Origin of the sequence: Corynebacterium limaceinasi (genome assembly GCF_046717465.1) — a bacterium.
GTDB lineage: Bacteria > Actinomycetota > Actinomycetes > Mycobacteriales > Mycobacteriaceae > Corynebacterium.
In genome coordinates this window covers 2,342,431-2,398,180 of the sequence record NZ_CP177100.1, presented here as the reverse complement: position 1 = coordinate 2,398,180, position 55,750 = coordinate 2,342,431, and the positions used below count along the sequence as shown (strand labels likewise).

Annotated in this window: 51 protein-coding genes and 3 rRNA genes (2 of these 54 running past the window's edge); 33 read left to right on the top strand and 21 right to left on the bottom strand. The window is 58.2% G+C overall.

Annotated elements, in window-relative coordinates; translation table 11 throughout:
• On the bottom strand, positions 1–528 hold the 5' portion of the coding sequence (locus ACLI1Q_RS11535; RefSeq protein ID WP_239269620.1) for an NYN domain-containing protein. It extends 648 nt beyond the left edge of the window; 528 of the gene's 1,176 nt are visible here — the first part of the coding sequence; its start codon is at positions 526–528; its stop codon lies beyond the left edge, outside the window.
• 208 nt (positions 529–736) lie between these two features.
• Here ACLI1Q_RS11535 and ACLI1Q_RS11530 point away from each other — a divergent pair, with 208 nt between their 5' ends.
• The 6 genes from ACLI1Q_RS11530 (at position 737) to rrf (ending at position 8,853) form a co-directional block, all read left to right on the top strand.
• Positions 737–1,111: a GntR family transcriptional regulator gene (locus tag ACLI1Q_RS11530; protein ID WP_239269621.1), complete on the top strand. Its 375-nt coding sequence runs from the start codon at positions 737–739 to the stop codon at positions 1,109–1,111.
• Positions 1,108–1,911 carry an ATP-binding cassette domain-containing protein gene (locus tag ACLI1Q_RS11525; protein WP_239269622.1) on the top strand — a complete coding sequence of 268 codons (804 nt, stop codon included), beginning with the start codon at positions 1,108–1,110 and terminating at the stop codon, positions 1,909–1,911. Before ACLI1Q_RS11530 ends, ACLI1Q_RS11525 begins: the two co-directional genes overlap by 4 nt.
• Positions 1,908–2,888 carry a hypothetical protein gene (locus tag ACLI1Q_RS11520; RefSeq protein ID WP_239269623.1) on the top strand — a complete coding sequence of 327 codons (981 nt, stop codon included), beginning with the start codon at positions 1,908–1,910 and terminating at the stop codon, positions 2,886–2,888. The genes ACLI1Q_RS11525 and ACLI1Q_RS11520 overlap by 4 nt, the downstream gene beginning before the upstream one ends.
• Positions 2,889–3,476: 588 nt before the next feature.
• A 16S ribosomal RNA gene (locus tag ACLI1Q_RS11515) occupies positions 3,477–4,994 on the top strand.
• Positions 4,995–5,511: 517 nt separating this feature from the next.
• Positions 5,512–8,588 (top strand): 23S ribosomal RNA (locus ACLI1Q_RS11510).
• Between the two features lie 147 nt (positions 8,589–8,735).
• Positions 8,736–8,853 (top strand): 5S ribosomal RNA (rrf, locus tag ACLI1Q_RS11505).
• The 16S, 23S and 5S rRNA genes sit together here, the layout of an rRNA operon.
• A gap of 914 nt (positions 8,854–9,767) precedes the next feature.
• Here rrf and ACLI1Q_RS11500 read toward each other — a convergent pair.
• On the bottom strand, positions 9,768–10,565 hold the full coding sequence (locus ACLI1Q_RS11500) for an ATP-binding protein (RefSeq protein ID WP_349837246.1): 798 nt from the start codon (positions 10,563–10,565) through the stop codon (positions 9,768–9,770).
• A gap of 2 nt (positions 10,566–10,567) precedes the next feature.
• Positions 10,568–12,202, bottom strand: a complete 1,635-nt coding sequence (gene istA, locus ACLI1Q_RS11495; protein ID WP_239275901.1) for an IS21 family transposase — start codon at positions 12,200–12,202, stop codon at positions 10,568–10,570.
• Positions 12,203–12,395: 193 nt separating this feature from the next.
• Between istA and ACLI1Q_RS11490 the strand changes: the two genes are divergently transcribed.
• Positions 12,396–12,614, top strand: a complete 219-nt coding sequence (locus ACLI1Q_RS11490) for an IS3 family transposase (protein ID WP_349838040.1) — start codon at positions 12,396–12,398, stop codon at positions 12,612–12,614.
• Between the two features lie 19 nt (positions 12,615–12,633).
• Here ACLI1Q_RS11490 and ACLI1Q_RS11485 read toward each other — a convergent pair whose 3' ends face one another.
• Positions 12,634–13,686 carry a pseudouridine synthase gene (locus ACLI1Q_RS11485; RefSeq protein WP_411697151.1) on the bottom strand — a complete coding sequence of 351 codons (1,053 nt, stop codon included), beginning with the start codon at positions 13,684–13,686 and terminating at the stop codon, positions 12,634–12,636.
• A gap of 120 nt (positions 13,687–13,806) precedes the next feature.
• Between ACLI1Q_RS11485 and ACLI1Q_RS11480 the strand changes: the two genes are divergently transcribed.
• From ACLI1Q_RS11480 to ACLI1Q_RS11470, 3 genes are all read left to right on the top strand, one after another.
• Complete coding sequence (locus tag ACLI1Q_RS11480; protein WP_239269338.1) at positions 13,807–14,706, top strand: universal stress protein; 900 nt, start codon at positions 13,807–13,809, stop codon at positions 14,704–14,706.
• Positions 14,707–14,885: 179 nt separating this feature from the next.
• Complete coding sequence (locus ACLI1Q_RS11475; RefSeq protein ID WP_005285357.1) at positions 14,886–15,137, top strand: GlsB/YeaQ/YmgE family stress response membrane protein; 252 nt, start codon at positions 14,886–14,888, stop codon at positions 15,135–15,137.
• Between the two features lie 78 nt (positions 15,138–15,215).
• Complete coding sequence (locus tag ACLI1Q_RS11470; protein ID WP_005279669.1) at positions 15,216–15,824, top strand: TetR/AcrR family transcriptional regulator; 609 nt, start codon at positions 15,216–15,218, stop codon at positions 15,822–15,824.
• On the opposite strand, the gene yidC is transcribed toward ACLI1Q_RS11470, so the two are convergent.
• Positions 15,781–16,725, bottom strand: a complete 945-nt coding sequence (gene yidC / locus ACLI1Q_RS11465) for a membrane protein insertase YidC (RefSeq protein WP_239269335.1) — start codon at positions 16,723–16,725, stop codon at positions 15,781–15,783. The two genes, ACLI1Q_RS11470 and yidC, sit on opposite strands and share 44 nt — an antisense overlap.
• A 35-nt stretch (positions 16,726–16,760) precedes the next feature.
• Here yidC and ACLI1Q_RS11460 point away from each other — a divergent pair, with 35 nt between their 5' ends.
• On the top strand, positions 16,761–17,423 hold the full coding sequence (locus tag ACLI1Q_RS11460) for a class E sortase (RefSeq protein WP_284849696.1): 663 nt from the start codon (positions 16,761–16,763) through the stop codon (positions 17,421–17,423).
• Positions 17,423–17,575: a hypothetical protein gene (locus tag ACLI1Q_RS11455; RefSeq protein WP_239269333.1), complete on the top strand. Its 153-nt coding sequence runs from the start codon at positions 17,423–17,425 to the stop codon at positions 17,573–17,575. Before ACLI1Q_RS11460 ends, ACLI1Q_RS11455 begins: the two co-directional genes overlap by 1 nt.
• Here the strand turns inward: ACLI1Q_RS11455 and ACLI1Q_RS11450 are convergent.
• On the bottom strand, positions 17,572–18,102 hold the full coding sequence (locus ACLI1Q_RS11450) for a DUF2020 domain-containing protein (RefSeq protein ID WP_284772303.1): 531 nt from the start codon (positions 18,100–18,102) through the stop codon (positions 17,572–17,574). The two genes, ACLI1Q_RS11455 and ACLI1Q_RS11450, sit on opposite strands and share 4 nt — an antisense overlap.
• Here ACLI1Q_RS11450 and ACLI1Q_RS11445 point away from each other — a divergent pair.
• Both ACLI1Q_RS11445 and ACLI1Q_RS11440 read left to right on the top strand, forming a co-directional pair.
• Positions 18,101–19,264: a sensor histidine kinase gene (locus ACLI1Q_RS11445; protein ID WP_284849695.1), complete on the top strand. Its 1,164-nt coding sequence runs from the start codon at positions 18,101–18,103 to the stop codon at positions 19,262–19,264. The genes ACLI1Q_RS11450 and ACLI1Q_RS11445 overlap by 2 nt on opposite strands.
• A gap of 37 nt (positions 19,265–19,301) precedes the next feature.
• Positions 19,302–19,940, top strand: a complete 639-nt coding sequence (locus ACLI1Q_RS11440; protein ID WP_023029700.1) for a response regulator — start codon at positions 19,302–19,304, stop codon at positions 19,938–19,940.
• A 1-nt stretch (position 19,941) separates the two neighbouring features.
• Here ACLI1Q_RS11440 and ACLI1Q_RS11435 read toward each other — a convergent pair whose 3' ends face one another.
• Both ACLI1Q_RS11435 and ACLI1Q_RS11430 read right to left on the bottom strand, forming a co-directional pair.
• Positions 19,942–20,253 carry a histone-like nucleoid-structuring protein Lsr2 gene (locus tag ACLI1Q_RS11435; RefSeq protein WP_284772305.1) on the bottom strand — a complete coding sequence of 104 codons (312 nt, stop codon included), beginning with the start codon at positions 20,251–20,253 and terminating at the stop codon, positions 19,942–19,944.
• Positions 20,254–20,442: 189 nt separating this feature from the next.
• On the bottom strand, positions 20,443–21,075 hold the full coding sequence (locus ACLI1Q_RS11430; protein ID WP_023018162.1) for a DUF6474 family protein: 633 nt from the start codon (positions 21,073–21,075) through the stop codon (positions 20,443–20,445).
• Positions 21,076–21,143: 68 nt separating this feature from the next.
• Between ACLI1Q_RS11430 and ACLI1Q_RS11425 the strand changes: the two genes are divergently transcribed.
• Positions 21,144–22,577: a TM0106 family RecB-like putative nuclease gene (locus ACLI1Q_RS11425; RefSeq protein ID WP_284772094.1), complete on the top strand. Its 1,434-nt coding sequence runs from the start codon at positions 21,144–21,146 to the stop codon at positions 22,575–22,577.
• On the opposite strand, the gene ACLI1Q_RS11420 is transcribed toward ACLI1Q_RS11425, so the two are convergent.
• From ACLI1Q_RS11420 to ACLI1Q_RS11410, 3 genes are all read right to left on the bottom strand, one after another.
• Complete coding sequence (locus tag ACLI1Q_RS11420; RefSeq protein ID WP_284849694.1) at positions 22,574–23,872, bottom strand: copper oxidase; 1,299 nt, start codon at positions 23,870–23,872, stop codon at positions 22,574–22,576. The two genes, ACLI1Q_RS11425 and ACLI1Q_RS11420, sit on opposite strands and share 4 nt — an antisense overlap.
• A 10-nt stretch (positions 23,873–23,882) precedes the next feature.
• Positions 23,883–25,034 (bottom strand): MFS transporter, encoded by a 1,152-nt coding sequence (locus ACLI1Q_RS11415; protein WP_239269325.1) that lies wholly within the window; start codon positions 25,032–25,034, stop codon positions 23,883–23,885.
• Positions 25,035–25,159: 125 nt separating this feature from the next.
• Positions 25,160–25,762 carry a superoxide dismutase gene (locus tag ACLI1Q_RS11410; protein ID WP_005279684.1) on the bottom strand — a complete coding sequence of 201 codons (603 nt, stop codon included), beginning with the start codon at positions 25,760–25,762 and terminating at the stop codon, positions 25,160–25,162.
• A gap of 164 nt (positions 25,763–25,926) precedes the next feature.
• Between ACLI1Q_RS11410 and msrA the strand changes: the two genes are divergently transcribed.
• Complete coding sequence (gene msrA / locus ACLI1Q_RS11405; protein WP_239269324.1) at positions 25,927–26,574, top strand: peptide-methionine (S)-S-oxide reductase MsrA; 648 nt, start codon at positions 25,927–25,929, stop codon at positions 26,572–26,574.
• Here msrA and ACLI1Q_RS11400 read toward each other — a convergent pair.
• The gene (locus tag ACLI1Q_RS11400) at positions 26,571–28,313 is read right to left on the bottom strand and encodes an alpha/beta-hydrolase family protein (RefSeq protein ID WP_239269323.1); all 1,743 of its coding nucleotides are present in this window, start codon (positions 28,311–28,313) and stop codon (positions 26,571–26,573) included. The genes msrA and ACLI1Q_RS11400 overlap by 4 nt on opposite strands.
• Positions 28,314–28,400: 87 nt before the next feature.
• Between ACLI1Q_RS11400 and ACLI1Q_RS11395 the strand changes: the two genes are divergently transcribed.
• From ACLI1Q_RS11395 to ACLI1Q_RS11380, 4 genes are all read left to right on the top strand, one after another.
• Positions 28,401–29,348 (top strand): L-lactate dehydrogenase, encoded by a 948-nt coding sequence (locus ACLI1Q_RS11395; protein WP_239269322.1) that lies wholly within the window; start codon positions 28,401–28,403, stop codon positions 29,346–29,348.
• On the top strand, positions 29,348–30,052 hold the full coding sequence (locus tag ACLI1Q_RS11390) for a glycerophosphodiester phosphodiesterase family protein (protein WP_239269321.1): 705 nt from the start codon (positions 29,348–29,350) through the stop codon (positions 30,050–30,052). The genes ACLI1Q_RS11395 and ACLI1Q_RS11390 overlap by 1 nt, the downstream gene beginning before the upstream one ends.
• 17 nt (positions 30,053–30,069) lie before the next feature.
• Complete coding sequence (locus ACLI1Q_RS11385) at positions 30,070–30,990, top strand: DUF5926 family protein (protein ID WP_005279695.1); 921 nt, start codon at positions 30,070–30,072, stop codon at positions 30,988–30,990.
• Positions 30,991–31,076: 86 nt separating this feature from the next.
• Complete coding sequence (locus tag ACLI1Q_RS11380; RefSeq protein WP_284772102.1) at positions 31,077–31,265, top strand: hypothetical protein; 189 nt, start codon at positions 31,077–31,079, stop codon at positions 31,263–31,265.
• Positions 31,266–31,273: 8 nt separating this feature from the next.
• Here ACLI1Q_RS11380 and ACLI1Q_RS11375 read toward each other — a convergent pair whose 3' ends face one another.
• Genes ACLI1Q_RS11375 through ACLI1Q_RS11365 form a run of 3 tightly spaced genes read right to left on the bottom strand, consistent with a single transcriptional unit; the run spans position 31,274 to position 34,460 of the window.
• Positions 31,274–32,557 carry an LCP family protein gene (locus tag ACLI1Q_RS11375; protein ID WP_284849693.1) on the bottom strand — a complete coding sequence of 428 codons (1,284 nt, stop codon included), beginning with the start codon at positions 32,555–32,557 and terminating at the stop codon, positions 31,274–31,276.
• A 59-nt stretch (positions 32,558–32,616) separates the two neighbouring features.
• Positions 32,617–33,327, bottom strand: a complete 711-nt coding sequence (locus ACLI1Q_RS11370) for a CPBP family intramembrane glutamic endopeptidase (RefSeq protein ID WP_284772104.1) — start codon at positions 33,325–33,327, stop codon at positions 32,617–32,619.
• On the bottom strand, positions 33,324–34,460 hold the full coding sequence (locus tag ACLI1Q_RS11365; RefSeq protein WP_284772105.1) for an amidase: 1,137 nt from the start codon (positions 34,458–34,460) through the stop codon (positions 33,324–33,326). Before ACLI1Q_RS11365 ends, ACLI1Q_RS11370 begins: the two co-directional genes overlap by 4 nt.
• A gap of 33 nt (positions 34,461–34,493) precedes the next feature.
• Here ACLI1Q_RS11365 and pheA point away from each other — a divergent pair, with 33 nt between their 5' ends.
• Together pheA and ACLI1Q_RS11355 are read left to right on the top strand one after the other, a co-directional pair.
• A complete protein-coding gene (pheA, locus tag ACLI1Q_RS11360) occupies positions 34,494–35,402 on the top strand; it encodes a prephenate dehydratase (RefSeq protein ID WP_284772106.1) in 909 nt (302 codons plus the stop codon).
• 9 nt (positions 35,403–35,411) lie between these two features.
• Entirely contained in the window at positions 35,412–36,065 is a 654-nt protein-coding gene (locus ACLI1Q_RS11355) for a histidine phosphatase family protein (RefSeq protein ID WP_239269315.1), read from the top strand.
• Here the strand turns inward: ACLI1Q_RS11355 and ACLI1Q_RS11350 are convergent.
• Genes ACLI1Q_RS11350 through ACLI1Q_RS11340 form a run of 3 tightly spaced genes read right to left on the bottom strand, consistent with a single transcriptional unit; the run spans position 36,062 to position 38,236 of the window.
• On the bottom strand, positions 36,062–36,409 hold the full coding sequence (locus ACLI1Q_RS11350; RefSeq protein WP_239269314.1) for a metallopeptidase family protein: 348 nt from the start codon (positions 36,407–36,409) through the stop codon (positions 36,062–36,064). The genes ACLI1Q_RS11355 and ACLI1Q_RS11350 overlap by 4 nt on opposite strands.
• Positions 36,410–37,459, bottom strand: coding sequence for a septum formation family protein (locus ACLI1Q_RS11345; protein WP_239269313.1), 1,050 nt, complete (start codon positions 37,457–37,459; stop codon positions 36,410–36,412). It abuts the gene before it with no gap.
• Positions 37,460–37,486: 27 nt separating this feature from the next.
• Complete coding sequence (locus ACLI1Q_RS11340) at positions 37,487–38,236, bottom strand: GntR family transcriptional regulator (protein ID WP_239269312.1); 750 nt, start codon at positions 38,234–38,236, stop codon at positions 37,487–37,489.
• Positions 38,237–38,301: 65 nt separating this feature from the next.
• On the opposite strand from ACLI1Q_RS11340, the gene serS reads away from it, so the two are divergent.
• The 6 genes from serS to ACLI1Q_RS11310 all read left to right on the top strand — a co-directional run bounded on the left by serS (position 38,302) and on the right by ACLI1Q_RS11310 (position 46,422).
• Positions 38,302–39,558 (top strand): serine--tRNA ligase, encoded by a 1,257-nt coding sequence (gene serS, locus ACLI1Q_RS11335; RefSeq protein ID WP_239269311.1) that lies wholly within the window; start codon positions 38,302–38,304, stop codon positions 39,556–39,558.
• Positions 39,559–39,585: 27 nt separating this feature from the next.
• Positions 39,586–41,217, top strand: a complete 1,632-nt coding sequence (locus tag ACLI1Q_RS11330) for a lysophospholipid acyltransferase family protein (RefSeq protein WP_239269310.1) — start codon at positions 39,586–39,588, stop codon at positions 41,215–41,217.
• 300 nt (positions 41,218–41,517) lie between these two features.
• On the top strand, positions 41,518–43,242 hold the full coding sequence (locus ACLI1Q_RS11325; RefSeq protein WP_239269309.1) for a glycerol-3-phosphate dehydrogenase/oxidase: 1,725 nt from the start codon (positions 41,518–41,520) through the stop codon (positions 43,240–43,242).
• Between the two features lie 12 nt (positions 43,243–43,254).
• Positions 43,255–43,992: an MIP/aquaporin family protein gene (locus ACLI1Q_RS11320; RefSeq protein ID WP_239269308.1), complete on the top strand. Its 738-nt coding sequence runs from the start codon at positions 43,255–43,257 to the stop codon at positions 43,990–43,992.
• A 29-nt stretch (positions 43,993–44,021) separates the two neighbouring features.
• Positions 44,022–45,569 carry a glycerol kinase GlpK gene (glpK, locus tag ACLI1Q_RS11315; RefSeq protein ID WP_411697003.1) on the top strand — a complete coding sequence of 516 codons (1,548 nt, stop codon included), beginning with the start codon at positions 44,022–44,024 and terminating at the stop codon, positions 45,567–45,569.
• Between the two features lie 22 nt (positions 45,570–45,591).
• Positions 45,592–46,422 (top strand): HAD family hydrolase, encoded by an 831-nt coding sequence (locus tag ACLI1Q_RS11310; protein ID WP_239269306.1) that lies wholly within the window; start codon positions 45,592–45,594, stop codon positions 46,420–46,422.
• A 19-nt stretch (positions 46,423–46,441) separates the two neighbouring features.
• Here the strand turns inward: ACLI1Q_RS11310 and ACLI1Q_RS11305 are convergent, their stop codons facing one another.
• Positions 46,442–48,343, bottom strand: coding sequence for an N-acetylmuramoyl-L-alanine amidase (locus tag ACLI1Q_RS11305; protein WP_239269305.1), 1,902 nt, complete (start codon positions 48,341–48,343; stop codon positions 46,442–46,444).
• A 158-nt stretch (positions 48,344–48,501) separates the two neighbouring features.
• Here ACLI1Q_RS11305 and glf point away from each other — a divergent pair, with 158 nt between their 5' ends.
• The 4 genes from glf (at position 48,502) to ACLI1Q_RS11285 (ending at position 52,548) form a co-directional block, all read left to right on the top strand.
• Positions 48,502–49,698, top strand: a complete 1,197-nt coding sequence (glf, locus tag ACLI1Q_RS11300; RefSeq protein ID WP_411697002.1) for a UDP-galactopyranose mutase — start codon at positions 48,502–48,504, stop codon at positions 49,696–49,698.
• Between the two features lie 62 nt (positions 49,699–49,760).
• Positions 49,761–49,976, top strand: coding sequence for a hypothetical protein (locus ACLI1Q_RS11295; RefSeq protein ID WP_239269303.1), 216 nt, complete (start codon positions 49,761–49,763; stop codon positions 49,974–49,976).
• A 23-nt stretch (positions 49,977–49,999) separates the two neighbouring features.
• Positions 50,000–50,926, top strand: a complete 927-nt coding sequence (locus ACLI1Q_RS11290) for an alpha/beta hydrolase (RefSeq protein ID WP_239269302.1) — start codon at positions 50,000–50,002, stop codon at positions 50,924–50,926.
• Between the two features lie 146 nt (positions 50,927–51,072).
• Positions 51,073–52,548 carry an ATP-binding protein gene (locus ACLI1Q_RS11285; protein WP_239269301.1) on the top strand — a complete coding sequence of 492 codons (1,476 nt, stop codon included), beginning with the start codon at positions 51,073–51,075 and terminating at the stop codon, positions 52,546–52,548.
• Between the two features lie 75 nt (positions 52,549–52,623).
• Here the strand turns inward: ACLI1Q_RS11285 and ACLI1Q_RS11280 are convergent, their stop codons facing one another.
• Together ACLI1Q_RS11280 and ACLI1Q_RS11275 are read right to left on the bottom strand one after the other, a co-directional pair.
• Entirely contained in the window at positions 52,624–53,376 is a 753-nt protein-coding gene (locus ACLI1Q_RS11280) for an aminotransferase class IV (RefSeq protein ID WP_239269300.1), read from the bottom strand.
• Positions 53,373–55,220: a chorismate-binding protein gene (locus tag ACLI1Q_RS11275; protein WP_239269299.1), complete on the bottom strand. Its 1,848-nt coding sequence runs from the start codon at positions 55,218–55,220 to the stop codon at positions 53,373–53,375. The genes ACLI1Q_RS11280 and ACLI1Q_RS11275 overlap by 4 nt, the downstream gene beginning before the upstream one ends.
• 166 nt (positions 55,221–55,386) lie before the next feature.
• Between ACLI1Q_RS11275 and ACLI1Q_RS11270 the strand changes: the two genes are divergently transcribed.
• Positions 55,387–55,750 carry the 5' portion of a three-helix bundle dimerization domain-containing protein gene (locus ACLI1Q_RS11270; protein ID WP_411697001.1) on the top strand. 224 nt of this gene lie beyond the right edge of the window, so only the first 364 of its 588 coding nucleotides appear in the window; the start codon lies at positions 55,387–55,389; its stop codon lies beyond the right edge, outside the window.

The following is a 55,750-nucleotide window of genomic DNA, read 5'->3' as shown; positions in this document are numbered from 1 at the left end:
CATGGAATCCGCGAAGTCCTCGCGCGGATCCAAGATGGTGGTGGAATCACACGTATGGCGCAGCGCTGCGGACATGGAATCCCAGCCAAAGCCGTACAGGTGCACGCGGATGCCATTGTCCACGGCGGTCTGCGCGCCGGGGATCATGTCAGCATCGCCGCTGACCAGAACGAAATCGGTGAACTGGTTCTTCATAGCGGCCATGACCATATCGGCCACGAGCCGAGTGTCGACGCCTTTTTGGGTGCGTCGCTCACCCCATTCAATGAGTTGCCCTGTGCGCAATTGCACGCCCTCGCAGGTGCGAAGGGCGCGTTGGTAGCGGTGTGGACCGGTATCCGGGATTCCGTCGTACCAGTATTGGCGCTGAATCGGGTTGCCTAATTGCTCCTCGATCATCCCGCCCATGGTGCTGACCACCTCGGGCAGATCGATTTCTAGCTGCGCGCGAGCCCCCGTTTCCCAGGAGTTATAAAAGCTCGCGAGCAGGTATGAGGTATCGACAAAGACAAGTGTGCGTTCAAGCATGGCTCCTAAGTTCCGTTCTAATTGTTCTAAATAAAATTCTTTGTTACCTCCAGTGTGCCTTATTCACCCCGAAACGTCGATCACAATTCGCTAATTCCCAGCATATTGGCCGCAAATGAAAAGATTTCGGTGACCATTGCGGCGTCGGCAAGCGTGTTATATGGTTAGTTACACAACTAACTAAGTAACTAACGAGCCGAAGGTGATGATGGATAACTCCACGCAGCCGCTCTTTCGGCAGATTGCGTCCTTGGTGGAAGACACCATTGTGGACGGCACTCTGGCGGAGGGCGATAAGGCGCCTTCCACCAATGAGTTGGCGGATTTCCACAACATCAACCCCGCAACCGCGCGAAAGGGGATCACCCTCTTGGTGGACTTAGGGGTGCTGGAAAAGCGCCGGGGCATCGGCATGTTTGTGGCCGAGGGTGCTTCGCGTGCCATCCGCGAGCGCAGGCGAGGCGACTTTGCCGCGGAGTATATGGCCCCGCTTGTCGATGAAGCAGTGTGCCTGGGCTACAACCGCGCCCAGCTCCATGACCTTTTCGATCGGGTTGCAGAAAGCAGAGGAATGTACTCATGATTACTACCCGCGATTTCACCTTTTCCGCAGGCCTTACCCATGGCTTGGTCGGCCGCAACGGAATTGGCAAGACCACCTTATTGCGAAAAATCGCCGGCCAAATTCAATCCGGCCGCATCACGGTCTTTGACCGCCAGCCCTTTGATAACCAATCCGTGCTCAACCGGGTAATCCTCATGGGCATCGACAATCCGCTGCCGGATTCGTGGGGTAGCAAGAAACTCGGTGCCGTCGGCCAGGCCCGATGGCCCAACTGGAATGCGGAGCGATACGACGACCTCATCGCGCGCTTTGACATCCCAAATAAGGCGTATTCCGCGCTCTCCCGCGGGCAGAAATCGGCGTTGGGATTTGTTTTCGCCGTTGCCTCTGGCTGCGAAATAATGCTTTTGGACGAGCCTTATCTGGGCCTCGACCTGCCGCGGCGCGAACTCTTTTACCAGGTCCTCCGGGAAGAACACGGTCGCACCATCGTGGTATCCACCCATCACCTCAACGAGATAGAGGGCTTACTGGACACCATTTCCCTCATGGGGGAGCACCCCATTAGCGGCCCCGTAGACGAATTTGTCGATTCTTTCCTGGAAATCAGCGGGCCCGAAGAAGCGATCTCCGCGGCCATTTCCGCACTGGACCTGCCGGTATTGGAGCGCGCTTCAACCAGCCTGGGAGACCAGGTGCTTGTCGATGCCCGCACTACCTCGCCCGATCCCGTCTTCCGCTATGCCAACGAACATCACCTCCGGGTAACAGAGGTATCACTTGAAAAGGCTGTCCGATCATTGGAGGAGCAGTCATGAAACTTCTATGGCACACAACGGAATGGGTTTGGGTTACAGTCCTATTCTTCATCGCGCTTTACCCCGTACTTTTTGGCGAAAAGTGGGGAACTGTCACCTTGCTCTTGCCCCTTGTGCCCATCCTGACGTATCAACCCAGTTTTGATAAGTACCAAGTACTTGGCTTGAGCTCACAGATATGGAATGAACACCGCCGGATTATCGTCACGGTTTTTGCTGTTGTAGCCATGGCAGGAACGGCTGCACGGCAGGGCTGGTGGGCGTTGGCCGTTTATGCGGCGGCATTGGCATGGGCACTGTGGCGCAAACCAACCCCAACCAGGACGGGGTACTCGACGACCCCTTTGGGAATTGCATCCAAGCTTGGGCGTTTCCCGCCGACGCTCGACGCACAGGCTGTATACCGCCGCCAGGTCCGAATGTGGCTGATGGTCGTCGTATTTTTATCCATCAACGTTGTGCTTTCGCTAATGAGCACGCTGTGGGAACCGATGGAATTCATCGCTTTCATTGCTTGGGTGCTCTTCTCCTTTTTCCTCAGCCAAACCATGGGCATATTGCGGGATACGCTCAGGGACTATGTCACGCTCGGCGGCACGCGCCGCCGCTGGGCGACCATGACTGCAGCGACTGGGCTCATCTTCGTCCTTGGTTGTGCCGCCGTGGGCTTAGCCCTTTCCTTCTGGGGGAACACAATCGAGGTCGCCGCCGGCATCACCGCAATCGCGGCCGTCACCGTACCTGGTCTTACGTACCTCGAGTTCCTAGAGAAGAGGACTCTTGGAGTTTTTGTGGCGTACCTCCTCGGTATCGCACCGCTGGTTTGGCTTTTCGTCCAAGGCTATGTCTCGGCCGCGGTGGGGATGTTTATAAGCCTCGGCATCTACGCCGTATGGGCCGCAACCCTGCCGATATACGCAAGCCGCATAAGCAGCCTGTGGGAGAAAGGCCTTGCGGGCTGGTTTGGCATGAAATAGAAGTGTCTGAAATCCGTGCTGACCAGCAAGTTTGTGAAACTTTAAAGCGGTGTGTAACTTAATACGAGTCAGCGCGACCGACAGCGCCCCACAGAGACAAGACATTGTCTCTGGCTGAAGCGGCGATAGGAAAACAGGCCCTGACAAAAACAATTTTTTACTCGCAACGAGTTCCATGCTTTTGAGTATGTAGCTGTTGTGTGGTGACGATGTCTGAGAACTCAATAGTGTGCCAATGTACTTATTTTTTATTTTTGTGTGCATGGTTGTGTGTTGATTGGTCTGTTGGCCAGCAAGCTTAAAGTAGGTTTGTTGGTTGGTGTGTGCCGGTAAGGTGTTGGAATACGCATCTTTTTGAATACTGTTTAGTGTTTCGGCTGCATTGATGGATTGGTTGGCATGTGATTGTGTTCAACTTTTTGTCTCCCTTTTTTGTGCCCCGTCGGGTTGGGGAGGCAGTTTATTTTTTCTTGTAGTAATTTTTGGACGCCAGCATGAGCCTTTATTGGTTTGTGGTGGTTTGTTCTTTTGGTTAGGTTTGGGCTTTTCACGGCCTTTTCAGGATTTTGTTGTTCTGAAATTTTTCTTTTTGTGGAGAGTTTGATCCTGGCTCAGGACGAACGCTGGCGGCGTGCTTAACACATGCAAGTCGAACGGAAAGGCCCTGCTTGCAGGGTACTCGAGTGGCGAACGGGTGAGTAACACGTGGGTGATCTGCCCTGCACTTCGGGATAAGCTTGGGAAACTGGGTCTAATACCGGATAGGACCGCACTTTAGTGTGTGTGGTGGAAAGTTTTTTCGGTGTAGGATGAGCTCGCGGCCTATCAGCTTGTTGGTGGGGTAATGGCCTACCAAGGCGGCGACGGGTAGCCGGCCTGAGAGGGTGTACGGCCACATTGGGACTGAGATACGGCCCAGACTCCTACGGGAGGCAGCAGTGGGGAATATTGCACAATGGGCGCAAGCCTGATGCAGCGACGCCGCGTGGGGGATGAAGGCCTTCGGGTTGTAAACTCCTTTCGCTAGGGACGAAGCTTTGTGTGACGGTACCTAGATAAGAAGCACCGGCTAACTACGTGCCAGCAGCCGCGGTAATACGTAGGGTGCGAGCGTTGTCCGGAATTACTGGGCGTAAAGGGCTCGTAGGTGGTTTGTCGCGTCGTCTGTGAAATTCTGGGGCTTAACTCCGGGCGTGCAGGCGATACGGGCATAACTTGAGTACTGTAGGGGTAACTGGAATTCCTGGTGTAGCGGTGAAATGCGCAGATATCAGGAGGAACACCGATGGCGAAGGCAGGTTACTGGGCAGTTACTGACGCTGAGGAGCGAAAGCATGGGTAGCGAACAGGATTAGATACCCTGGTAGTCCATGCCGTAAACGGTGGGCGCTAGGTGTGAGGGTCTTTCTACGACTTTCGTGCCGTAGCTAACGCATTAAGCGCCCCGCCTGGGGAGTACGGCCGCAAGGCTAAAACTCAAAGGAATTGACGGGGGCCCGCACAAGCGGCGGAGCATGTGGATTAATTCGATGCAACGCGAAGAACCTTACCTGGGCTTGACATACATCAGATCGCTGCAGAGATGTAGTTTCCCTTTGTGGTTGGTGTACAGGTGGTGCATGGTTGTCGTCAGCTCGTGTCGTGAGATGTTGGGTTAAGTCCCGCAACGAGCGCAACCCTTGTCTTATGTTGCCAGCATTTGGTTGGGGACTCATGAGAGACTGCCGGGGTTAACTCGGAGGAAGGTGGGGATGACGTCAAATCATCATGCCCCTTATGTCCAGGGCTTCACACATGCTACAATGGTCGGTACAATGCGCTGCGACACTGTGAGGTGGAGCGAATCGCTGAAAGCCGGTCTTAGTTCGGATTGGGGTCTGCAACTCGACCCCATGAAGTCGGAGTCGCTAGTAATCGCAGATCAGCAATGCTGCGGTGAATACGTTCCCGGGCCTTGTACACACCGCCCGTCACGTCATGAAAGTTGGTAACACCCGAAGCCGGTGGCCTAAACGTGTTAGGGAGCCGTCGAAGGTGGGATCGGCGATTGGGACGAAGTCGTAACAAGGTACCCGTACCGGAAGGTGCGGGTGGATCACCTCCTTTCTAAGGAGCTTTTAATAGGCTGCAGTTGCAGCCAATGGCCCATAGTTGTGGGTTGCCTACACAGTTTGTGTGGGTTGGTGGTTGAGTAGGCGAGTGTTCTGCTGCCACCGATTGTTTGGAAATTCCGGGTAGGAGACACACCTTAATCGACAGTATCAAGTGTTTGAATGGTGCTTTGTGGCATGCGTAAAAGTGTCCATGCATACAAAATATAATGTTGTGGATAAGTTGTTGGTGCATTGTTGGGTGTCTGGGGCATTATCCCCTTAGTGTGTGCCTGACTGGTTGATGGATGCCATCTGTTGTGGTGGTGTGTGTTGCTGGTTTGGGGTGTTGTGTGAGAACTGTATAGTGGACGCGAGCATCTGCATGATGCCATCGGCTGTTTGTGGTTGGTGGTGTTTTGTGTGTGTGATGTGATTTTTCTTTTTTGTTTATTTTGTCAAGTTCACTTGTTGCTACCGCATGTGGCTGCATGGCTTTTTGTTGGTTGTGTGGTTTGTGTGTGGTGGTTGGTGTGTTCGTTATTGAGGGCGCATGGTGGATGCCTTGGCATGCTGAGCCGATGAAGGACGTGTAAGGCTGCGTTAAGCCTCGGGGAGTTGTCAATAAAGCGTTGATCCGAGGATGTCCGAATGGGGAAACCTGGCCCTGGTTATGTGGGGTTACCCTTCAGTGAATTCATAGCTGTTGTGGGGGTTACGCGGGGAAGTGAAACATCTCAGTACCCGTAGGAGGAGAAAATAATAATGATTCTGCTAGTAGTGGCGAACGAACGTGGATGAGGCTAAACCGTGTGCATGTGATACCTGGTAGGGGTTGTGTGTGCGGTGTTGTGGGGCCTAGCTTTGTGTCATCTACCAGTGGCACGCCCTTTTTCGCATTGTTGTTAGGTGAAGTGGTTTGGAATGATCTACCGGAGTAGGTGAGAGTCCTGTAGCTGAAGATGATGATGTGGGGGTTGTTGGGTTCCCGAGTAGCAACGGGCTCGTGGAATCTGTTGTGAATCTGCCGGGACCACCCGGTAAGCCTAAATACTCAGTGTGACCGATAGTGGATAGTACCGTGAGGGAATGGTGAAAAGTACCCCGGGAGGGGAGTGAAATAGTTCCTGAAACCATGTGCTTACAATCCGTCAGAGCACCTTGTGTGTGTGATGGCGTGCCTTTTGAAGAATGAGCCTGCGAGTCAGCGGCATGTCGCGAGGTTAACCCGTGTGGGGTAGTCGTAGGGAAACCGAATCCTAATGGGGTGGTTAGTGGCATGTCCTGGACCCGAAGCGGGGTGATCTACCCATGGCCAGTGTGAAGCAGCTGTAAGAGGTTGTGGAGGCGCGAACCCACGTAGGTTGAAAACTGCGGGGATGAGCTGTGGGTAGGGGTGAAAGGCCAATCAAACTCCGTGATAGCTGGTTCTCCCCGAAATGCATTTAGGTGCAGCGTCGTATTAGCTTGGTGGAGGTAGAGCGACTGGTTGGTTGAGCGGGACTACAATCTTAGCAATGTCAGCCAAACTCCGAATGCCATCAATTGTGTTGTGCGGCAGTGAGACTGTGGGGGATAAGCTTCATAGTCGAGAGGGAAACAGCCCAGAGCGCCGGTTAAGGCCCCTAAGGGTGTACTAAGTGGAAAAGGATGTGGGATCGCGAAGACAGCCAGGAGGTTGGCTTAGAAGCAGCCATCCTTGAAAGAGTGCGTAATAGCTCACTGGTCGAGTGGTTCTGCGCCGACAATGTAGTGGGGCTCAAGTACACCGCCGAAGCCGCGGCAAGCAACAGTTTTTGTTGTTTGGGTAGGGGAGCGTCGTGCATGGGTGGAAGCGTTACCGTGAGGAGGCGTGGACTGTGTGCGAGTGAGAATGCAGGCATGAGTAACGAATTGTAAGGTGAGAATCCTTACCGCCGGATGACTAAGGGTTCCTGGGTCAAGTTCGTCTTCCCAGGGTGAGTCGGGACCTAAGGCGAGGCCGACAGGCGTAGTCGATGGATAACCAGTTGATATTCTGGTACCCGTACATGTGCGCCCATGATGAAGCACTGATACTAACCACTGCGGATACGCTACCTAGCATTCTTTGAGTGTTGGTGGTGTTGATGTCGTGGGGCCTGATGTGTGGTTCAAGTGATGGGGTGACGCAGTGAGGTAGCCGCGCCACTTAGTGGATTGGTGGTGTAAGCGTGTAGGCCGTGTGGTAGGTAAATCCGCCGCACATGTGGTTGAGGCGTGATGCGTAGACCCTAAAGGGGTTGATGGTGGTGATCCTGTACTGTCGAGAAAAGCCTCTAGCGAGTGTGTGTATGGCCCGTACCCTAAACCGACACAGGTGGTCAGGTTGAAGATACTAAGGCGTTCGGGTGAACTGTGGTTAAGGAATTCGGCAAAATGCCCCCGTAACTTCGGGAGAAGGGGGGCCCTGTGACGTGAAGGCACTAGCTGCTGGAGTGTTGTGGGGTCGCAGAGAATAGAGGGAAGCGACTGTTTATCAAAAACACAGGTCCATGCGAAGACGTTAAGTTGATGTATATGGACTGACGCCTGCCCGGTGCTGGAAGGTTAAGAGGACCGGTTAGTAACCTTTGTGGTTGCGAAGCTGAGAATTTAAGCCCCAGTAAACGGCGGTGGTAACTATAACCATCCTAAGGTAGCGAAATTCCTTGTCGGGTAAGTTCCGACCTGCACGAATGGCGTAACGACTTCTCTGCTGTCTCGACCACAGGCCCGGTGAAATTGCATTACGAGTAAAGATGCTCGTTACGCGCGGCAGGACGAAAAGACCCCGGGACCTTCACTATAGCTTGGTATTGGTGTTTGGTTCGGTTTGTGTAGGATAGGTGGGAGACTGTGAAATCATCACGCTAGTGGTGGTGGAGTCGTTGTTGAAATACCACTCTGATCGGATTGAGCATCTAACCTTGGCCCATGATCTGGGTTGGGGACAGTGCCTGGTGGGTAGTTTAACTGGGGCGGTTGCCTCCCAAAATGTAACGGAGGCGCCCAAAGGTTCCCTCAGCCTGGTTGGCAATCAGGTGGTGAGTGTAAGTGCACAAGGGAGCTTGACTGTGAGACAGACATGTCGAGCAGGGACGAAAGTCGGGACTAGTGATCCGGCACCTACTTGTGGATGTGGTGTCGCTCAACGGATAAAAGGTACCCCGGGGATAACAGGCTGATCTTCCCCAAGAGTCCATATCGACGGGATGGTTTGGCACCTCGATGTCGGCTCGTCGCATCCTGGGGCTGGAGTAGGTCCCAAGGGTTGGGCTGTTCGCCCATTAAAGCGGCACGCGAGCTGGGTTCAGAACGTCGTGAGACAGTTCGGTCTCTATCCGCCGCGCGCGTTGAAACTTGAAGAAGGCTGTCCCTAGTACGAGAGGACCGGGACGGACGTACCTCTAGTGTGCCAGTTATCCCGCCAGGGGTATCGCTGGTTGGCTACGTACGGAAGGGATAACCGCTGAAAGCATCTAAGCGGGAAGCCTGTTTTAAGATGAGGTTTCTTTTGAGGTCCCCTAAAGACTATGGGGTAGATAGGCCAGACTTGGAAGCACTGTAAGGTGTGAAGGCTACTGGTACTAATTGACCAAAACAAACACACCACAACAACCCAAACAATGTTTGGATATGTTGGGTGGACTTGTGAAGCGAGTAAACAAATAAATGAACACATTATTGTGTGTCGCGTCCACTATGCAGTATCTGACACAACACCACACGCAGTGGTGGGTAGTGTTCTTTTAGGTTTGTCGGTGGTTTATAGCTACAGGGAAACGCCCGGTCCCATTCCGAACCCGGAAGCTAAGCCTGTACGCGCTGATGGTACTGCAACCGGGAGGTTGTGGGAGAGTAAGTCACCGCCGACACCAAACAACAAACAACAAAATAGTGTTTATTTCGAGAGGAGCAAGGTTACCAATTTACTGGTGGCCTTGCTCCTCTTCTGTGTGATCCCAGAGTTTTCTATACTGGATTTCATGAGAACTCTTGCACAGGCGGTAACCAGGCTGGTCCGGTCTACAGCAGGGTTTTACCATCACACCCATAAGCACTCTTCACTCAGCTAGTTAGCTAGTAAGACGATCTTTCCGGGACTGATGACCACGGAGCTATGAAATTAATAGTACGTCTATGAGCATGGGAACGAATTTTGGAAAAAATAGTGGTCCTGACCTTTTTTGGTGGACACCTGATATCCACCCCAGTCGGGCTGGCAAGATTGGTAATCTACCACCATGTCCAGGTACTTCGAACAGTTCAAACGCGATGCCGTGGCCCTCTATGAAAACAATGAGGATCTCTCGCTGAACGCGGCATCAGCAGAGCTCGGAATCAACCGTGCATCGGCTACATTCACGGGTCACCAAGTACGGCACCGGCAAACGTGCCCACATAAAAGCCATGCAGGATAAAGCCCAGGCAGCGAACTTCGAGCTCTCAATAAAAACTACTCCCCATTAATCGGTAACTGATTTCTCAGTCCAACTAATCGGGAGCAGTTCAGGTTCTGAGACGGATAGTTGGGTGGGCGCTATTGGACTCGATGCGCACTTCAGGCATTACCGCTGCACGCTCTCAATCACGCGACCCAAGTGTGCGAGGGAAACAACAGGTCTCATTCACCATTCGGATCACGGCTCGCAGTATGTCAGCGTTGTCTACAACGGGCGTCTTGCCCAGCACGGGCTCACTGCTTGACGCGGGCTTGTTTTAGGGACCGGTAAGGCGGTACCAGGTACCGGGGTGGCGGTAGCCGCCCGGTAGCCGGTTTTACCCCCGCTTATCGTTTGGACCGTTGACGTTGCTTGAGCTGTTTGCTAAGTGTTCCCCTTTCTTCTTGGAAGTCGTCACGGGTGCGCATGTCTTCACCGATGAGGGTGAGTTTGCTGCCGTTGTTTGCAAGTCGGGATAGGACAGCGTCGGCGATCGCGTTTTCACTAAAGACGCTGTACCAGTATTCCGGCTCGTGCTGGCTGACGATGACGGTTGAGGAATGCTCCCGCTTGACCAGGAGGTTGAATACCTGGGCTAAGGCGAAGGCAGATACGTCCGTGGCCAGGAAGTCGTCGATGACCAACACAGCCGGCTTTGTCAGTTCCTCAAGGAGGGCTTTGCGCTCATAGGCAGCGTCGGCTGTGGCGTCGAACTCGTCGGCTAAGTCGGCGAGTCTAAAGTAGCGTGCGGTTAGTTTATGCCGGCACGCAGCCACGGCTAGGCCTTGGGCGAGGAAGCTTTTGCCGGTGCCGGTAGCTCCCACGATGGTTAGATCTCTGCCGTAGGTAATCCAGTCGCAGGTAGCTAACCGCTCAATACGGTCTGGAGTGATCCCTCGGTTGCTGTGTGCTTCAAAGCGTTCCAAAGCCGCAAGCGCGTTGGGTAGCTTGGCGGCTTTGACGAGTTTTTCGATTACTTTCGAATCACGTGCAGCTACCTGAGCATCGAGAGCTTCTTTGATCTTGTCTTCAAAGGAGTCCAAGTCACGACTGGGATCGTTGACGATCTCCTGCAGCGTCGTGGCAAACACACGCATCCCGCGAAGAGAACCGAGCAGTTCGAAGTCTTCATCGGTAAGAGCCATGGCTATACCTTCCATTCTTTATCAGTGAAGGCAAACGCCCCGGCCCCGCGTACATGCGACACAGAGTCCGGCGTGTCCGCCGTGGGCTGTTGGCGGTGCGCACGCGTAGTGTCGATGGCCGTCGACAGTGGTACATCGGTGGGCAAATACGCCTGTGCTGCGGCCTGTTTTAGATCCTTGAGCTCTTGGGCTACTTTGTTGACGCTGGGGACTGCTTTGCGCGATAACAGCTGACCACAGGCTTGTTCGAGTTCGATTCGGGAGTAATCCTTCGATAGGTTCAGTACGCCCAGAACGCTAGAATATGCTTGGGCTTCGACTTTACGAGCGTTAAACATCTGGCCGATGAGCTGTGCTGTCGCGGTCCCAATACTTTTCGCCCAGTCTTCCAAGCGTTGCCGGTTCCACTGGGTGTTTAAGTCCTTATGGTTGTCGGGGACATGCTCATCCAAGGTGGAGTAGCCATAATTAGCAGGGGCAATACGATGTGAAGCAACAATCTCACCGTCGTAGAAGACATCCAGATAGTCATCAAAAAGTTGCACGTCGACGAACTTGCCCGCTAGCTTCCACGGCACTGAATACCAGTGATTGGCGATCCGGATGTGGTAGTTCATTGCGACCTTGGACTTCTTCCACCGCGACCACGACCACCGCCGGTCGGGCAATGGGCGCAGCAGCTGTTGCTCATGGTCTTCAAACAACTGGCGACGAGAGATATCCTGCCCGCGGAAGGGACGGCGATCGTTGATGAAATCGCTTTGGTCCTCGAGGGCCTTATTGAGCATGTCGAAACTGTAGAACTCCTGGTCGTCGAGGTATTCCACGCACCATTGCTGGGCAATATCCACGGCCTTTTCAACATTCGCCTTATACCGCGGCCGGTAGCCTTTCGCCGCAGTAATACCTATCTGATAGAAATCGGCAAATGTAGAATACTCCGCAACCGGGATACGCCCCCGCAGCCCACAGGAAATCTGTTGCGTGGCTGTGAGCGCGTTATCCGGGATCAACCGCAGCGGACAACCACCGAAATACTCCAAAGCCGCACGGTGGGCTAAAAGCCACGACCGCATTTTTTGATCCGGCCACGCCGATACATGCATCATTCCTGAGTGCGGCAATGAAGCTACAAACAAGTGCGCGGTAACCCGCTGGCCTGAGACAGGATCCACAACGACCATTCCATCGCCCGACCAGTCCACCATGAGCTCGTCACCGGGATCGTGATTCAGTTGCGCTGACAGCTGATGAACATCGACATAATGCTCAAACAGCGAACAGTACTGTCGATACGAATAATGACGCTGACCAGTACCAACAGGGAACTCCAGGTACTTGGCGTGCGCGACTTTCAACGTCACGCGCTTGCCAGAGACCATCCGCTCAGCAACCTTTTTGAAATCCGGTGCGAGGAACTCCGCATCGTTGCGACGCCGGTTATCCGGAAATAGCTCCTCTAACTGGGCATTCGACAATCCAGCAATCCCACGAGCATCGAGTCGATGGTCCCTTACAACGCGACTGGCCTTATCAATCGTCGACTTCGAGACCCCTAAATCGGCTCGAATCTGGTTCCAGGAACGATTCCCGGCAACCAAGGCAAACATGATGGCACGGTAATCCGTCACCACCATCACTCCTTCCACGTGAACGCGACCCACGCGTACACACTGCGTGGGCCGTCCACTAAAGAGTGCCTAAAAACTACCCCCGGTACCCGATATCCGCACCGGTCGGTACTCGATACCGCCCTACCGGTACTAAATAGCGTCGCGCGTCACACTGCTTCCACCGGAATTGTTGGCGACTGAAATGACGATGCTCTAGCTGAAAACGTTAACGGCCCTCACAATAGATGAATTCGTCCATACTTGCAGGTGGAATGACGTTATCGACGTGGAAATCGCCACGTTTGAGTGGGTGTCATGGTGGAACGAGGTAAGGCTTCACCAAAGCCTGGGATACCGAATCCCAGCCGGGGTGGAAACCGAATTGCGGAAGCAGAACCCGCAGCAGGGAATAATAGAAATTAAGGCACATGACTAGGAACAAAACTCGGGGCGCTTCAGGCATAAAGCAATTTGTGTGTGGCCAATGGAAGTCTTGAGATGAAATGACGCGGCTTTCCGCTGAGTGGATCCGTGAATTCTAGGTCCGTTGCTGTTAAGTGCATGGGAACGGACATGTCTTCAGCTTCCTCAGGGAAAATCGTGGGGTAAACCGGATCGCCGAGGATCGGTACGCCTGCATGCCACATGTGCAGCCGCAATTGATGGGTCTTCCCAGTCTGTGGTTTGAGGGTGTAGATGCCGAGGTCAGCTAGTGAACCGTGAACTTTTTCGTAAGGGGCCTTATCAATGGGTTCTACCGATTCTAGTGTTGTGAAAGCATTTGGTTCACCATCTGCTATTCGCCCTTGGATTTCGCCGGGTGTTTTAGTTAGGCGGGAGGACCATTGGAGGGGCGTCGGCAAGCGGCGGAATTCCGCAACCGCCTGGTAGGTCTTGTGGACTTTCTTTTCTGCGAAGAGGGACTGGTAGGCGCCGCGGGCCTCTTTGCGCTTGGTGAATAGAAGGAGACCGGAGGTAAGGCGGTCGAGGCGGTGTGCCGGCACTAACTCGTTATTTCCGGTGGAACGGCGGAGGCGAACGGTGGCGGTTTCGACGATGTGGCGGGCGCGCGGCATGGTGGCCATGAATGGGGGCTTATCGGCTACCAGAATGTTGTCATCTTCATAGATGATGGGGATGTCATAGGGCACGGGTGTTTCTGGGGCGGGTATGCGGTAGAAGAAGACATCAACATCTTTGCCGAGCACGCTACCTGGCTTTAGGGGAGTTTGATCGCGCAGGACTACCTCGCCCGCGGTGAATCGGTCACGCAGTGCCTGTGCATCATCATTGGGGTGGCGATGACGCTGGGAGGATATGACTTCGCTGAGAAAATCCCAGGTGCTGAGACCTTCCTCCGGCGTACGTACGCGCGTAGGGTTGAGCCCATTTTTAATGGGCAAAGGGCTGAATCCTTTTTTGTGATGTATTAGTGTGTTTGGCATGGATATTAATTCTCTCGCGGACCAGGTGCTGGCCTTTTTCAATGACGGAATTGGCGCGCTGATAAGGGACGTATTCCGAATGCTCCTCGAAATTTTCTCTCCGTCCAATTCTGATCCTGCAACTGTCAACCATTAAGCCTAATCCGTACTATAATTAAGTTATAACCACCGAAAGGAAAGATCATGGCTAAGGAAGACATTGTAGTCGTCGCCGTCGACGGCTCTGACGCCTCAAAGAACGCCGTCCGTTGGGCAGCAAATACGGCGATGAAGAGGGAAATCCCCCTGCGCATCGCATCGAGCTACACCATACCGCAGTTCCTGTATGCAGAAGGTATGGTCCCGCCGAAGGACCTCTACGATGACTTGCAGGATGAGACCCTGGAAAAGATCGAGGAAGCTCGTGCAATCGCTCACGAGGTAGCCCCAGAGCTCAAGATTGGGCACACCATCGCAGAGGGCTCCCCCATCGACATGCTCTTGGAGATGTCTCATGACGTCACCATGGTCGTGATGGGGTCGCGCGGCATGGGTGGCCTGTCCGGCATGGTCATGGGCTCTGTTTCCGCTGCGGTTGTTTCCCACGCCGCTTGCCCGGTAGTGGTGGTTCGTGAAGATAATAATGTCACCGATTCCACCAAGTACGGCCCAGTTGTCGTTGGTGTGGACGGTTCCGAGGTCTCTCAGAAGGCCACCTCCTATGCTTTCCGCGAGGCCCAGGCCCGCGGCGCGGCCCTCGTTGCCGTGCACACTTGGATGGATATGCAAATCCAGGCATCCCTCGCCGGCCTTTCTGCGGCTCAATCTGAGTGGGCAGAAATTGAAAAGGAGCAGACCGAGGTACTGGAAGAAAACCTGAAGGAACCGCACGAAGAGTTCCCAGATGTTGAGGTGAAGAAGCAGATCACCCGTGACCGCCCCGTCCGCGCGCTGACGGAGGCTGCCGAGGGTGCGCAGCTTCTCGTCGTTGGTTCCCACGGCCGCGGCGGGTTCAAGGGTATGGTCCTTGGCTCTACCTCCCGCGCATTGCTGCAGTCTGCACCGTGCCCGATGATGGTGGTACGCCCAGACGACGAAGGCTAAATCTTTCGCTAGCCTGACTTCCCAGCGCTCTTCTTCCCAGCTTTTGCAGCTAGGAAGTGGAGCGCTTCTGGCGTTTTAGAGCCACTTGGCTATACAAATGTGTCGTATTTGTTATCCCTACTTGAGTCACAGGGGTTTACACTGGTTAGTATTCGATACGTTTATATTAGGAGGAAATCATGGGACTAGGTTTGGGTCTATTCACCTCGATCATTGTTGGTATCATCGCCGGTTGGCTGGCAGAGAAGATTATGAAGCGTGACCACGGGTTATTCACCAACCTGGTAGTAGGTGTTGTCGGTGGCCTCATCGGTGGCATCATCATCCAGCTACTGAATATTGAGGCTAGCGGTGGGTGGATCTTCTCCATCGTCGCGGCCACCGCGGGTGCTTGTATTTTGCTGTGGATTGTGGACAAAGTGAAGCAATAGTCCGCATATAATTAGCGTACATACCGGTTTGTCTATAAAGTGTAGATGAACCGGTTTTGTCGTTGTAGAGAGGAATCCATGGCAGAGAAGAAGTCGCGCCGCAATCGCCCCAGCCCGCGGAGTCGATTGCTGGAATCTGCAACAAAGCTCTTTAAAACTGAGGGCATTCGCGTCATCGGTATTGACCGAATCTTGCGCGAAGCGGATGTGGCCAAGGCATCCCTATACTCTTTGTTTGGCTCCAAGGATGCCTTGGTCATTGCCTACGTAGAATCTTTGGACGAGCAGTTCCGCCAGGACTGGGAACAGCGGACGGCTGCCATGCAGGATCCGGATCAGAAGATCTTGGCCTTTTTTGACAAGGTCATCGAGGAAGAGCCGGAAGAAGGTTTTCGCGGTTCGCACTTCTTGAATGCAGCGGGCGAGTACCCGCGGCCTGAAACGGATTCGGAGCGTGGCATCGTCGCGGCTTGCATGCAGCATCGCAATTGGGTGCATTCCACCCTGACGGCTCTGTTGACGGAGCGCAACGGCTATCCTTCGGCCTCCCAAGCAAGCCAGCTCTTAATTTTCCTCGATGGCGGTCTTGCCGGAGCCCGCTTGACCAAGGAAGCCGGGCCCCTATATACGGCCCGCGAGCTGGCTACTCAGATGCTTTCGGCTCCTCCTGCTGATTATTCGATTTAAGGTACTTGCGCGCCTCAATGCGCAGCCGGTTGACCCGTTTTTTCTCCTCCTTGGAAAGAGCGGGTTGTTTTTCTTTATTCCGCCAATTTTGCAGGCTCTCGCGACGCATCGCATTCACTTCATCTGTAAGCGGGTAGAACTCGCGCAGCATGATTTCGAAGATGATCGTCTGAATGAGGGTGATCCAATATGCACAGCCCCAATAAATAATGATTGCGACGGGAATGGGGCCATTATGAGCCAAATGCCAGAGGAAGAAGGGCACGATGATGAGCAAGATGCCCATGAAAATGAATATGCGGCGGTTCAGTTTGAGATCGAATTGCGTGGTGCGGAAGCTGCGGATGAGGGCGATGATGGAATTCGCCATGGTAAAGACGATTGCCGCAATAAGGACGGGATTGAGGAGATCGCCGTGTTCGCGGGCGAAATCAGTGATCGGGGCGCCGTAGAAAGTGGTTTCACGAAAGGCGGCGACGTCGTCAGCATTGAGCATGCCGACGGTCTTTGAGTCCTGATCGATCTTCGACATCCGAAGGATCACTTGGTACAAACCAATGAAAACCGGAATCATGATGAGCGGTGGGATGCAGCCAGCAGCAGGTTTGTAGTTATAGCTCTTCATGAGGTCCTGCTGATTTTTAATGAGCGCAGCCATTTCCTCTTTGGTACTGGCCTGGTTCATTTCCTTGGAGATATCGTTATTCTCCGGCCGCATGAGAACGCCGATGCGTGCGGAGCGCAGCGACATCCAGTTGAGGGGGATGACGATGCCCCTCACGGTGAGCACCAAAAGGAAAATGGAGACAAGCCACGCAGCGGATTCATCAACGAAGCCGCTGATCAGCCAATGCCAGAATTTCATGATTCCGGAAACCGGGTACATGAAGAACTCGAACATGGTTTTCCTTTCGGTGAGGAAGTATGGTTTAGGACATGACAAAAGTTCTGGGCGAACTCATGCTAACCATTGGTTTGGTTTTAGTTCTATTTGCATTCTATGAAGCCTATTGGACGAATGTGGAATCAGGGCGCTTACAAGATGAAGCTAATGCAAAATTAGAAGAGCAGTGGCGCAATCCCCGGGAGAAAATGAACCCAGATTTGGGAGATGCCTTCGCACAGATGTACATCCCGGCCTTTGGCTCGGATTATCACTTTGCCATCATCCAAGGCACGGACGACGATGATCTTTTACGCGGCCCGGGCCACTATGAGGACACACAAATGCCAGGTGAGACGGGAAATTTTGCGGTGGCTGGGCACCGCGTGGGCAAGGGTGCCCCATTTAATGATTTGGGTTCTTTGCACACCTGCGATGACATCATCATCGAAACCCAAACGGAAAAGATTACCTACAAGGTGCTGCCCATCGATGGCGAGCATGCGGATTGCTTCGATGAGGTACCTGATGAATATAGCCATGTTGCCGGCAGGCACATCACCACGCCTGGCGATGTCTCAGTGATCGACCCCGTGCCGGGAACTGAAGCGGATCCCACGCAGGGAATGCTGACTCTGACTACCTGTCACCCACAATTTTCCAACGCCGAGCGCATGATCGTGCACGCGATGGAAGTTGGAAAGGAAGCTAAGTAATGTATCGCGCTTTGTGGAATCTATTGCCAGGGCCGAAGCCAGTGAAGGCGCTACTCGCCATCGCCATTGTGGTGGGAGTGTTCTTCCTCCTCATGGAGGTCGTATTCCCCTGGGTGTCGCCGATGATGCCCTATAACGACGTCGCGGTTTAAAGCCCTAAATTGGCAATGGCTTCCTGGGCAATCTGCTCGGACTTGAAGGTCTGTTGCTGATTGCTCCACACCAGCACCGCGTGGGTGTCCTTTTGCACAGCATAGACGGCCTGCTCATTGATGATGCCCCGTCCGCCTTCCCAGCCTGCAAAGGAGGCGGGCTCGGTGGCATCGATTGGCGCTGCCCAATCCACCGCGGCGCGGGCGTCTTCTACGGTGGGCATTTCGCGCACGATGACGGTAGCTTGCGGGTGGTCCTGATAGGACCAGAAGACGCACGCGGGGGTGGGAAAGCGCGTGTCGATGCCCTGCTTGGTAAGGCGCTCACCATTGGTATTTTCTAACCAGCCGGGGGCGATATAAGGACAATCGCTCCATTCGTTGACCTCTGCGGTCTGTTCCACGTTGATGGCGGCGCTTTCCGATGCCACCTCGTCTCCCGGTTCGGCTTGGTCTGCTTGCTCGGTCTGGCATCCCGCGATCCCTATTCCGGTCAGTGTGAGAAGGACAAGTAGGCTTTTGCGCATGAGCTCCACACTAGATCGGGATACCGATGCGCTGCGCACCGGTATCCACTTCTTAACGGCGGTCCTGTTGGTGGTGGGTATTTTTACCTCGGTGAAAATGCCGCTATCCCAGTCCCTTATCAACCTATTGCTATTGGTGGGGTTCGCGGCCGTCTACTTTGCGGGATCGATCTATGCGGAGCAGTGGCCGCGGCCCATGCACTACCTGTGGATAAGCATCCTCACGGTGTTATGGGGCGCGGATCTATTCGTGGCTCCCGCCGCCATCTACCTGGTATTCGTCATGTACTTTTTGTACCTGACCGTGCTGGATATGACTGCAGGTATCTTGTGTGTGATTGGCGCTACCGTGCTCACCATCGTGGTGCAGATACCGGGAGGCCTGACCTTTGGCGGGGTGATGGGCCCGGCGGTCTCGGCGCTGGTCACCGTGGCGATTACGTATGCGTTTCGCACCCTATCGCGCATGAACCGGGAGCTCATAGAAACCCGCACGCAGTTGGCGGCCACGGAACGAGATGCCGGCATGGTGGCTGAGCGCCAGCGCATCGCCCACGAGATTCATGACACCTTGGCCCAGGGGTTGTCATCGATTCAGATGCTCCTGCACTCCGCCGACCGGGATCTTGATAAGGAAGACATTCCTGCCGCCCGCCGGCGCATCGAGCTTGCGCGGCGGGCCGCCGCGGATAACCTGCATGAGGCGCGGGCCATGATCGCGGCGCTGCAGCCTCCCACGCTAACGGAGACGTCCCTCGAGGCGGCGCTGACGCGCATGGCGGAAAACTTCGCCGCTACGGCTGGTTTCCAGGTGGAGGTGGAAAGCGAAGGCCCGGAGCAGCAACTGCCGATGAAGGTGGAGGCGGCGTTATTGCGGATTGCACAGGGAGCGGTGGGGAACATCGTCAAGCATGCCGGTGCCAGCCGCGCCCGGATCACCGTCACCTATGAGACCGACGAGGTGCGCGTGGATGTGGTGGATAATGGGCAGGGTTTTGAGCCCGCGACGGTGGAAAGCGCGCCGGCGGGCCTGGGGCATATTGGCCTTTCTGCCATGCGGCGCCGCGCGCAGGAGCTGGGCGGCGATGTGGTCATAGAATCCGCGCCGGGGGAGGGAACGGCTGTGTCAGTTAGTATGCCCTTGGATAAGGCGGTAGATTAAACTTTTGGTTGAGAAAAACATCGATAGGAGGGATGTCGTGATTCGGGTCCTTTTGGCAGATGACCACGAGATCGTGCGGCTGGGGCTGCGTTCGGTGCTCGAAGGCGCAGAAGACATCGACGTCGTGGGCGAGGTCGCGACGGCGGAGGCGGCGGTGTCCGCGGCGCAAGCAGGCGGTATCGATGTCATCCTCATGGACCTGCGCTTCGGGGCGGGCCTGGAAGGAACGCGCGTGATGGGTGGCGTCGAAGCTACCGCGCAGATTCGCTCCTCCATGAGCACGCCGCCCAAGGTGCTGGTCATCACCAATTACGACACCGATGCGGATATCCTCGGCGCCATCGAGGCAGGCGCGGTGGGCTACCTCCTAAAAGATGCCCCGCCGCAGGAGCTTTTGGATGCCGTCCATTCTACCGCGGAGGGGGACTCGGCACTTTCGCCCATCGTGGCCGATCGCCTCATGACCCGGGTCCGCACGCCCCGCACCTCGCTGACCCCGCGCGAGCTAGAGGTGCTGCAACTGGTGGCGGCGGGGGCCTCGAACCGACAGATTGGCCAGGACCTCATGCTTTCTGAGGCCACGGTGAAATCCCATCTGGTGCACATTTATGACAAATTGGGCGTGCGCTCGCGCACCTCCGCGGTGGCGGCCGCCAGGGAACAGGGCGTGCTCTAATCTAGTGGGCCGCGTTGTAAGCGTCGATGATGTTCTGGGGGATCTTGCCGCGGCGCGCTACGTCATGGCCCTGCTTTTGCGCCCATTCGCGGACCTTGCGCGGATCGGCCTGTGGGGATTCCGCATCGGGGGCGGCATGTGCGGCCTCGACAAAGGGGGCGATTGCCTCGTGGAAGCGGCGGGCATTATCGCGGGATAGATCCATGATGTAGCTGTGCCCATTGACGCTGAAGCGGACTACTTCTAATTCATCCTCACCAATGAGTTTATTATCAAGGTCATCATAAAATTGCGTGATTTCGCGGCGTGCCATAATACCTCCCTGGTTTATTGCGTAGATATGTTTACCTAATACCGGAATTCGGAATCTGAATTAACTTTAAATGAATTCTACCAGTGTAGAAATTAATAGACAATAAAAATTTACTTATTGGCGCTTACGTATAAAAATATCGCCGCTACCTTAAAGAAAGGTGAACGGCGATGGGAGGCGGAGGAGAAATTATTCGCCCAGGCGCTGTTGAATCTCCGCGGTAACGGAATCGATCTCTCCGCTAATGGTCTTATGCGCGCGGCGGCGCTGCTGCTCCGTCATGAATTCGGCGTTATCGATCGCGGCATCAACCTCTTCGAGGCGCTCGCGCACGTCCCGCTTGAAGCCGGCGGGCAGATCTACGTCCTTGAGGGAATTACGGATGCCGGCGGTGCGGGCCTTGAGCGGCGCGCCGTAGCCGGAAAAGGAGGCCATTTCTGCAGAACTTACGCCCGCCTTGTGGGCCTTGCGCTTTTCTTTTTCGGACTTAAGGCCCACAAATGCGCGATAAACGAGGGGAAGCAAAAGCGGGGCGGCGGTGCGCAGTGCGCCGGCATAGCGCTTGACCTTGCCGGCATTAAAGTGGCCCTCGCGCAACTTTTCCAGTTCTTTTTCCGCCATTTTCTGTTCGTGTTTACGGCGCTTTTTGAGACCCTTTTCTTCGGTCTTAAGAAGATGCTTTTCTTGCTTGGCAAGGAGCTTTTGTTGGCGGCGACGATCCTTCGACTGGGCCTTTACCTCAGCCTTGGCGCGCGCCTTCGCCGCTTTGGCCTGCGCGCGTGCTTCCTGGCGAGCCTTTTTCAATTTCTTGAGGATACTCATTATTTTCCCTTACGTTCGATCGAGTCTGGATTCAACATTACCTTGCTGTTCTATTAAGCTCACCCGGTGTGGAGGATGTCGTTGTAGCTTCGGATCTCGTTGGGTGCCGCTATCGCTTGGTGCAGCGGCGCGCCCACCCGGAGATTCCGCGTACCCGATCCTCGATTGCTCGGGCCGAGCGCCACAGCGCCGCAGTGGACGCGGTCATGGAGTTATTCCCGCGCAAAGCCCCTGGCCGTTTCCGGCGCATCGATTTAGAAGGCGATGATTGGGAACGCGCCATGGCCACGCTGGAGGCCATTGCCTCCGGCTATACCCACATCACCAATGCGGTCTTTGCCACCGAAAAGTGGAAAGTGCACGTGGAATTACTGCTGCGGGAGGCGGGTTCTTATACCCCCATTATTGTGAGCAACCACCGCGTTGCGCGCAAGGACCCAAAGAAAACTACGCTTGCCGTGCCCACCCACCGCCTTGGGTTGAGCGAGCCCATGGAGGTTCCGTATAAGCCCCGCCACCATGCCGTCGATGGTTATCGTTTGGCGCTAGCCGCCGAGGCCTTAGAGGACATGGGCCTGAATTCCGGGCGGGGCGGGGCCATTGGTCAGGATCGCCAACAGGCCTTTTTTACGGAGACGGCGAAGTTTGATGTGCAGCGCGCCTGGGATAAGCCGCTGCCCACCGCGCCGGTGCGGGTCAAAGAGTGTGCGAGCTGCAGGTTCTGGCCCTTGTGCGAGCAAGAGCTGGTGGCGGCGGACGATATTTCCCTTTTCTTACCGGGCGATCGCGCCCGCCCCTTCCGCGAGCGCGGGATTACCACGGTGCAGGCGCTTATCGATGCCAATGTGGGCGAGCCCTCCCGCCTCGCTGCCGCGTGGCGCTCTGGGCAGACGCTGTTGCGCCGCGGGGATACTTCGGTGCCGCGCGCGGACGTTGAGGTGGATGTAGACATGGAAGCCTATATGGACCAGGGCGCCTACCTCTGGGGCGCGTGGTTCGAGGGGGAGTATTACCCCTTCGTGACGTGGGAGCCGCTGGGCGCGCGCGCCGAGGCGGAGAACTTCGCCGAATTTTGGCGGTGGTTGATGCAGCTGCGCGATACAGCGCATGCGGAGGGCAAGACCTTTGCCGCTTATTGCTATTCCGCCCACGGTGAGAATCACTGGATGCGCCGCTCCGCGCAGCGCTTCCGGGAGGTGGATGAACGGGAAGTAGAAGACTTTATCTCTTCCCCAGAGTGGGTGGATATGTTTGCCTACGTGAAGAGATCCTTCGCGGGGCCCTTTGGGCTGGGGCTCAAAGTGGTGGCCCCAGTGGCGGGATTCCGGTGGCCGGACGAGGACTTTGATGGCGAGGAGTCCGTGAACGCGCGCCGGGAGGCCCTAGCGGGCGACATGAGCGTCCGGCAGCGCCTCTTGGACTATAACGCCGGCGATGTGCACGCCACCCGGATAGTGCGGGAGTGGATGACCGCCGGCGCGCCGGGGACCCCAGAGCTCTAGAGCGCCGCGAATAGGGCGTAGATCACCGCCAGGATGGCGATGCCGATATAGATTTGGTTCCAGTCCGCGGTGGTTTTCGGCGCGGGACCCTCCGCCTTTTTCATCAACACCTGCTTTTGGGCCTTGACCGCGCGGGCGATGAATATGGGGTAGACCGCCAAAGAGCCGATGCATAGCAGCGAGGCCACCACCTTGAGCACGGAGATATCCGTGCCCATCCAGATAAGCAGCCCGCCATTGACGAATGTGGCGCGCAACAGGCCCCACCGATCTAGCTCCTGAAGCCCCGCGCGGACCGCGCCGGGGCCACCGCCCATGGTGGTGGGAAGGAGATAGCTCATGACTCCGATGAGCAGCTGCGCCGCAAACCCCACGACGAGGCCGAGGGTGGGAAGCCCTGGTTCCGCAACGAGGAAGTGCTGTGTGGTGTAGTACGCCAGGGATAGCACCAGCCAGAGTGCGGCCATCAGCACCGAAACGGAGGCAAAGTTAACGCGATCGCGCGGTGCGCGGGCGACGTCGATGACATTGCCAAGCCACTGGTGCAGGCTCAGGATCCAACCGATGCAATAGATAATCAGCCCGAGCTGTGGGAAGTTCAGAAACGCGCCAATGGTCGTTGCCACCACGCCCAGGGTAAGCAGTAGGAACGAGGAGGACATGCGTTCATTGGTGCCCTGCGTGCGCCAGATGGTGGGAAAGAGGATGGTCAAAGAACCTGCTGCGGCAAGGCCGATGAAACCGCCGATATTGGCGGCGATATGGGCCAAGAGCAACTGTGGATCACCCGGGTGGATGGCCAGGATTGCGCCGAAGACCGCACCGACCGGCAGGCACAGCGCGGATAGCACATAGGCGCCGACAACCGGGCGGAAGCGCTTATCTTTAGCTGTTCGCCACTGGGTAAAGAGGGACACCGCGTGCCATAAAACGGTGAGCGCGATAAGCATGGCACCGATCTGGGTCAGTATCCAGTGATGATCCCAGAACTGCACGAGGATTTGGCCCGCCACGGCGATGATGATGCCGATATTGAGGATATAGATGCGCGCGAGCTGCTTGGGGCGGGCGGAATCCGGCAATTTTTGTTGCACGAATTTTTCAGTCAGGTGCTGCGACCACACCAAGATGCTGTTGGTGACTAGGCCCAACGTGAAGAGGTGGATTAGTACCCAGCGATAGTTGGGCACAAATATGTGCGCTGCGCCCACCACGATGAAGACCATCATCCAGATGGACACGGGGCGTGAGGCTTTGCGGTGCCAGGTGCGGCTCGACCACTTATCTTGAGGCATAAAACCGAGTTTAGTCGGATTTAACCTTGGTCCAAGTCAATGCCGTGAGAGCGAGCGCAAAGGCGGTGAAGCAGGCGATGAATTGGTGCCAGGTGAGGGCATCGAAAAGCACGCCTGCTAAGGCGCCCACGATGGAAGAGCCCAGGTAATAGCAGAAAACGTACATCGAGGACGCCTCGGCGCGGTCGTGGGTGGCCAATTGCCCCACCCAGCCAGACGCGGTGGAGTGGACCGCGAAGAAACCGACGGTCAGGCACACCATGCCGATAAGCGTCATGGCCAGGTTGCCGGCGCAGAGGATAATGCCCACGGTAAAGAGCGCGGCAGAACCGACCATGGTTTTACCGTGCCCAATGCGGGCGACCAGCGTGCCCGCCCGGGCCGAGGACCACGTGCCAGAGAGATAAAACAGGAAGGCAAAACCAGCTAGCGCCGGGGACAGGCCAAAATCCCCGGTTAGGCGGAAGGTGAGGAAGTTATACATGGACACGAACGTGCCCATGGATAAAAAGGCAACGATAAATAGCGTGGCGAGATCCTTATTTGCCCAGTGCCCAAAGACCGCGCTCAGCTCGGAGCGGAAGTGAATTGGCTTGGGGTGAAAATTTCGCTGGGCGGGCAGGAGGAGCCAGCAGGTAATGGCAAAGGCTAGGGAGACCACGGCGGAGCCGAGCAGAGCCCAGCGCCACGAGGAAAACTCCACGAGGCCCGCGGGAATGATGCGGCCGGTGAGCCCGCCCACGGAATTGCCGGCGATATAAAGGCCCATCGCCTTAGGCAAAGCGTGATCCTCGAGCTCTTCCGATAACCAGGCCATCGCCGTCGCCGGTGCTCCAGACAACATCGCGCCCTGCAGCCCGCGCAGGGCAATGAGCTGCCAGCCCTCTTGGGCCAGGGGCACCATGAGGCCCAAGATAGTGGCGGCGATGGCGGAAATGAGGAGGATGCGCCCGCGCCCATAGCGCTCAGAAAGAATGGACGCCGGAACCACACAGATGGCTAACGCGCCGGTGGCGGCCGAAACGGTCATGGCCGCCTCCGTGTGCGAGATGCCCATATCCGTTACCAACGTGGGCAAAATTGCTTGGGTGGTATAGAGGCTAGAAAACACCGCCAAGCCCAACAGGAGCATGGCGATGGTGGCGCGCCGGTTTCTGGTCATGCATACCAGCATTCTCTTCACGGGCGGCGGTGTAAATTGCGCCACACCCTTGATGGGGTTAGTGCAAGCATAAAAATGCCGCCCTTCCAGTAAGGAAAGGCGGCGGAAAGTAACTAAGTTAGAAGTTACTTCTTAGCTGCAGCGAAACGCTCTGCAACGTCGTCCCAGTTGAAGACGTTCCAAGCGGCCTTGACGTAGTCGCCCTTCACGTTCTTGTACTGCAGGTAGTAAGCGTGCTCCCACATATCGAGCATGAGCAGCGGGGTGAAGTCAACGGAGACGTTGCCCTGCTGGTCGGTGAGCTGCTCGATGATCAGGCGGTCAGCGATGTGGTCGTAACCCAGCACTGCCCAGCCAGAACCCTGCAGGGAGGTAGCGGCACCAGCGAAGTGTGCCTGGAACTTCTCGAAGGAACCGAAGTCGCGGTCGATAGCCTCTGCCAGCTCGCCGGTGGGCTGGCCGCCACCGTTCGGGGACAGGTTCTTCCAGAAGATGGAGTGGTTGGTGTGGCCACCCAGGTTGAATGCCAAGTTCTTGGACAGGGCGCGGATACGGTCTGGGTTAGCCTCGCCGTTGCGCTCTTCTTCCAGTGCCTCGAGGGCAGCGTTAGCACCCTTCACGTAGGTTGCGTGGTGCTTGTCGTGGTGGAGCTCCATAATCTCTGCGGAGATGTGTGGCTCCAGTGCGTCGTATGCGTATGGGAGGTCAGGAAGTTCGTAAACAGCCATTTGTGTAATCCTTTCTTCGGGTACGTGTCCCGATGATAGGCACGATCGAAAGATTTCGCCATGATTAATTTGAAATCTGCAATTACAGCGAATATTTAGTGGCCCGGGAATCTATTTTCCCAGTACAACGTTATTAAGGGAAATGGAGAAAGGAGCTTTACCTGATGTGGATGTTTAAACCAGAGCCGAAGATGGTGGCTGCGGAAGATGCCTTGCCGGGCCGCAGCGAGCCGGTCTTGGACCCAGCCCCGCACGCGGTGCTAAATACCCCAATTACCGGTCCGTGGAAGGACGGCCAGAAATCGATCTTGATTGCCCTGGGCTGTTTCTGGGGCGCGGAGAAGATGTTTTGGGAGACCGATGGCGTCGAGTCCACCTCGGTTGGCTACGCCGGTGGCACGACTCCGAATCCCACGTATTATGAGGTCTGCCGCGGGCAAACCAACCATGCAGAAACCGTCGAGGTCACCTATAACCCGGAGAAGATCTCCTTGCGCGAGCTCGTGGTGAAGGCACTGGAAGCCCACGATCCGACGCAGGGCTTCCGCCAAGGAAATGACGTGGGCACGCAGTACCGCTCCGCGTTTTATCCCCGCACCGAAGAAGAGCGGGAAGAGATCCAAGCAATCGTGGATAGCTACGCGGATAAGCTCAAAGAATTTGGTTTTGGGGAAACCACGACGGAAGTAAAGCGCTTAGCTGATACGGACTCTGGCGAGTACTACTTGGCCGAAGACGAGCACCAGCAGTACCTGCACAAGGTGCCGAACGGATACTGCCCGCACCACAGCACCGGTGTGAAGTGCGATTAGGCGTCGAGCCGGATAAATCCGGCGATTTTGCCGGCTAACTTTGAAGTGAGGTTCAGGCGCGATTGGGAGCCTAGGACCTCGTCCCAGTACCAGAGCATTTCCTGAAAGTAGTTATGCCCGTGGCCACCTGGGACGTTCAGGGAGTTGATCTGGTCCAGGCCAATCTGCCACCAAGTAATAAACGGCGCCCAGCGCAGGTGGCGGAGCGTATCCGCCCGGAGTGTCTCCGGTTGGGGTTCGTGCATCCAGGTGGGACGCCGGAACATCAGGTTCAGGTCCCACCACACGATGGCATCGGAGGCATGCTGGGCGATGAGCACGCGAGGTCGGCGCCAGCTGGAAGGAAAATCGTTGCCAAAGGCATCGTGGCGCGAGTGTTCCGGTTGGGCAACAAAGCGGACGTGTTGCCCGTCATCGATGACGGGGAGCCGCTCGAGCGAGCCGATATCGCGGCGCAGGCGCTGGGTAAAGTGCGTCATCCGCGGTGGGCCAGAAAAGACCGCGCCGCTGCAGGCGGCCAGGAGTTCTTCCTTGTTCTGGAAGTTATCCATAATGGCGTAGGCACCCAGGGATTCCCCCGCAAGGTAGAGCCGCGGGCGGTCTTCTTCCGGGAGCTTGTCAATTTCTTCTTGGACCACGGAAATGAGCTCCGCGGCGGCGCGCTTGGGCGCGTTTTTATCCACGAGGTAGGCAAAAACCGAGGGCAGGTAGGAATACTGCATGGTGACGGTGACGCAATCACCGGCGGTCAAAAACTCATAGGAGCTCGCGCCCCAGTTATTGATCCACCCGGATCCCGCGGGCATCTGAATGACGATGGTATCCCGGCGCAGCGCACCGGTGCGCTGCAATTCTGAGCGCACCTTCTTCGCCGCCTGGGCAAAAGAACGCCCTGGGATATAGCCGGCATAAATGCGGATGGGTTCTTTGGCGGGAGCGCCGGTGATGCTGCGAATATCGCGGGCGCGCGGGCCGTTGGAGACAAACCGCCGCCCCTGTTGCCCCAGCGCGGACCAAGGTTCAAGTGACCACGGGCTGCCGGAGCGCTCCGGCTCCCAGGGCATCGACGTGCCGGGAAAGATTTGTTTATTCAGGCGCTGGGCCTTGTGGGAGAGCGAACGGATCCAGCGCCGGAATACCACGCGGTCCGATAGCCCCACCGCGGCCACCGTTAGGCCTGCGGTAACGACCGGCCAGGCCACGAGTGCTGGAACCCAGCGGCCCAATTGGCGCGATAGTTTGGTCACGGTCAGTTGTGCGGCCTCGCCCACCAAGAGCAGCGCGCCGTATCCGGCGGTGCCGGCGGCTAGGCCGATGGCCGCGGTAGCCGGACCGCGAACCAATTGCTTATTGACCAAACCCGCCTGCTTTTCCTGGTTGCGCAGTGAGAGCGCCGCGTTGAAGGCGGTGCCGGCGCCAATCGCTAAGTGCAAAATCTGGCGGTGCTGCGGGCCCAAGCGGTCTTGGGGGCGCTTGCCCAGCCGGTTGAGCACGAAACTCGTCGTGGCCGCCCCGAGGTGCCCGATGGCCTGGCCGATAGATACATTCGCTGCCGTCACCCACCACGGGCGGGGCAGCAAGGACGGCGATACCGCGGCCCACGTGGCCAGCTCTGCGCCTAAGATTCCGGCCGACATATGGGGCGGCAACGTCTGCCGGCTGGTCATGCGGACGACGGGCGTGAGATCCGCGACTACGCCAAGAGAAATTAGTGCAGCGCGGCTGAAGGCGCGTTTCATGGTTGCCCATTATCCCAGAACATGCCTCGTTGCGCAGTGTGAAACATTCCGCATGCAAAACCCCGCCCGGCGTTGCACAATGGGGTCATGGCAAATCATGTAGGAAATAAAGTCGTTCTCATTGGCGCGGGTGACGTGGGAGTCGCTTACGCCTACGCACTTGTCAACCAGAGCATCGTCGACCACCTGGCCATCATCGACATCGATGAGCGGAAGCTGGAAGGCAATGTCATGGACCTCAACCACGGTGTGGTCTGGTCGCCACAGCGTACCCGCGTCACCAAGGGCACCTACGAAGATTGTGCGGACGCTGACATGGTCGTCATCTGCGCCGGCGCCGCCCAAAAGCCCGGCGAAACCCGCCTTGACTTGGTGGATAAGAACGTCAAAATCATGAACAGCATCGTCGGAGATGTCATTGCTAATGACTTCGACGGCATTTTCTTGGTCGCCACCAACCCGGTCGATATCCTGACGTATGCAGTATGGAAGGCCTCCGGCTTTGACCACAAGCGGGTCATCGGCTCCGGTACGATTCTGGACTCCGCGCGCTTCCGCTACATGCTGGGTGAATTGGAGGGCGTGGCCCCGAAGTCCGTGCACGCCTACATCATTGGTGAGCACGGCGATTCTGAGCTGCCCGCCGTCTCCACCGCGAATATCGCCGGTGTCCCGCTTTCGCAGAAGCTGGAAAAGGATCCGGAATACGCCGAGCGCATTGAAAAGATCTTTGAAGAAACCCGCGACGCCGCCTACTCCATTATCGATGCAAAGGGGTCGACCTCCTACGGCATCGGCATGGGGCTGGCGCGCATTACCGCCGCGATCATCCAAAACCAGGACGTGGCGCTTCCCGTCTCGGCCTACCTGCAGGGCGAGTACGGCGTGGAAGACCTCTACATCGGTACCGCGGCCATCGTGAACCGCACCGGCATCGTTCGGCCGGTAGAGCTGCAGCTCAACGAGCACGAAAAGGAACGCTTCGACGCTTCTGCAAAGACGCTCAATGACATCAAAGAGAAGTTCTTCGGCTAGTGCACATCGTCGCGCATAGGGGATATTCCGGAAAATATCCGGAGCTATCCCCCTTAGCTTTTGAAAAGGCCATGGAGCTTCCCATCCATGGCGTGGAGTGCGATGTGCGGTTAAGCCGCGATGGCAAGGTGGTGGTCCAGCACGATCCCACCTTGGAGCGAACGACGGGGCGCGCCGGGCGGGTTTCGGCGATGGATTGGCAGGAGCTGAGCGAGGTCGACATCGGCAAGGGGCAGCGCATGATGCTTCTCGATGACCTCCTGGCCATGCTGGGGGACAAGCCCCACCACCTTTATATTGAAACCAAGCACCCCTCCGGGCAAGGTAGCGCCTTGGAAAAGCGGGTCATGGAACGACTGCGCGCCGCCGGGCTCGATGAGGATCCGCGCATTCACGTTATTTCCTTTTCCCACAAAGCCATCCGGCGCATGAAGATTTTGGCACCGCATATTGACCGCATTTACCTGCGCCGAGACTGGGAACGCCATTTTAATCGCTCGGATTTCATGTGGTCGCGGCCGAGCGCCCTGGGGGTTTCCCTGCTGCGCGCCAAGATGCAGGCGGCCATTATCGGCGCGCAGGGCTTGCCTACGTATATGTGGACCGTTGATAAGCCGGAGGACATGAAGTGGGCCTGGTCCAATGGCGTGGACATGCTTGCCACCAATCAGCCGGAGGTGGCCCTGCGCGCTATTGAGCTGTAGGCAGGTATCTTGGAGGCATGGCCAAGAAGAAAAAGAAACAAGAAGACCTGCCTGAGGGCATGTCCCGCCGTCAGGCGAAGCTTGCTGCCCGCGCCAAAGAACGCGCCGCCTTGGAAAAAGACCCGCGCCCCTATAGCGGCCTCGCAGCGGAGGCTTCCCTCGTTGCCATGCAAGAGTTTGTGCCTTCTGCTTTTGCGAAGCTCGACGTGAAGGGCTGCGATAGGAACGTCTACGTCTCCACTGTCCTTCCGGGCGCCACCGCGGCGCTGATCCGCGATGAGGAATTCGGCGGCGATGCTTTTGTGGCACTCCAGGTGCAGTCTCACACCCACAACCCCGGCCGGGATCTGGCTTTCGCTCTGAACTGGGTCAAGAACAACGAGCCAGGCTCGACCCTGGAATCAACCGCGGCCGATGGCTCGCAGCCGGAGCTTAGTGAGCTTATCGATGCCGCAACTACCCTCGACATCGAAGTCCACCAGGACTTCAGCTGGTGGATCCCGGAAGGCGCACAGGTCACCCCCGAGGTATCGCAGTCCATGCGCGCCGCCAATGACTCGGTCATCGAATCCCACCAGGTGGGCAAGGACATTACCGGCACAGCCTTTTGGGCCAATGCCGGCGGCGGCAAAGCGCACGTGCGCTGGGTGCGCCCGAACGACGATGAGGCCGCGTTCCTCAATGCCCTGGCGCGAGTCGCCGCGCGCGGCGAGCTGAACTTGGGCGAGGACACCAAGTTTGCCGGAGTATTCCGTACTCACGGCCTTATTGCTCCCGTCTTTGACGTGCAGCCCGAGGTTGATTATTCCTCTTATGAGGACAAGCTCGCGGGCGTAGATAAGGCCTTGGAAGAAGAAATCTCCAATGACGCGCAATTGAACGCAGAAGAGCGCAAGCAGCTAGAAAACATCAAGTCCCGCCAGGTGACGTTGCGCTAAACGAACCACACCAAAGCGGCCCTTTCCCTACAGTACGAGGAGGAAAGGGCCGTTTTCTTCGCAATCTAGCTAGGACGAGTTAAGGCATGAACAAGAAAAACTCAGGGCCTCGGCGCATAGCCTGGGCTTTCGCAGCCGCCGGCGCAATAGCCTTCATCCTTGGCATAATTAGGATGTTCTCTATGGATCCTGTGGAGTGGAGAATTCTCCTTGAATTCTTCATAGCAACCACACTTGCTGGTTTCTCAATAACGTTTTTCCGATACGAAGATTGAGTTCAGGCCTATTTCATGGAGTCCCAGAGTTGTTGGGCGCCTTCATCGTCCCAGAGCACGACATTGCCCACGACGGTGTCCTGGAACCCGCCAATGGGAACGGTTTCCGTATCTACGCCGGAGCCCATCGCAAGCGCCACGCGGGCCAGGTGCCATACGTGGTCGCCATCGCCCACGATGAAGGAGGAGGCGGTGTGGTTAATCAGGGAAATCGACCGGAAGGGGTTAATCAGCGTGGCCGGGGAAGTGATCTTATCTAGGAGCGCGGCAAAGAATTCGCGCTGGCGCTGCACGCGGTCGAGATCGCCCATTGCGGTGGCGCGGGTGCGCACATAACCCAGCGCATCGCTGCCCTCTAGCTTCTGGCAGCCTTCCTGCAGATCGATGCCCGCCAGGGGGTCATTGATGGGCTCTGCAACGCAGATATCAACGCCGCCGACGGAATCGACCACATTGGCCAAACCACCCATGCCGATTTCGGCATAGTGATCAATGTGCAGGCCAGTATTGCCCTCCACGGTTTGTGCTAAGAGCTTTGGCCCGCCGTAGGCAAAAGCGGCGTTGATCTTATCCATGCCGAAGCCGGGTACTTCCACGTAGCTATCGCGCGGAATGGAGACCAGTTGGGCTCGGCCGGAGCGTGGGATATGCAGGAGCATGATGGTATCGGTGCGGCCCTCGCCCACATCGCCACCGGTGCCGAGGGCTTGTTGATCCTCTTCGGACAGGCCCTGGCGGGAATCGGATCCCACCAACAGCCAATTGGTGCCGGAGGTATTGGCCACCTGCTCATCCGGGAGGGCATCCACGCGGGTCAGGCGCGTATCGGCCCACAGCGCGAAGATGAGGCTGCAGACCACGACGAAGAGGACAAAGATGCCGACGCACCCAAAGAACCGCTTGACCGGATTGGTCTTTTTCCGGCGGCTATGCGGTTTAGAGTGGCGGCGGGGCGGTTGCTGCGCTTGTTGTGGTTGGTAGCGCTGTTGCAGCTGCTGCGGCGATTGCGGCTGCGATCGCTGTGGCGGCCGTTGCTGTGGCTGTTGTGGCCGCTGTGGTGGTTGCTGCGCGGAACACTGCTGGGCCCGGTACTGGCTGGGGTAGCGGGTAGGGGTTTCCTGGCGCGGGATGTGCTGCTGCGGCTCGGCACGATTCGTGCGCGGCCGGCGGCGGATGGGCCGACCGTAGCGGTCCTTGAGGGGACGGCCATCGGCCCCAAGGACGAACTCACTGGATGAGCTATCGCCAGCGCGGCGCGCCTCCCGATGCGGATCTCGTCCTGATTCAGTCATGCGCTATACCTTACAAGGCGCCGGCCAATTCCCCCGCTTTCCTCGCGAGCACGCCACTATTAAAGCACAGAAAGGCCGAAGGAATAGGCGAGGAAAGCGATCGCATCGATAAGAAAGTGCGCGATGACAAGCGGCCACACGCGGCCTGTGCGGTGATAGTAGTAGCCGTAGATTACGCCCATGATGATATTGCCAAAGCCGGCCGATACCCCCTGGTACAGGTGATATGAACCGCGCAGGATGGAGCTAGCTGCCAAGGCAGCCGGCAGCGACCAGCGCGCCTGGCGCAGCCTCGTCATCAGCCACATGACCACCACGGTCTCTTCCGCAAAGGCATTTGCGGCGGCCTTGATGAGGGACACCGGAATCTCTAACCACGCATTGTCGAAGTCACCGGGGATGACCTCTTTGCTCCAGCCAAACTGCATCGCGGCGAAATACAAAACTAGGCCCGGGATGCCGATGAGCGCGGCGAGTCCCGCGCCGTGCAACCAATCAGAGGCACGGTAGGCGGCCGGTTTAATGTGGTCTTGTGCCAGCAGGAAAATCACCAGCGCACCATAGGCAAAAAGGACCGCCGCCGAGCACAATTGCAGTCCCAAATCCACCCATGCCAGGCTGGATTGGCTGGAGTTGAGCGTGACGGATTGCTCATTGAGCGCCTGTGGAGCAGCCAGCGAATTGATAAGCCGCAACACCGCCCTGACCCCGGAAATACCAAAGGTCAGGGTGAGGACGATGAGCAGCTCGGCGCGTAGTTTCTTGGTCATGGGTGCAGGATGTGGGCGAGGCCTAAAAGTTGGGCATCGGAAAGCGTAATGCCTCCCACATGCACGCCGACGGGCGGGTGCGCGGGGATGGCCCAAGGTACAGAGATGGCGGGCAATTGGGCCATATTAAACAGCGAGGCCCATGGGGACCAGCGCGTTTGGGCGTCGAAATTCTCCGCGTGCGGAAGGGACAGGAAATGCCCCCGCGGCGGGGGATCCGCGGTGAGCATGGGCGTGATAATGGCATCGACCCGCCATTGCTGCGCTAGGAGCTCCGGGAGGTGGCGGACATGGCGCTGCGCCGCGTTCAGCTCTGCGGCGGATACGGTAGCGCCTTGCTGGGCCACCCAAGCCGCGTAGCCCTCTGCCTGCGGCAGCCCCACAAACCGGGAGGTAAAGATCTCGCGGAAGTGCGCAAACGTGGCCCCCGCCTGCGGATAAGGCGCAATGGGGACCACCTCGAACCCCGCAGCGCGCAGGCGATCCGCGGCCTCGCGTGCCGCCCGCAGGTGGTGGGCCTCCACCCGAGTCGCGGCAAAAAGGGGCTCAAGCAACAGCCCAATGCGGGCGCGCGGGGTGATCATGCGGTGGCCGTGCAGGAAGGCATTATCGGCCACAGTGCGGGTGATAAACCCCTCCGCGCCCAGGTTGCTGCCCGCAGGCTTAAAGCCCACGACCCCGCAGGCCGCCGCGGGAACGCGAATGGAACCGCCGCCATCGCTGGCCTGCGCCGCGCGCACGAGGCCGCGGGCTACCTGGACGGCCGCGCCGCCAGAAGAACCGCCCGGGGTGCGTCCTGGATAAAGGGGATTATCGGGGTGGGGAAGATCCACCGGCTCGGTATCGACGCGCAAGCCCAACTCCGGGGTGGAGGACTTGCCAATGAATACCGCGCCCTGCTTTTCCAATGTCGCGATGAACGGCTCGCTGACCGCGGGATAGTACGTGCGCTTGGCATTGCCCAAGGTGGTGGGCATGCCCGCGACATCGTTGAGATCCTTTGCAGATAGGACCCACCCGCACAGTCGACCGGTGCGGGCGGGGGTGCGCTGCAGATCCAGGTAGGTAAAACCGTGCTCTGTGGGGCCCATGCCCTGCACATCGGCGCGGAATCGTTCTATGGAAAAGTCCATGGCGCACCAGTCTAGTGGGCTAAGGTGACGGGCATGACTACAACCATCGCTTTCTTAGGCCCCGCCGGTACGTTCACGGAGGCCGCCGTGCACAAATTTGCCGCGGAGTGGGAAGCGCGCGGGGAGACCGTGGAGACCCTACCGGTGGACTCGCCTTCAGCGGCGGTGGCGGCCGTGCGCGCCGGGCAGGCCGATTATGCCTGCGTCGCCATCGAAAACTCCGTGGACGGGGCGGTGACGACGACCTTTGACGCGTTGGTAGAAGGCGATCCCGTACAGATTTACCGCGAGGTAGATATCCCCGTGACCTTCAGCATCATGACCCGGCCGGGAACGAAAGACATCACGCGCCTGAGCACGCACCCGGTGGCCTTCCAACAAATCCGCGGCTGGGTGGCAGAGAACGCGCCGGGCGTGGAATTCGTGCCGGCGAGCTCGAATGCGGCGGCGGCTCAGGCCGTAGCGCGCGGGGAGGTCGACGCGGCGGCGGCGCCAGCGCGGGCGGCAGAACTTTTCGGCCTAGAAACCAAGGCGAGCGGCGTGGCCGACGTGCAGGGCGCGGCTACCCGTTTTGTGTTGGTAGGCCTGCCGGGTCGCCCGACCGCACGCACCGGCCAGGATCGCACCAGCGTCATTTTCACCCTGCCCAACCAGCCGGGAACCCTGGTGGGGGCCTTGCAAGACTTTGCCCACCGTGGGGTGGATCTTTCCCGGATTGAGTCGCGGCCGACTCGCCAGACCTTTGGTACCTACCGCTTCTATGTGGACCTGATTGGGCATATCGATGACCAGCCGGTTGCTGAGGCCCTGCGCGCGGTGTGGTTGCGGGCGGAGGAACTGCGCTTTTTGGGCTCCTGGCCCACCGCGACGCCCGCCGGCCACCCGCCGCGGGACCTGGCTGAGGCGGATGCCTGGGTGGCGAGGGCGCGCAGGGGTCAATAATCTGGACGCATGACTGGAAGAATCATCCTGCTGCGCCATGGCCAAACCCATTCCAACGTATCCCGGCTGCTGGATACCCGGCCGCCGGGCGCGGAGCTTACGGATCTGGGGCGCAACCAGGCCACGGAGGTGGGCCGGGAGCTAGCGGGGTTCGTGGGTGATCGCGAGGTCGACTTCAAGTGCTCTATTGCGCTGCGGGCGCAGCAGACCGCCACCTTGGCGGCGCGCGCCTTTGAACAGGAGCGGAACCTGCCGCGCTTTTCCATTCCCATCGATGTCATCCCGAATGTGCAGGAGATTTTCGCCGGCGATTGGGAGCTCGATGCCAGCGAGGCCGCCCACCGCAGCCACGATACGGCCATGCGCGGCTGGTGTTACGGCGATAGCCAGGCCGCCATGGAAGGTGGCGAGCGGCTCCAGGACGTGCTTTCGCGTTTCCAGCCCGCATTGGAAGAGATTGCGGCGCAGCTTGCCGATGACCGCGATGTCATCCTCGTCAGTCACGGCGCCGCCATCCGGGTGGTGACGAAGCACGCCACCGGGGCGGACGCGGACTTTGCCTATACCGGTTATATGCCCAATTGCCGCTTTACCGTGATGGAACCGCGCGGCAAGAAATTTGGCGAGTGGACGCTTACCCGCTGGGCCGATATTGAGCTCTAACCCCAGCCCAGCTGGTGCAGTTCGTGTTCTTCCATGCCAAAGTAATGGCCTAGCTCGTGGAAGACCGTGACCTTGACCTGCTCGGCCAGGTCTTCTTCTGACGTGGCCCAGCGCTGCAGCGTGCTGCGATAGATGAAGATCGCATCGGGCAAATACCCGGTGTGGTCAAATGTGCGCCGAGGCAAAGCGACGCCTTCATAGAGCCCCAGCAAGGTGGGATTATCGGGGTTTTCCTCTTCCACCAGGATCACTAGGTTGCGCATCTTGCGCACGAATTCATCGGGCACCTGATCGAGGGCGTCATTGACCATCTCCTCGAAGCGCTCTTCCGAGACGGAATACATTTACGGCGCCGGCTTATCATCGCGAATCGGGTTGCGCTCAGGGCGCTCCTCCGGCGGGTTGCCATCGATGGAGAGCGCCTGGCGGCCACCGGTGGCGGTACCAGTGATGGAGGAGAAGCCGCCATCATCGCGGGCGTGGACGAGTGAGCAGTTCACGGACTTGGTGCCACCATTCCAGGACTCTTCCGATACGGTGCCCCAGAACGGTTGCAGCGTGGATTGGTAGAGCTGCTCTTCCCCGCCCAAGTAATCCTCAGCGGCGGCCGTGCAGGTATCCGAGAGGAATTTATCCATCTCCTTGCCGTCCGGGTACGCGTCGGGGAATTTCTTGCCCAAGTCGATGACGGATACCGTCTCCAGCTGGTGTGGCTGGCCGCAGTCCACGACGTGCGGTACCTGCTGATCATCGATGGCCAAGCACTCGCCCGGCTTAGCCAGATTGGCCTGCTCGGAGGCCTCGACGTTGCCGGTGGTCAATTGCGGCACGCCGTGATCATCGGTGGTCTGTAGGCCGCACAGCAGGGTGCGGTCACCGTTATCCCACGCGGATTCCGGCGGCAAAATGGAGGCAATATCGTATTTGCCGTGCGGATCCCACTTGCTGTGCAGGTAGCTCACTGTGGCGGATTCGCAGAGCTCATCGCGCAGCTGGTGCTGGCGGGTAAGCGCGGGCCGCGAGGCATCTGGGCCGAATTCGCTGGTGGGGTAGACGCTGAGATCCTCCACGGTAGAGACCTCAAAGCGGTGCTGCTCCGAGCATTCCACCTCTTTGAAGGAAGCGGCAGAGCCATCCTCGTTGATATCCCACGTCACGCAGGACCCAGCGGAAGCGGAGGTAAAAGGCTCCGTCTTCGGATCGGAGGATCCCGAGCCACCCGCACCGCCCTCAGCGGACTGCTCGGAAGAGGCCGTATTATCGGCCCCGTTGGAGCCGTGGTTGCTGACAATGCCGTAGATACCCATGAAAACGGCCGCCGCGATTGCTGAGATCAAGGCAATCTGGACGGCCACAGCGGAACGCCACGCAGGTGATTTCTTCATAAGGCCCATTATCTTACCCCTTAAGCAGGGTCTTTTCTAGATTGAGGTATCCCGGGAAACGCGGGTATTCAGGTGGTACCTATCAGTGCGGTAGACCGAGGAACACCATTCCACGGGCTTATCCCCCGAGCGCGAGCAACGCACGATGTGCAGCAGTGGGGAACCCACGGGGACATCGAGAAGCGGCGCAATCTCCTCATTGGCGGCAATAGCGGAGACGGTCTGGTCCGCGTCCGTGATGGGGACGCCAAATGTCTTATCCAAAATCGAGTACACAGAGTTATAGGTGTCATTTTCCAGCAGGCTCGGCGCAAAAGCGGAGTTGTACCAGCCGTCATCGATGGAATAAGGCTCGCCATCGCCCAAGCGCAGCCTGCGCAAATGAATTTGTTCCTCTGTGGCAGGGGTGCCAAAGAATTGGGTGGCCGCCTCCGGTGCGCTAGCGCGGCCGCTATTCAGGATCTTGGAGGAAGCCACCACGTCCTGGGCACTCATTTCATCGGAAAAAGAGGCCAGGTGAAGGCGCGATACCAAGGGGTTGGGGGCAACGAAGGTGCCTTTACCGCGCACGCGGCGCAATTTACCGGCGGCAACGAGATCCCCGATGGCCCGGCGCACCGTAATGCGGGAGACGCCGTAGGTTTCCTCTAGGAGCCTCTCACCGGGGAGGATATCACCGGGTTTGAAGGTGGTATTACATAATTCCTCCAGAATATCGTGCAATTGGGCGTGCTTGGGAGTGGGGCCATCGCTGATTTCGCGGGCCGGCAATTCTAGGGAGGACATGATTCCATAATAATTCGCTGGTTATTACCACGGCAAGGCAATGGCAGTGCGCTAGAATCAGTTCCGTGATTGATCTCAAGCTACTCCGTGAAAACCCAGACGTTGTCCGCGCCTCCCAGGTCACCCGTGGGGAAGACCCCTCGCTCGTGGATCAGCTCCTCGCAGCCGATGAGAAGCGTCGCTCTGCCATCCAGAAGGCAGACGAGGTGCGTTCCCAGCAGAAATCCCTGGGCAAGAAGATTGGTCAGGCCTCCCCGGAAGAGCGCCCGGCGTTGCTGGAAGGCGCAGATGAGCTGAAAGCCAAGGTCAAAGAGGCTGAAGAGGCTCGGTCCGCGGCTGAGGCCACGGTGGAAGAGCTGCAGTACAAGATCGATAACGTCGTCGAAGGTGCGCCCGCCGGCGGCGAGGATGACTTCGTCCTCGTTGAAGAGGTAGGCGAGATCCCGCAGTTCGATTTCGAGCCCAAGGACCACCTTGAACTCGGCGAATCCCTGGGGCTCATTGACGTCAAGCGCGGTGCGAAGGTCGGCGGTGCCCGCTTCTACTACCTCACCGGCGATGGCGCATTCCTGCAGCTGGGCATGCTGATGTTGGCTGCACAAAAGGCACGGGAAGCCGGCTTCCAGCTGATGATTCCGCCGGTTCTGGTGCGCCCAGAGATCATGGCCGGCACGGGCTTTTTGGGCCAGCACTCCGATGAGATCTACTACCTGCCAGCCGATGATCGCTACCTCGTGGGCACCTCCGAGGTAGCCCTTGCTGGCTACCACAAGGATGAGATCATCGATCTATCCAATGGTCCCCTGCAGTACGCCGGCTGGTCCTCCTGCTTCCGCCGAGAGGCCGGTTCCCACGGCAAGGACACCCGCGGCATCCTGCGCGTGCACCAATTCGACAAGCTAGAGATGTTTGTCTACTGCAAGCCGGAAGACGCAGAGGAAATGCACCAAAAGCTCCTCGATATGGAAAAGGAAATGCTGGCTGCGATGGAATTGCCGTACCGCACCATCGATATCGCCGGCGGTGACTTGGGCTCTTCGGCGGCCCGCAAATTCGATAATGAGGCGTGGGTGCCAACCCAAGGCACCTACCGTGAGCTAACCTCTACCTCCAATTGCACCACCTTCCAGGCCCGCCGCCTATCCACTCGCTACCGCGACGAGAACGGGAAGACGCAGGTAGCCGCCACCTTGAATGGCACATTGGCCACCACCCGCTGGATCGTGGCGATTTTGGAAAATCACCAACAAGCCGATGGTTCCGTCGTTGTTCCAGAGGCCTTGCGCCCATTCGTGGGCAAGGATGTTCTCACGCCGCAGTAGCCTGCGGAGCAAAGCTAAAGGAGCACCATGAACGCTGCGACGAATTTCTTGTACCGCCAGATCACCCACATTGGGCGCGGCCTCACCTTGGCCCAAGGCCTGCAGATGCGCCTGTCGGGGGAAGAGAATATTCCCGATGACGGCGGTGCCGTCCTGGTGTGCAATCACACCGGGTACATGGATTTTCTGTTCGGCGCGTTCATTGCCTATCGTAAAAAACGGCTGGTGCGCTTTCTGGCTAAGGCCAGCATCTTTAGCGCGCCAGGCGTGGGTGCCCTGCTGCGCGCCATGGGGCACGTGCCGGTAGACCGCATCGATGGCAAAGAGTCCTTGCGCAAGGCGGTAGAGCTTGCCGAAGCCGGCGAGCTCGTCGGTGTCTTTTCGGAGGGCACGATTTCCCGCAGCTTTGAAATCCGCAGCATGAAAACCGGCGCATCTCGCATCGCTTTTGAGGCGGGCGTGCCGGTTGTCCCGCAAGTGATGTTTGGTTCGCAGCGCCTGTGGACAAAGGGCCACAAGAAGAATTTGGGACGCACCAAGACTCCGGTCTTTATTTCCGCGCTCGAGCCGTATTACCCCACTGGGGACCCAGAAGCCGATACAGCTGAAATCCGACGGCGCATGCAGGAGGCCCTAGAGGGACTTTGGGAGGATTACGAGGCGGAGTTCGGCCCCATGCCCGCCGGCGAATATTGGGTTCCCGCGCGCAAGGGCGGTTCTGCCCCGACCCTGGAAGAGGCCGAAGCTCGCGATGCGGAGGTAGAAACGGAGCGGCACCGGGTGCGTCGTTTGCGCGATGATTTGGTAGGGCTCAAAGAGCGCGTTTCCGTTTCCACCGTTGAACTCGTGCGCAACCACATGGCCTCTGCCAAAGGTAAGGAAGGCCAGGAAGAACACGTTGGCGACGAGCCCCAGGAAAAGAAGCATATCGCGGCCGATACCTTGGAGTGGGTCAAAACCAATCTCAATGCCGTGGTGGAAGAGGCGACCCGTGGCTTGGATGAAGGCAAGGATAAGGTCGCCGATGTCATGGCGCAATTGAAGTCCGACGTGGCGCAGGCCCAGGCCTCTATTGCCGCAAGCAGCAAGGAGATCTGGGAAGGATCCGTGGTAGAGCAAGGATTGCTCGCCGCGGCGACACAGTCGCGCCTGATCGTTTCTCGCCTGCCGCACCGGCTCAAGGCCCAGTTTTCTGACATCCCGCGCGTAGTAGTGGCGCATCAAAGCACGCTGAACTGGGAAGACGATGCCCTGACCCCGCGGTTGAAGGCGGCGCTAGAAGGCATCTACCCCGCGGCGGAGGTGCTCATCGCGGTGTCGTGCGATGCGGATCTCGATGTCCCGCAGGCGGTGTGGCATATCCAGCTTGATGAGCAGGCCGAAAAGCCGCTCGTGGATAAGGAGGCGATGAAGGTTACCTCGGCCACGGCGGCCGCCGGCGTGGACTGCATCCTAGATGATTTGGAAGCCAAGCCGAGCGAGACTTTGGTCTTTGGTAATGAACCAGGGGATGAAGAATTTTTGAATCACATCCCGGTCGTTGCTCTAGAGACCGCGCCCATCGAGGTGGTCAAGGATGCGCAGGCTGTGACGTATTCCGCCGAGCGCGCAGGTATGTCTGAGGTTTTGGAAGCGATGGCCCGGCTACAAAAAGATTAGCCGCGTGCAAACGTTGGCGTTGCCACCCCCGCGAGGGGGTGTTTTTCTTTTTGGGGAGCTAAGCAAAGGGTGGAAATTGACTGCTTACGGGGCCGGAAGTTACGTGTGAGAAACCTCTAGTGAATGTTTACCCGGTGACCTCTAGCATAGGAGATAGGAGATATTGGCTCTACTTTTTAGAGCGCAATAGTCGCCATCATGAATCATCCAAAACTTGCTTTTAGCTGTGCTTACGCCATCTCATTCATCGTTTGTCGGAGCAAGCACACATGAGCACCAAGGAAGGAGATGCGGTCTCTAATGACCCAGCAAAGCAACCAATCCTTTAACCCCGAATATTTTGAAAATGTGTGGAACGGCTACGCGGATGAGGACTACGACGTCGTCATCATCGGTGGTGGCTCCGTAGGTGCCGGCGCGGCACTGGATGCAGCAACCCGCGGTTTGAAGACCGCAGTGCTGGAGACCCGCGACTTCGCCGCTGGTACCTCTTCTCGCTCTTCCAAGATGTTCCATGGTGGCCTGCGCTACCTTGCGATGTTTGACTTCCGCCTCGTGGCAGAGTCCCTAAAGGAGCGCGAGCTCAACATGTCCACGTTGGCTCCCCATCTAGTTAAGCCGCTGAAGTTCATCTTCCCGCTCACCCACCACGTATGGGAGCGCGTCATGATGTTCGGCGGCTTTACCCTTTATGACCTCATGGGCGGTGCAAAGAGCGTGCCGATGCAAAAGCACCTCACCCGCAAGGGCGCCCTTAAGGTCACCCCTGGCCTGAAGGAAGACGCCATCGTCGGCGGTGTGCGCTACTACGACACCCTGGTGGACGATGCCCGCCACACGATGACCGTGTTGCGCAGCGCCGCCGAGTACGGCGCCGATGTGCGCACCAATACCGAGGTCATCGGCTTTGATAAGGACCGCGGTGGCCGCATCGTTGGCGCCAAGGTCCGCGATACCGCCACTGGCCGCGAGGCCACCGTGCGCGGTAAGGTCTTCATCAACGCCACCGGTGTTTGGAACGACAAGATCCAGGAGCTGGCCGGCGTGGAAGGCAAGTTCACCGTTCACGCTTCCAAGGGTGTGCACATCGTCGTGCCAAAGGATGCCCTGGATGCAGAAGCAGCACTGTGCTTCGTAACCGAAAAGTCCGTCCTCTTCGTCATTCCATGGGGCGATTACTGGATCATCGGTACTACCGATACCGACTGGGAGAAGGGTCTATCCCTTCCGGATCCCGCCCCCACCAAGGCAGATATTGACTACATCCTGAATGAGGTCAACCAGCGCGTGCGTCGCCAGATCACCCGCGATGACATCGTCGGTGTCTACTCTGGCCTGCGCCCGTTGCTGTCCGGTAAGTCCGATTCCACCACCAACCTGTCCCGCAACCACGCCGTGGCTCGCGTGGCCCCGGGCATGGTTTCCGTTGCCGGTGGTAAGTACACCACCTACCGCGTCATCGGTAAGGATGCCGTTGACCTAGCCGTGAAGGAACTCGGCGGCAAGGTGCCGGAGTCCATCACCGAGCACACCCCGATCCTGGGCGCTGCCGGCTACCACGCACTGGCCAACCAGATTCCTACCTTGGCCCGCCGCTACAACCTGAGCGAGGACTTCATCGAGCACCTGCTCGGCCGCTACGGTTCGCTTTTGGGCGAGGTTCTGGCTCCTGCGCAGGATGACGAGTCCTTGCTCGAGCCCGTTCCTGGCGCAGAGTCCTACCTCTGGGCTGAGGTGCGCTACGCCGTCACCCACGAGGGTGCACTGCACTTGGACGATATCTTGACCCGTCGCCTCCGCGTTGCCATCGAGTTCGGTGACCGTGGCGTCAACGCAGCTCCCGCTGTTGCGGACTTCGTTGCTCCGCTGCTGGATTGGAGCGAGGAAGACAAGCAGCTCGAGGTGGATACCTTCACCAAGCACACCGAGGCCGAGCTGGCTGCCGAGGCAGCTGTAACTGACCGCGAAGCTAACGACATTCTGGTCCGCGCTGGCTCCGCTCGTCCGACCGAGACTCAAGGATAAGGGGAGGCGCTAATGGCTGGATCTGACGCATTTTTGTGGGAGTTTATCGGCACCACGCTGCTGATGCTTCTTGGTAACGGCGTGTGTGCGCTGGTAAACCTCCGCACTTCGGGCGCCCGTGGCTCCGACTGGATTGTTATTGCCTTGGGTTGGGGCATGGGTGTCTTCGTCGGCGCCAGCGTCGCTGACCCAACCGGCGGTCACTTGAACCCTGCGGTAACGCTCATGCTCGCGCTCAATGGTTCGCTCGAATGGAACTTGGTTCCGTTCTACGTGCTGGGCCAAATCCTGGGTGCTATGTTCGGTGCCTTCTTGGCCTGGGCCGCATTCAAGCAGCTCTTCGATGCGAATAACTACGACGAAGAGGGCAATGTCACCGGTGCCAATTCTGAAACCGCGGGCATCTTCTTCACTGCCCCCGCTCACCCACACAATGGATGGAATACGGTAACTGAGTTCATCGCCACCACCGTATTGTTGATATTCATCGCCTTCGGCCCTGCCGGCGGCGAGCTGGGACCGCTGAGCTACTTCGGTGTGGCATTCGTTGTTGTCGCCGTTGGCCTGTCCCTGGGTACGCCTACGGGATACGCCATCAACCCGGTCCGTGACTTGGGTCCACGCTTGATGTACGCCTTCGTCCTGCCCATTAAGGACAAGGGCAGCGCTAATTGGGGCTATGCTTGGGTGCCGATTGTTGGCTCGCTGCTTTCGGCCGTCGCCGTTGGTCTACTGTCCATTGCGCTTTAATCCAACCCTATACAGGAGAAATTAGACACATGAGTGATAAGAAATACGTCGCAGCTATTGACCAGGGAACCACGTCAACCCGCTGCATCATCTTCAACCACGATGGCGATCAGATTTCCGTGGGCCAGCTCGAGCACGAGCAGATCTTCCCAGAAAAGGGTTGGGTAGAACACGACCCGCAGGAGATCTGGAGCAACACTCGCCGCGCCGTGGGGGAGGCTTTGGCCAATGGCGATATAACAGTAGAAGATATCGACTCCGTCGGTATCACCAACCAGCGCGAAACCACAGTTGTGTGGGATAAGAACACTGGCGAGCCCGTCTACAACGCCATCGTCTGGCAGGACACCCGCACCTCCGCTATCTGTAAGGAACTGGCTGGTGAAGAGGGCCCGGATAAGTGGCGCCGCCGCAACGGCCTGCTGATCAACTCCTACCCTGCCGGCCCGAAGGTTAAGTGGATCCTCGACAATGTCGATGGCGTCCGCGAGCGCGCCGAAAAGGGCGACCTGCTCTTCGGAACCATTGACTCTTGGCTGCTGTGGAACCTTACCGGCGGTGCCGAGGGCGACGGCGACATGGAAGCGCTGCACGCGACGGACGTGACCAACGCTTCGCGTACGCTCCTCATGGACATCGAAAAGCTGGAGTGGGACGAAGAGCTGTGCAAGGAAATGGGCATTCCTATGTCCATGCTGCCGGAGATTCGCCCGTCCCTGGGTGATTTCCGCACCGTTCGGGAGCGCGGTTCCCTCGCCGGCGTACCTATTCGCGCCATCCTGGGGGACCAGCAGTCCGCTATGTTCGGCCAAGGCTGCTTCCGTGCAGGTTCGGCCAAGAACACCTACGGCACCGGCCTCTTCCTGCTGCTGAACACCGGTACCACCCCGAAGTTCTCCGATAACGGCCTGTTGACCACCGTTTGCTTCCAGCGCGAGGGCGAGCGCCCCGTGTACGCGCTGGAAGGCTCCGTATCCATGGGTGGCTCCTTGGTGCAGTGGCTGCGCGATAACCTGCAGCTCATCCCTAATTCTTCTGCCATCGAGAACTTGGCACGGGAGACCAAGGACAACGGCGGCGTTTACATTGTTCCGGCGTTCTCCGGTCTCTTCGCCCCGCACTGGCGTCCCGATGCCCGCGGCGTCATTGTGGGCCTGACCCGCTTTGCCAACCGTGGACACCTGGCCCGCGCTGTCCTCGAGGCAACCGCTTACCAGACCCGCGACGTGGCAGATGCCATGGTGGCGGACTCCGGCGTGGAAATTACCGAGCTGCGCGTGGATGGCGGCATGACCACCAACGAGCTGCTCATGCAGTTCCAGGCTGACATCTTGGGTGTGGAGGTACACCGCCCGAAGAACATTGAGACCACCGCAACCGGCGCCGCTGTTGCTGCCGGCTTGGACAATGGCTTCTGGGAAGACCTCAGCATCTTGGATACCCAGCGCGGTGACCTCACCGTATTCAAGCCCAAGATGGAACAAGAAGAGGTGGATTACCTCTACGGTGAATGGAAGCGCGCTATCAAGCGTTCCTTGAACTGGGAAGACTCCGATGAGGATGAGATGGACTTCTAAGTCCTGAAGTAAACTCGCGGGTATGGATACTTTCCCTACCCGGGCCCCTCGGCTCATCGCGAGCGATATTGACGGCACCCTGTTGGACCGCAATCATCGCGTCCCGCGTCGCAACCGCGACGCAGTGGCGCGGGCGGTGCAGCAGGGTGCTTATTTTGCGTTATCCACCGGCAGGCCCTTTCGCTGGATAGAGCCGGTGCTGGAGCAGCTCACGGTGCTCCCGGTATGTGTGACCTCAAATGGGGCGGTGCTCTATGATTCCGCGGAAGACCGCGTGCTATCCGCGCGGGAGCTTTATCCAGACGCGCTAGAAGAGGTGGTGACGGTAGCGCTGCGCGTCCTTGGCACGGTTGGCTTTGGTGCAGAGCGGGCGGGTGGCTCGCTTGCCAATGCCCCCGAGGAGCTCTTCGTCGTCGACCCGCACTACTCCGAAAATGCCCTCTTTGAAGGCTTCGGCGTCGTCAGCGTGGGCGAGCTGGTGGCACGGCCAGTGGTCAAGCTGCTTATCCGGAATACGGATTATTCCGCGCCAGAACTCTATGACTTGATTGCGCCTCATATTGATCCGGAGCTGGCGCATATCACCTACTCCATGCAGGAGGGCGTGCTCGAGGTCGCGGCCCCCAACGTCACCAAGCGCCGCGGCGTGGAGTGGTTGGCCAAGCAGCATGGGATAGCGCAGGAAGAAACCATTGCCTTTGGCGATATGCCCAACGATATTGAGATGCTCACGTGGGCCGGCTGTGGGGTGGCAATGGAAAACGCCCTCCCGGCGGTGAAGGCGGCCGCTGATGCGGTCACCGTGGCCAACCACCAGGCGGGCGTGGCAAAGGTTTTGGAGCGCTGGTTCTAACTCCCACTCCACGGGGAGGCTAGTCGGTGTAGATGTCTACCTTTTCGGTATCCATGTTGTAGACAATCTCGCCGCCCTGGAACTGGACGCGGATTTCCTTGCCGTCTTTCATCTCGTTTGTGGTGGGCAGTCCGAGTTTGGAAGCGTTATCGCCTTCTGCCCACTTCTTGGCAATCTCTCCGGTCAGGGCCTTTGCCCCAGAGTCCTCGGAGGAGAGGACCACACCGTTTTTGAAGAGCTGGTACATGATCTTGCCGGAATCGGTGGTGTCAGGTCCGCCAACGGCGAGACCCAAGACTGGGCCAAAGGCGTTCAGGACGGAGGTCCAGGATTCCTTGAGGCCTTCGTTATTAGAAAGCTGCACAACCTTGTTGACGATCTTCGGAATCTCGCCGACGGTAAGCTCACCCGCAACCTTCTTATCGGCATCCGGCTGCGCTACGCGGTCATTGGCAACCAAGACGCCGAACACGGTGGCGGCGATGCCAGCCAAGGCTTGGATGGTCGATACTGGAACATCGACACCAGCGATGGAAGAGGTGGTATCTCCCGAGGTGGACTGATCGCCGCCACTCGATGGCGACTTCTTATCCCAGTTCATTGCTGCGGAGTTACCGCCAGCCTTAACAGCGTCGTACTTCTTTTTGGTGTTCTTGCGGATCTCGTCCCAGTGCTGCACGGTGTAGCGACCAGGGCACTGGGTGTAGTGGAAATCATTGTGACCGCTGAAGGCAGGCACGGTTGCCTGCGCACCGGCTGGAAAGCGGGAGCCGCCAAAGCCGCCAGAGGTCAGGGTAGCGGTGCCCGTGGGATCGATGCCGGAAATTGCTGCCTTCCACCCGGCAATTTCTGCCACCGAGTTCAGCATCTTCTGTGATGGTTCCTCAATTTCGTAGTTACCAATCATGGAAATACCCCAGTTATGGGAGTTGAAGCCACCAACGTGTGCGCCCTGGACGGCCTTGTCCAGCCCGCCGTAGCGGCCCTCGTAGATGGTACCGAACTTATCCACGAGCACGTTGTATCCAATATCGCACCAGCCCAGATTCTGGGCGTGGTACTCGTAGGCAGCGCGAACCTGTGCGGCAGCCTGTGCCGGGGTGTAGTTATTGGAGCCCGCGGTGTGGTGCAGCGTCATCGCCTTGATGCCGTCATCGTAGGTGGGCTGTTGGCAGCGCTTGGATTCATCGGCGCCCCACCCAGAGCGGGACACTACCTTGGGCATGCCATCGGTGGCGGCAGTAGGTTCGATGGCTTGGCCTTCTTGGGCATTGCCGTCCATAAAGACGGCATCCAGGTCCGACACGGTGGTGCGGTCGGTGTTGTTTTCATCAGCTACAGGGGCGATATCGCCGACGTTAGAAGGCTGCGAGGCGGCGCGGTTGGCATCCGCAGCGCCGGCTGCTTTATCGGGCAACTCAGCATCGTCATCCAGGTTGGAACCGGTTACTAGGTCTACATTGGCCATGGATACCTGCACATCGTTGGTATCGCCTACGTAAATAAGCTCGGTACCGTTCTTGCCATCGCCGTAGTTCATGGCATCCATATCGAACCATTCGCTCCAGGAGCCGTCCTCCTGCTTGGAGCGGACGAAGGAGTGCACGTCGCGCTTGCCCTCCCAGGTCACGGCGAACATGTTGAATGTCTCGTCGCGGTGGAAGTGCTTGACGGCACGTGGGCCCTCGCCATCGCCTTGCGCTGCCACGGCGGGGTCATCAACGACGACGGAGTCGGCGTTGCTAAAGCTTTCAGAGGCGTTTTTCACCTCGATAGGTCCGCCAGAACCGGAGTCCTGGGTTTTAAGGACCTGCTGGCCGCCGAATGCGGCCGCCATGACGAGGGCAATGGAGGAAACCGTCGCGATGACGGGTGTGGACCACGGTGACCTCGTGGGGACTAGTCGACGTCGTTGCTTCACTCTATTCTCCCTGGGTTGAGTTAGGTGCCGATGTAGCTGTAAAAACGGTTGCCAAAAGTTAACAGTTGATAGTGATGCTACGAGTGTGACAACTGTGAATCTTGTTGCGACACGCCGATGACCCGTGTTCCCCTCTGGAGTGCAATAAAGTGGAAGCCATGACTTCTTATGACCTCATCGTTGTTGGTTCCGGATTCTTTGGCCTGACCGTTGCGGAAAGGGCCGCTAGCCAGCTGGGAAAGAAGGTGCTCATCGTCGAGCGCCGCGAGCACCTGGGCGGCAATGCCTATTCCGAGGCGGAACCCACCACCGGAATTGAAGTGCACAAATACGGCGCGCACCTCTTCCACACCTCCAATAAGCGCGTGTGGGAGTACTGCAACCAGTTCACCGATTTCACCGACTACCAGCACCGCGTCTTTGCCATGCACGATGGCACCGCCTACCAATTCCCCATGGGGCTGGGGCTTATCAACCAATTCTTCGGCCGGTACTACTCGCCCGATGAGGCCCGCGAACTGATCAAAGACCAGGCCGGCGAATTCTCTGCGGATGAGGCCAAAAACCTGGAAGAAAAGGCCATCGCGCTTATCGGACGCCCGCTCTATGAGGCGTTCATCCGCGACTACACCGCCAAGCAGTGGCAGACCGACCCCAAGGAACTGCCGGCCAGCAATATCACCCGCCTGCCGGTGCGCTACACCTTCAATAACCGCTACTTCAACGACACCTACGAAGGCCTGCCCGTCGATGGCTATGCGGCGTGGTTAGAAAACATGGCGGATCATGAAAACATCGAGGTCCGCCTGGATACCGATTGGTTCGATGTTCGCGAGGATCTGCGCGCCGATTCCCCGGATGCTCCCGTAATCTACACCGGCCCGCTGGACCGCTACTTTGACTTCGCCGAAGGCGAGCTCGGCTGGCGCACCCTGGATTTCGACCTCGAAGTGCTCGATACTGGCGACTTCCAAGGCACCCCGGTGATGAACTACAACGATGCCGATGTGGACTTCACCCGCATCCACGAGTTCCGCCACTTCCACCCAGAGCGCAAGGACCGTTACCCCTCCGATAAGACGGTCATCATGAAGGAGTACTCGCGCTTTGCCGATAAGGGCGATGAGCCGTATTACCCCATCAATACCCCGGAGGATCGCTCCAAGCTGGAGGCGTACCGCAAACTAGCCGCCCAAGAAGCCAAGGAAAACAAGGTGTTATTCGGCGGCCGCTTGGGCACCTATCAGTACTTGGATATGCACATGGCCATCGGCGCCGCGCTGTCCCTATTCGATAACAAGCTCGTGCCCTTCTGGAACGAGGGCAAGGCCACCGAGCAAGAGCGCGGACACTAAGAGCTGCTAATCTGCCCTGGGCACGCTATGCTTAGTCACCTCACAGGTTAGGAGGTGACGGCATGGCTCAACGCAAGAAATACACCAAGCCCGGGCACGCGGACCGCAGCATGTGGAAGATGTCCCCGGAGCGGCTCCAGGAGCATTTGAAACTGCGCAGCCGCGCAACGCGCATTCCCGATAAGAAAAAGCAGCAAGCAAAGAAGGCCTGCCGGAACACCCGGCGGGCCTTTCCGCTACTTAACCCCGCGATTATGAGTGCTTGCATTGCCCAATAGATGCAGCACTGGAAAGTATTTTTATGGTGTTTATTCAGCCCGAAGCCCAAAAATTCCTCGACCTGAACAGGGATGCCCCACAGCTGGACACGCGTACTCCTGAAGAAAACCGCGCCGCCCAGCAGAAGACGGCAGCGGCTTGGGGCAAGAAAACCCCGATGGTTTCCGTGTACGAGACCTCGGTGCGCGGTGTCACGGTGCGGGTTTATGTGCCACAGGCGCCCGCGCTTGCCGATGCCCCAGCAGCGCCTGCCTTCATCTTCTTCCACGGCGGCGGCTGGGTGCTGGGGGATTTAGAGACCACGGATACAACCGTGCGGGACATTGCCGCAGAAGCGGGAATCATCTGTATCAGCGTGCACTATCGCCGTGCACCGGAGCACCCTTTCCCGGCGCCACTAGATGATTGCCGTGCAGTAGTAGACGGGGTGCTACAAGGAGAATTGGGGATCGGCATCGATCCAACGCGCGTTGCCGTGGGCGGAGACAGCGCGGGCGGCAATATCGCAGCGGTGATCGCACAAGAACTGCGCGATCAGCTGGCTCATCAGGTGCTGATTTACCCCGTCATGGATTTATCCACCTTTGACACGCAATCCCATTCGGATTTTAGCGATGGCTATTACCTCACCAGGCGGCGCCTTAACTATTTTTATGATTCTTATGCTGGCGCTGCAGACCGCACGGATATCCGTATGTCTCCCGGCAGGAATGGCGATCTGGCGGGGCTGCCTCCAGCGACGGTGATTACCGGTGAACTTGATCCGTTGGTCTCTGAAGTAAGTGACTACGTTGGGCGGATGCTCAATGCGGGAAATGTAGTGAGCTCTATCGAATTTAAGGGCCAAGTCCATCCGTTCGTCCAGATGGGCGGGATCATTTCGGATGCACTGATTGCGCGCACCATTATTGGCAGCGAATTAAAGCGTGCGCTGCGAGGCCAAGGCTAAAGGCCGCGATCTGCCGGAGCCAAAGGGAAGCGCGGCGTGAACACCCAACACTCAACACAACACTCAACATGTGCAGTGTTGTGTTGAGTGTTTGTGTAGTGTTATGTGTAATGCTCGGCTGAAGGTGAGAGGCAAGCGGGGAAGCGATGGACCTAGAAGAAATTGAGCGGATTGTTCACAATCTGCGTGCCATAGGCAAAGACACCAGCATGGTCGAAGTAAAAGCAGCTGGCGGAGGCCTTCCCAAGAAGATAACGCGGTCGGTGTCTGCTTTTGCCAACGGAAAAGGCGGAACGATCATCTTTGGTCTCGATGAGGACTCAGGGTTTCTTCCCGTCGAAGGCTTCCAAGCCGAGCCCATAGCCAAAGCATTCGTGGAGGCCTGCGCGGAGAAATTGACCCCTGCTGTCCGTGCCGATGTGGAAATTGGTGCTGTCGATGGCGCGCCGGTAGTAGTTGCGGAAATTCCAGAGCTTGCACCCTTTGATAAACCATGCTGGGTTACTGCGCAATCTAAATACAACGGCAGCTACATTCGCGAGCACGATGAAGACCGGTTATTGAAGCCCTATGAAATCGATCGTCTCGAAGAAAATAAGATGCAGCCCTCGTGGGATCTGGAGGTCGTGGAGGCGGCTACTATTGCAGACCTCGATCGGGACATCGTCCAGCAAATCCTAGAGCGCGAACGCAGCCTGCGGCCAGGGATCTTTGGCAAGTTCTCTGATGAAAGGGCATTGAAAGCCCTGCATCTCACCGGCGTGGGAGATGATGGGGATGTTCATCCAACCTTGGCTGGCTTATTAGCAGCTGGCATTTATCCGCAAGAATTTTTCCCGCGGCTCAATGTAACTTTTACTGCTTATGTGGGAACGGATAAGACGTCGACCAAAGGCCAAAGATTTGTTGATAACGCGAGTTTTGTAGGCCCGATTCCGGAATTGGTGCCAGCGGTGGTTTTCGCGGTTGAGAAAAATATGCGGGTAGGTGGCGTCGTCGACGGGGCGTTCCGAGAAGACCTGCCGGATTATCCGCCAGTAGCAGTCAGGGAAGCAGTTGCTAATGCGCTCATGCACAGGGACTATTCTCCCCAGGCTAGAGGGACACAGGTTCAGGTTGATATGTACGCTGACCGCCTAGAAATCATTAATCCGGGTGGCCTTTTTGGGATGGTGAACGTCAATAACCTTGGGGATCCGGGCATGACAAGTGCGAGGAATCAGCACCTGTCTCAGCTATTGGAGGTAACGGCTATCTCCGGCGGGTCTGGGTACGTGGCGGAAAATCGTGGAACTGGCTACATTGAGATTCTTGACCAGCTGCAAAAGACACTTCTTCCTCCGCCGAAGCCGACGGATTCGTTGACCACGTTTAAGCTAACTTTTGAACGGCGTGAAATGACTTTGCCAGAGCGGAGTGCGTCTATACACGGCGGTTCTAGTGAACGGATTCTGGAGTATTTGGCTCAGCATCAGTCTGCGAATAGCCGTGAGTTGGCGGCGGCCGCCGGGATTTCTGTTGGTGGGGTGCGCAGAATCCTGAACCAATTGGTAGATAGTGGAAGGATCGAGCGTACGGAGCCTTTGCGCAGCCCTAAACAGAGGTATCGCTTGGTGAGGTAGGTGGGCGCCTGAACACCCAACACTCAACACGAACACTCAACACAACACTCAACATGTGCAGTGTTGTGTTGAGTGTTATGTGTAGTGTTCGCCTGCACCCGCGGGGCTAAAACCCTGCCACCACCAGTTTTGCCAGATTGCGGCCTCCGGGTGCGGCGGTGGAGTGATGGTGTCGTGTGGTGTGTGTATGGAGCTGACGGGGCTAATTCCATGCAGTGAGTTGATAAACCACAGGGGACATTCCGCAGCGAGTGCCGGGGTCAATGGGTGCTGCGCGGTGGAAAGTCCCAAGTCATTGCAGCGGTGCAGGACTTGGCGCAGGGTCACGCTGGGCAGGCGCACGCCGGTAGGAAGCAGGAGCGTGTCGCCGTCCCAGGCGATGAGCGCGCCGGTGGTGGTTTCTGCGATGGCACCGTGGGCATCGACAATCGCGGTGTCATCGGTGCCGCTTACCTGATACTGGCTGCGGTAAGCAGCCAGGGCGGGCAAGTCCGGGCCTTTAACTAGAGGCTGCACGCGGGGATCGGGGGCCTGTGTATAAGTAAGGCGCGTGTGGGCGCGCGGAGCCGGGGCAGGCCGGATATCGAGGTAAAGCTCGCCGGCCATGAGGGCGATGCGGGGGAAAAGCTCGCCATCTGAAAGGAGCTCCAGCATGGCGGGGACGAAGCTTACGGGCAAGGTCCCGGCGGCGGATTCGAAGCGCTCCAAGTGCAGGTGGAGACCGTGCGTGCGGCCTTGCGAATGCCGCCAAGAATCGGCCACGGTGCAGGGGTCAGCCGGTGGGGTGCAGGGGATGAAGGCGCCGTCGCGCCAGATATAGGAACTCATGACCACGCCCCGAGGACCGATTGGGCCTTGAGGTTTCTTTCGGCCAGCTCGGCTGCGGGATCGGAATCGAGGACGATGGCCCCGCCGGCGCCGACGGTGACCTCGGAACCCGCGCGCACCGCGGTGCGGATGACCACGCTGAAATCAGCCTCGCCGGAATACCCGAGGTAGCCCACGATGCCGGAATAGACGCCGCGGGGTCCTGCCTCGAGGGCATCGATAATCTCGCAGGTGCGCAGCTTCGGCGCGCCGGTCATAGAACCGGGCGGGAAGGCGGCGCGGATGGCGTCGAGCGCGGTGGCGCCGGGGCGCAATTGGCCGGTGATCGTGGAGACGAGCTGGTGCACGGTGGCGTAGCTTTCCACGTTCATCAACCCCGGAACGCGCACGGTGCCGGGTTCGCACACGCGGGATAAATCGTTGCGCAAAAGGTCCACGATCATGAGGTTCTCGGCGCGGGTTTTGGGGTCATCGCGAAGCAGCGCGGGGTCCTGGTGGGCTGGAATGGTGCCCTTGATGGGCTTGGCCTCGACGCGGTTATCGCGCACGCTAAGGAAGCGCTCGGGCGAGGCGCTGCAGATTTCCACGCCGTCGAAGACCAGATGCGCCGCGTACGGTGCCGGGTTGTGCCGGCGCAGCGCAGCATAAATATCGCCGGTGGCCTGCGCGGTATAGGTATCGGTCAGGCATACCTCGTAGCTTTCCCCAGCGTGCAAGAGCTCTTGGGCGCGCTGGATTCGGTCAAGGTAGTCGGTGGTGCGCCAGGCGCCCGCGCTTGCCGATGCCCCCTCGTTTCCCACCTGCCCGCCTTTCAGGGCTGCCTCCAACCGGTCGAGCAGGCCTTGTGCGCCTTCGCCGTCGAGGCAGCACAGGTATGCCACTTGCCGGTGGTGGTCGTAGATAAGGAAGGACTGCGGCCGGATGAAGTAGGCATCGGGATACGGCGAGCGGTGGCGCAGCTGGATGGGCAGGGTAAGCTGCGCGCATTCGTAGCCGAGGAAACCGACCACCCCGCCGGTAAACGGCAAATCCGGCGCGTCAAAGACCTGCGTGGATAGCTCGCGCTCGAGGGTGGTGAGGATATCGGGGGCATCGCCAAGCCGGTAGCGAAAGGATCTGCTAAGCGGACCGGTGGCATCGCCAAGAATGCTATAGCACCCGCGCGCGTCGGCGGAGTCGAGGAAGAAGGCATCGGTGCCGTCTGCCTGCAGCGCCGCGAAGACGCTGGGGCAGTCAATCGCGCCGGGGACCTCGCGGTGGAGGAGGCGAAAACCGCCGAGGAAATTGCGCAGCAGGGTCGCGCCATGTTGTGTCAGCACCGATTCGGGGTGGAATTGCACGCCCCAATGCGGCAGGCCATCGACCTTGAGGGCCTGGACGGTGCCGTCCTCGCTGCGGGCGTGCACGGTGATGCCGGGGGTGGGCTCAATGTGCAGGGAGTGGTAGCGCACCGCCTGAAAGTCCTGCGGGATGGTGGCGAAAAGTCCCTCGCCGGAGTGGCTGATGGTGGATACGAAGCCGTGGCGCGGTTCGGGCGCGCGGCGTATGCGGGCACCGGCGAGCATCGCCAGACCCTGATGGCCGAGGCAGACGCCAAGCAGGGGAATTCGCGCTGTGGCGGCCGCCTCGATAACGCGCCGGGACGTGCCAAAGTCGTTGTCTTCCTCCGGGGTGCCGGGGCCGGGGGAGATAACCACGTGGCTGAACTCGCCGGCGCGCACGCGCTCTGGGATGCCGGCGGCCTCGCCCGCGGGAACGACGAGTGGCTCGGTTCCAGAGACCTCTGCGATGAGGTGCGCGAGGTTAAACGTGTACGAGTCGTAATTATCAATGAGCAGGATCATCAAAGGCAGAGTCTATAGCCCAGTGCGCCCCACGCGTAACTTGCTCCACGGGAGGTCTAACTAATGGGTTATGACCAATCAATTGACGGATGTCACACCGCGCTGTAAGGTTAACTTCAAGTTAACAAAAAGCAAACGGGGAAAGAATCCAGGAAAGGGGATAACAATGAACCAGTTTGAAACCCTCCGGCATGACCTACATACCAAGTACGGTCACGGATATACCCGTGCTGACATCGATGCGAAGCTGGACGAGGTCATCGCCAAGCACACCGCCAAAGCCGAGCTCGTGGAATTCATCCCCGTGCTGGTAGAGCGCGAGGTGCGCGAGTTCTTCGGTGCCCACCGCATCCACGTTCGCTTCGCCGCGGGCAATAACCACGCCCTGGCCAAGGCCGCAGCGGACCTTACCAAGAAGCACGCGGGGGAGGCGCTCTACGTCGATACCGCCGCCGCGCACCCGGAAAATGACGGCAATGACCACCTGGCGCACGTCATGAGCGAGCGCGGCATGGGACAGGCTCCCAAGA

Coding starts and splice junctions, on each gene's coding strand:
- glf (WP_411697002.1), top strand. CDS start 48,502: ATGACTTCTTATGACCTCATCGTTGTTGGTTCCGGATTCTTTGGCCTG.
- ACLI1Q_RS11280 (WP_239269300.1), bottom strand. CDS start 53,376: ATGAGTTCCTATATCTGGCGCGACGGCGCCTTCATCCCCTGCACCCCA.
- ACLI1Q_RS11435 (WP_284772305.1), bottom strand. CDS start 20,253: ATGGCACGCCGCGAAATCACGCAATTTTATGATGACCTTGATAATAAA.
- ACLI1Q_RS11530 (WP_239269621.1), top strand. CDS start 737: ATGGATAACTCCACGCAGCCGCTCTTTCGGCAGATTGCGTCCTTGGTG.
- ACLI1Q_RS11395 (WP_239269322.1), top strand. CDS start 28,401: ATGGCAAATCATGTAGGAAATAAAGTCGTTCTCATTGGCGCGGGTGAC.
- ACLI1Q_RS11275 (WP_239269299.1), bottom strand. CDS start 55,220: ATGATCCTGCTCATTGATAATTACGACTCGTACACGTTTAACCTCGCG.
- ACLI1Q_RS11470 (WP_005279669.1), top strand. CDS start 15,216: ATGGCAGAGAAGAAGTCGCGCCGCAATCGCCCCAGCCCGCGGAGTCGA.
- ACLI1Q_RS11520 (WP_239269623.1), top strand. CDS start 1,908: ATGAAACTTCTATGGCACACAACGGAATGGGTTTGGGTTACAGTCCTA.
- msrA (WP_239269324.1), top strand. CDS start 25,927: ATGTGGATGTTTAAACCAGAGCCGAAGATGGTGGCTGCGGAAGATGCC.
- ACLI1Q_RS11290 (WP_239269302.1), top strand. CDS start 50,000: ATGGTGTTTATTCAGCCCGAAGCCCAAAAATTCCTCGACCTGAACAGG.
- ACLI1Q_RS11460 (WP_284849696.1), top strand. CDS start 16,761: ATGACAAAAGTTCTGGGCGAACTCATGCTAACCATTGGTTTGGTTTTA.
- ACLI1Q_RS11380 (WP_284772102.1), top strand. CDS start 31,077: ATGAACAAGAAAAACTCAGGGCCTCGGCGCATAGCCTGGGCTTTCGCA.
- glpK (WP_411697003.1), top strand. CDS start 44,022: ATGAGTGATAAGAAATACGTCGCAGCTATTGACCAGGGAACCACGTCA.
- yidC (WP_239269335.1), bottom strand. CDS start 16,725: ATGTTCGAGTTCTTCATGTACCCGGTTTCCGGAATCATGAAATTCTGG.
- ACLI1Q_RS11355 (WP_239269315.1), top strand. CDS start 35,412: ATGACTGGAAGAATCATCCTGCTGCGCCATGGCCAAACCCATTCCAAC.
- ACLI1Q_RS11320 (WP_239269308.1), top strand. CDS start 43,255: ATGGCTGGATCTGACGCATTTTTGTGGGAGTTTATCGGCACCACGCTG.
- ACLI1Q_RS11340 (WP_239269312.1), bottom strand. CDS start 38,236: ATGTCCTCCCTAGAATTGCCGGCCCGCGAAATCAGCGATGGCCCCACT.
- ACLI1Q_RS11365 (WP_284772105.1), bottom strand. CDS start 34,460: ATGGACTTTTCCATAGAACGATTCCGCGCCGATGTGCAGGGCATGGGC.
- ACLI1Q_RS11450 (WP_284772303.1), bottom strand. CDS start 18,102: ATGCGCAAAAGCCTACTTGTCCTTCTCACACTGACCGGAATAGGGATC.
- ACLI1Q_RS11420 (WP_284849694.1), bottom strand. CDS start 23,872: ATGCCTCAAGATAAGTGGTCGAGCCGCACCTGGCACCGCAAAGCCTCA.
- ACLI1Q_RS11310 (WP_239269306.1), top strand. CDS start 45,592: ATGGATACTTTCCCTACCCGGGCCCCTCGGCTCATCGCGAGCGATATT.
- ACLI1Q_RS11345 (WP_239269313.1), bottom strand. CDS start 37,459: ATGGGCCTTATGAAGAAATCACCTGCGTGGCGTTCCGCTGTGGCCGTC.
- ACLI1Q_RS11500 (WP_349837246.1), bottom strand. CDS start 10,565: ATGGCTCTTACCGATGAAGACTTCGAACTGCTCGGTTCTCTTCGCGGG.
- ACLI1Q_RS11445 (WP_284849695.1), top strand. CDS start 18,101: ATGAGCTCCACACTAGATCGGGATACCGATGCGCTGCGCACCGGTATC.
- ACLI1Q_RS11415 (WP_239269325.1), bottom strand. CDS start 25,034: ATGACCAGAAACCGGCGCGCCACCATCGCCATGCTCCTGTTGGGCTTG.
- ACLI1Q_RS11350 (WP_239269314.1), bottom strand. CDS start 36,409: ATGTATTCCGTCTCGGAAGAGCGCTTCGAGGAGATGGTCAATGACGCC.
- ACLI1Q_RS11480 (WP_239269338.1), top strand. CDS start 13,807: ATGGCTAAGGAAGACATTGTAGTCGTCGCCGTCGACGGCTCTGACGCC.
- ACLI1Q_RS11455 (WP_239269333.1), top strand. CDS start 17,423: ATGTATCGCGCTTTGTGGAATCTATTGCCAGGGCCGAAGCCAGTGAAG.
- ACLI1Q_RS11400 (WP_239269323.1), bottom strand. CDS start 28,313: ATGAAACGCGCCTTCAGCCGCGCTGCACTAATTTCTCTTGGCGTAGTC.
- ACLI1Q_RS11410 (WP_005279684.1), bottom strand. CDS start 25,762: ATGGCTGTTTACGAACTTCCTGACCTCCCATACGCATACGACGCACTG.
- ACLI1Q_RS11385 (WP_005279695.1), top strand. CDS start 30,070: ATGGCCAAGAAGAAAAAGAAACAAGAAGACCTGCCTGAGGGCATGTCC.
- ACLI1Q_RS11430 (WP_023018162.1), bottom strand. CDS start 21,075: ATGAGTATCCTCAAGAAATTGAAAAAGGCTCGCCAGGAAGCACGCGCG.
- ACLI1Q_RS11375 (WP_284849693.1), bottom strand. CDS start 32,557: ATGACTGAATCAGGACGAGATCCGCATCGGGAGGCGCGCCGCGCTGGC.
- ACLI1Q_RS11295 (WP_239269303.1), top strand. CDS start 49,761: ATGGCTCAACGCAAGAAATACACCAAGCCCGGGCACGCGGACCGCAGC.
- ACLI1Q_RS11325 (WP_239269309.1), top strand. CDS start 41,518: ATGACCCAGCAAAGCAACCAATCCTTTAACCCCGAATATTTTGAAAAT.
- pheA (WP_284772106.1), top strand. CDS start 34,494: ATGACTACAACCATCGCTTTCTTAGGCCCCGCCGGTACGTTCACGGAG.
- ACLI1Q_RS11525 (WP_239269622.1), top strand. CDS start 1,108: ATGATTACTACCCGCGATTTCACCTTTTCCGCAGGCCTTACCCATGGC.
- ACLI1Q_RS11370 (WP_284772104.1), bottom strand. CDS start 33,327: ATGACCAAGAAACTACGCGCCGAGCTGCTCATCGTCCTCACCCTGACC.
- ACLI1Q_RS11330 (WP_239269310.1), top strand. CDS start 39,586: ATGAACGCTGCGACGAATTTCTTGTACCGCCAGATCACCCACATTGGG.
- istA (WP_239275901.1), bottom strand. CDS start 12,202: ATGGTGGTGACGGATTACCGTGCCATCATGTTTGCCTTGGTTGCCGGG.
- ACLI1Q_RS11285 (WP_239269301.1), top strand. CDS start 51,073: ATGGACCTAGAAGAAATTGAGCGGATTGTTCACAATCTGCGTGCCATA.
- ACLI1Q_RS11475 (WP_005285357.1), top strand. CDS start 14,886: ATGGGACTAGGTTTGGGTCTATTCACCTCGATCATTGTTGGTATCATC.